General features: G+C 33.9%; 51 protein-coding genes and 1 pseudogene (2 of these 52 cut by a window edge). 30 read left to right on the top strand and 22 right to left on the bottom strand.

Annotation, left to right across the window (positions count from 1 at the left end; all coding sequences use genetic code 11):
- The 5 genes and pseudogenes from OPR42_RS01500 to OPR42_RS01520 all read left to right on the top strand — a co-directional run.
- Positions 1–3,031, top strand: the 3' portion of a protein-coding gene (locus OPR42_RS01500; RefSeq protein ID WP_265041594.1) for an ankyrin repeat domain-containing protein. Its footprint begins 242 nt before the window's first position; only the last 3,031 of its 3,273 coding nucleotides appear in the window; the start codon falls outside the window, past its left edge; the stop codon is at positions 3,029–3,031.
- A 257-nt stretch (positions 3,032–3,288) separates the two neighbouring features.
- Complete coding sequence (locus OPR42_RS01505) at positions 3,289–3,795, top strand: transposase (RefSeq protein WP_265041595.1); 507 nt, start codon at positions 3,289–3,291, stop codon at positions 3,793–3,795.
- 34 nt (positions 3,796–3,829) lie between these two features.
- Entirely contained in the window at positions 3,830–4,123 is a 294-nt protein-coding gene (locus OPR42_RS01510) for a transposase (protein ID WP_265041597.1), read from the top strand.
- Positions 4,124–4,200: 77 nt separating this feature from the next.
- The gene (tnpC, locus tag OPR42_RS01515; protein ID WP_264330462.1) at positions 4,201–5,553 is read left to right on the top strand and encodes an IS66 family transposase; all 1,353 of its coding nucleotides are present in this window, start codon (positions 4,201–4,203) and stop codon (positions 5,551–5,553) included.
- 22 nt (positions 5,554–5,575) lie between these two features.
- Positions 5,576–5,728: pseudogene (locus OPR42_RS01520) on the top strand (IS5 family transposase); the annotation flags it as partial.
- Between the two features lie 591 nt (positions 5,729–6,319).
- On the opposite strand, the gene OPR42_RS01525 reads toward OPR42_RS01520, so the two are convergent.
- The 5 genes from OPR42_RS01525 to OPR42_RS01545 all read right to left on the bottom strand — a co-directional run bounded on the left by OPR42_RS01525 (position 6,320) and on the right by OPR42_RS01545 (position 10,178).
- Positions 6,320–7,240 (bottom strand): tyrosine-type recombinase/integrase, encoded by a 921-nt coding sequence (locus OPR42_RS01525; RefSeq protein ID WP_010401376.1) that lies wholly within the window; start codon positions 7,238–7,240, stop codon positions 6,320–6,322.
- A gap of 2 nt (positions 7,241–7,242) precedes the next feature.
- Complete coding sequence (gene lpdA / locus OPR42_RS01530) at positions 7,243–8,622, bottom strand: dihydrolipoyl dehydrogenase (protein ID WP_010401379.1); 1,380 nt, start codon at positions 8,620–8,622, stop codon at positions 7,243–7,245.
- Positions 8,615–9,724: an outer membrane protein assembly factor BamB family protein gene (locus tag OPR42_RS01535; protein WP_265041599.1), complete on the bottom strand. Its 1,110-nt coding sequence runs from the start codon at positions 9,722–9,724 to the stop codon at positions 8,615–8,617. The genes lpdA and OPR42_RS01535 overlap by 8 nt, the downstream gene beginning before the upstream one ends.
- Positions 9,725–9,808: 84 nt before the next feature.
- On the bottom strand, positions 9,809–9,949 hold the full coding sequence (locus OPR42_RS01540) for a hypothetical protein (protein WP_264707757.1): 141 nt from the start codon (positions 9,947–9,949) through the stop codon (positions 9,809–9,811).
- 88 nt (positions 9,950–10,037) lie between these two features.
- Positions 10,038–10,178 carry a hypothetical protein gene (locus OPR42_RS01545; protein WP_237398596.1) on the bottom strand — a complete coding sequence of 47 codons (141 nt, stop codon included), beginning with the start codon at positions 10,176–10,178 and terminating at the stop codon, positions 10,038–10,040.
- On the opposite strand from OPR42_RS01545, the gene OPR42_RS01550 reads away from it, so the two are divergent.
- The gene (locus tag OPR42_RS01550) at positions 10,138–11,340 is read left to right on the top strand and encodes a cbb3-type cytochrome c oxidase subunit I (RefSeq protein ID WP_265042351.1); all 1,203 of its coding nucleotides are present in this window, start codon (positions 10,138–10,140) and stop codon (positions 11,338–11,340) included. The genes OPR42_RS01545 and OPR42_RS01550 overlap by 41 nt on opposite strands.
- A 117-nt stretch (positions 11,341–11,457) precedes the next feature.
- On the opposite strand, the gene OPR42_RS01555 is transcribed toward OPR42_RS01550, so the two are convergent.
- A complete protein-coding gene (locus OPR42_RS01555; protein ID WP_265041600.1) occupies positions 11,458–12,105 on the bottom strand; it encodes a coiled-coil domain-containing protein in 648 nt (215 codons plus the stop codon).
- A gap of 149 nt (positions 12,106–12,254) precedes the next feature.
- Here OPR42_RS01555 and OPR42_RS01560 point away from each other — a divergent pair, with 149 nt between their 5' ends.
- From OPR42_RS01560 to OPR42_RS01615, 12 genes are all read left to right on the top strand, one after another.
- Positions 12,255–14,819, top strand: coding sequence for a valine--tRNA ligase (locus tag OPR42_RS01560; protein ID WP_265041601.1), 2,565 nt, complete (start codon positions 12,255–12,257; stop codon positions 14,817–14,819).
- Between the two features lie 41 nt (positions 14,820–14,860).
- A complete protein-coding gene (locus OPR42_RS01565) occupies positions 14,861–16,945 on the top strand; it encodes a coiled-coil domain-containing protein (RefSeq protein WP_265041602.1) in 2,085 nt (694 codons plus the stop codon).
- Between the two features lie 137 nt (positions 16,946–17,082).
- A complete protein-coding gene (locus OPR42_RS01570; RefSeq protein WP_406848673.1) occupies positions 17,083–18,249 on the top strand; it encodes a hypothetical protein in 1,167 nt (388 codons plus the stop codon).
- A 43-nt stretch (positions 18,250–18,292) separates the two neighbouring features.
- Positions 18,293–18,973 carry an orotidine-5'-phosphate decarboxylase gene (gene pyrF / locus OPR42_RS01575; RefSeq protein WP_017532286.1) on the top strand — a complete coding sequence of 227 codons (681 nt, stop codon included), beginning with the start codon at positions 18,293–18,295 and terminating at the stop codon, positions 18,971–18,973.
- Positions 18,974–19,757: 784 nt separating this feature from the next.
- Positions 19,758–21,035: an IS4 family transposase gene (locus OPR42_RS01580; protein ID WP_265041416.1), complete on the top strand. Its 1,278-nt coding sequence runs from the start codon at positions 19,758–19,760 to the stop codon at positions 21,033–21,035.
- 737 nt (positions 21,036–21,772) lie between these two features.
- Positions 21,773–22,936 (top strand): phage major capsid protein, encoded by a 1,164-nt coding sequence (locus OPR42_RS01585; RefSeq protein ID WP_265041604.1) that lies wholly within the window; start codon positions 21,773–21,775, stop codon positions 22,934–22,936.
- 160 nt (positions 22,937–23,096) lie between these two features.
- Complete coding sequence (locus OPR42_RS01590; protein ID WP_265041605.1) at positions 23,097–23,573, top strand: hypothetical protein; 477 nt, start codon at positions 23,097–23,099, stop codon at positions 23,571–23,573.
- A 124-nt stretch (positions 23,574–23,697) separates the two neighbouring features.
- Positions 23,698–24,507: a hypothetical protein gene (locus OPR42_RS01595; RefSeq protein ID WP_265041607.1), complete on the top strand. Its 810-nt coding sequence runs from the start codon at positions 23,698–23,700 to the stop codon at positions 24,505–24,507.
- 141 nt (positions 24,508–24,648) lie between these two features.
- Complete coding sequence (locus tag OPR42_RS01600) at positions 24,649–24,846, top strand: hypothetical protein (RefSeq protein WP_127463564.1); 198 nt, start codon at positions 24,649–24,651, stop codon at positions 24,844–24,846.
- A 405-nt stretch (positions 24,847–25,251) separates the two neighbouring features.
- Positions 25,252–26,040, top strand: coding sequence for a 4-hydroxy-tetrahydrodipicolinate reductase (gene dapB, locus OPR42_RS01605; protein ID WP_265041609.1), 789 nt, complete (start codon positions 25,252–25,254; stop codon positions 26,038–26,040).
- Positions 26,037–26,795: a phosphate ABC transporter ATP-binding protein PstB gene (gene pstB / locus OPR42_RS01610; RefSeq protein WP_010401422.1), complete on the top strand. Its 759-nt coding sequence runs from the start codon at positions 26,037–26,039 to the stop codon at positions 26,793–26,795. Before dapB ends, pstB begins: the two co-directional genes overlap by 4 nt.
- A gap of 68 nt (positions 26,796–26,863) precedes the next feature.
- Positions 26,864–27,718 carry an ankyrin repeat domain-containing protein gene (locus tag OPR42_RS01615; RefSeq protein WP_265041610.1) on the top strand — a complete coding sequence of 285 codons (855 nt, stop codon included), beginning with the start codon at positions 26,864–26,866 and terminating at the stop codon, positions 27,716–27,718.
- A gap of 298 nt (positions 27,719–28,016) precedes the next feature.
- Here the strand turns inward: OPR42_RS01615 and dxr are convergent, their stop codons facing one another.
- Positions 28,017–29,192, bottom strand: a complete 1,176-nt coding sequence (gene dxr / locus OPR42_RS01620) for a 1-deoxy-D-xylulose-5-phosphate reductoisomerase (RefSeq protein WP_265041612.1) — start codon at positions 29,190–29,192, stop codon at positions 28,017–28,019.
- A gap of 27 nt (positions 29,193–29,219) precedes the next feature.
- Positions 29,220–29,714: a hypothetical protein gene (locus tag OPR42_RS01625; RefSeq protein ID WP_010406678.1), complete on the bottom strand. Its 495-nt coding sequence runs from the start codon at positions 29,712–29,714 to the stop codon at positions 29,220–29,222.
- Positions 29,715–30,033: 319 nt separating this feature from the next.
- Here OPR42_RS01625 and OPR42_RS01630 point away from each other — a divergent pair, with 319 nt between their 5' ends.
- The 3 genes from OPR42_RS01630 to OPR42_RS01640 all read left to right on the top strand — a co-directional run bounded on the left by OPR42_RS01630 (position 30,034) and on the right by OPR42_RS01640 (position 33,758).
- Positions 30,034–31,998 (top strand): WH2 domain-containing protein, encoded by a 1,965-nt coding sequence (locus tag OPR42_RS01630; protein ID WP_265041613.1) that lies wholly within the window; start codon positions 30,034–30,036, stop codon positions 31,996–31,998.
- A gap of 129 nt (positions 31,999–32,127) precedes the next feature.
- Positions 32,128–33,387: a proline--tRNA ligase gene (proS, locus tag OPR42_RS01635; protein WP_265041615.1), complete on the top strand. Its 1,260-nt coding sequence runs from the start codon at positions 32,128–32,130 to the stop codon at positions 33,385–33,387.
- Entirely contained in the window at positions 33,384–33,758 is a 375-nt protein-coding gene (locus OPR42_RS01640; protein ID WP_007302804.1) for a holo-[acyl-carrier-protein] synthase, read from the top strand. The genes proS and OPR42_RS01640 overlap by 4 nt, the downstream gene beginning before the upstream one ends.
- A gap of 52 nt (positions 33,759–33,810) precedes the next feature.
- Here OPR42_RS01640 and OPR42_RS01645 read toward each other — a convergent pair whose 3' ends face one another.
- From OPR42_RS01645 to OPR42_RS01665, 5 genes are all read right to left on the bottom strand, one after another.
- Positions 33,811–34,545: a hypothetical protein gene (locus OPR42_RS01645; RefSeq protein ID WP_214303365.1), complete on the bottom strand. Its 735-nt coding sequence runs from the start codon at positions 34,543–34,545 to the stop codon at positions 33,811–33,813.
- A 58-nt stretch (positions 34,546–34,603) separates the two neighbouring features.
- Positions 34,604–34,993, bottom strand: coding sequence for a phage tail tube protein (locus OPR42_RS01650; RefSeq protein WP_007302803.1), 390 nt, complete (start codon positions 34,991–34,993; stop codon positions 34,604–34,606).
- Positions 34,968–35,369, bottom strand: a complete 402-nt coding sequence (locus tag OPR42_RS01655; protein ID WP_264730806.1) for a DUF3168 domain-containing protein — start codon at positions 35,367–35,369, stop codon at positions 34,968–34,970. Before OPR42_RS01655 ends, OPR42_RS01650 begins: the two co-directional genes overlap by 26 nt.
- A 307-nt stretch (positions 35,370–35,676) precedes the next feature.
- Complete coding sequence (locus tag OPR42_RS01660; RefSeq protein ID WP_007302801.1) at positions 35,677–36,207, bottom strand: head-tail connector protein; 531 nt, start codon at positions 36,205–36,207, stop codon at positions 35,677–35,679.
- A 102-nt stretch (positions 36,208–36,309) separates the two neighbouring features.
- Positions 36,310–36,603: a hypothetical protein gene (locus OPR42_RS01665; RefSeq protein ID WP_063631247.1), complete on the bottom strand. Its 294-nt coding sequence runs from the start codon at positions 36,601–36,603 to the stop codon at positions 36,310–36,312.
- Positions 36,604–37,229: 626 nt separating this feature from the next.
- Between OPR42_RS01665 and dut the strand changes: the two genes are divergently transcribed.
- Positions 37,230–37,691: a dUTP diphosphatase gene (gene dut, locus OPR42_RS01670; protein WP_265041617.1), complete on the top strand. Its 462-nt coding sequence runs from the start codon at positions 37,230–37,232 to the stop codon at positions 37,689–37,691.
- A gap of 185 nt (positions 37,692–37,876) precedes the next feature.
- Positions 37,877–38,416 carry a hypothetical protein gene (locus tag OPR42_RS01675; protein WP_265041619.1) on the top strand — a complete coding sequence of 180 codons (540 nt, stop codon included), beginning with the start codon at positions 37,877–37,879 and terminating at the stop codon, positions 38,414–38,416.
- Between the two features lie 105 nt (positions 38,417–38,521).
- Here OPR42_RS01675 and nusB read toward each other — a convergent pair whose 3' ends face one another.
- The 3 genes from nusB to yidC are packed head-to-tail and all read right to left on the bottom strand — an operon-like array spanning position 38,522 to position 41,119.
- Positions 38,522–39,004 carry a transcription antitermination factor NusB gene (gene nusB / locus OPR42_RS01680; protein WP_265041621.1) on the bottom strand — a complete coding sequence of 161 codons (483 nt, stop codon included), beginning with the start codon at positions 39,002–39,004 and terminating at the stop codon, positions 38,522–38,524.
- Positions 39,004–39,432 carry a 6,7-dimethyl-8-ribityllumazine synthase gene (locus OPR42_RS01685; RefSeq protein WP_265041623.1) on the bottom strand — a complete coding sequence of 143 codons (429 nt, stop codon included), beginning with the start codon at positions 39,430–39,432 and terminating at the stop codon, positions 39,004–39,006. The genes nusB and OPR42_RS01685 overlap by 1 nt, the downstream gene beginning before the upstream one ends.
- Positions 39,410–41,119 (bottom strand): membrane protein insertase YidC, encoded by a 1,710-nt coding sequence (yidC, locus tag OPR42_RS01690; protein WP_264682719.1) that lies wholly within the window; start codon positions 41,117–41,119, stop codon positions 39,410–39,412. Before yidC ends, OPR42_RS01685 begins: the two co-directional genes overlap by 23 nt.
- A gap of 113 nt (positions 41,120–41,232) precedes the next feature.
- Between yidC and OPR42_RS01695 the strand changes: the two genes are divergently transcribed.
- Positions 41,233–41,757 (top strand): TIGR02281 family clan AA aspartic protease, encoded by a 525-nt coding sequence (locus OPR42_RS01695; protein ID WP_010401102.1) that lies wholly within the window; start codon positions 41,233–41,235, stop codon positions 41,755–41,757.
- A gap of 5 nt (positions 41,758–41,762) precedes the next feature.
- On the opposite strand, the gene secF is transcribed toward OPR42_RS01695, so the two are convergent.
- On the bottom strand, positions 41,763–42,638 hold the full coding sequence (secF, locus tag OPR42_RS01700) for a protein translocase subunit SecF (protein WP_010401100.1): 876 nt from the start codon (positions 42,636–42,638) through the stop codon (positions 41,763–41,765).
- A gap of 157 nt (positions 42,639–42,795) precedes the next feature.
- Entirely contained in the window at positions 42,796–44,178 is a 1,383-nt protein-coding gene (dnaA, locus tag OPR42_RS01705) for a chromosomal replication initiator protein DnaA (protein ID WP_265041624.1), read from the bottom strand.
- Between the two features lie 326 nt (positions 44,179–44,504).
- Here dnaA and OPR42_RS01710 point away from each other — a divergent pair, with 326 nt between their 5' ends.
- Positions 44,505–45,242, top strand: a complete 738-nt coding sequence (locus OPR42_RS01710; protein WP_007302792.1) for a type I glutamate--ammonia ligase — start codon at positions 44,505–44,507, stop codon at positions 45,240–45,242.
- Positions 45,243–45,245: 3 nt separating this feature from the next.
- Here the strand turns inward: OPR42_RS01710 and OPR42_RS01715 are convergent, their stop codons facing one another.
- A complete protein-coding gene (locus OPR42_RS01715; protein ID WP_265041625.1) occupies positions 45,246–45,896 on the bottom strand; it encodes a hypothetical protein in 651 nt (216 codons plus the stop codon).
- A gap of 161 nt (positions 45,897–46,057) precedes the next feature.
- On the opposite strand from OPR42_RS01715, the gene OPR42_RS01720 reads away from it, so the two are divergent.
- The 5 genes from OPR42_RS01720 to ubiA all read left to right on the top strand — a co-directional run bounded on the left by OPR42_RS01720 (position 46,058) and on the right by ubiA (position 54,353).
- Positions 46,058–49,132: an efflux RND transporter permease subunit gene (locus OPR42_RS01720; protein ID WP_265041627.1), complete on the top strand. Its 3,075-nt coding sequence runs from the start codon at positions 46,058–46,060 to the stop codon at positions 49,130–49,132.
- An 87-nt stretch (positions 49,133–49,219) separates the two neighbouring features.
- Positions 49,220–50,773 (top strand): transcription termination factor NusA, encoded by a 1,554-nt coding sequence (gene nusA / locus OPR42_RS01725; RefSeq protein ID WP_265041629.1) that lies wholly within the window; start codon positions 49,220–49,222, stop codon positions 50,771–50,773.
- A 7-nt stretch (positions 50,774–50,780) separates the two neighbouring features.
- Positions 50,781–53,102: a translation initiation factor IF-2 gene (infB, locus tag OPR42_RS01730; protein ID WP_264704615.1), complete on the top strand. Its 2,322-nt coding sequence runs from the start codon at positions 50,781–50,783 to the stop codon at positions 53,100–53,102.
- A gap of 9 nt (positions 53,103–53,111) precedes the next feature.
- Positions 53,112–53,462 (top strand): ribosome-binding factor A, encoded by a 351-nt coding sequence (locus OPR42_RS01735; protein WP_006015187.1) that lies wholly within the window; start codon positions 53,112–53,114, stop codon positions 53,460–53,462.
- A gap of 3 nt (positions 53,463–53,465) precedes the next feature.
- Entirely contained in the window at positions 53,466–54,353 is an 888-nt protein-coding gene (gene ubiA, locus OPR42_RS01740) for a 4-hydroxybenzoate octaprenyltransferase (protein WP_108784240.1), read from the top strand.
- 500 nt (positions 54,354–54,853) lie between these two features.
- Here the strand turns inward: ubiA and OPR42_RS01745 are convergent, their stop codons facing one another.
- The 3 genes from OPR42_RS01745 to OPR42_RS01755 form a co-directional block, all read right to left on the bottom strand.
- Positions 54,854–55,423, bottom strand: a complete 570-nt coding sequence (locus OPR42_RS01745; protein WP_265041632.1) for a latrotoxin-related protein — start codon at positions 55,421–55,423, stop codon at positions 54,854–54,856.
- A 51-nt stretch (positions 55,424–55,474) separates the two neighbouring features.
- On the bottom strand, positions 55,475–56,827 hold the full coding sequence (gene tnpC, locus OPR42_RS01750) for an IS66 family transposase (RefSeq protein WP_265042338.1): 1,353 nt from the start codon (positions 56,825–56,827) through the stop codon (positions 55,475–55,477).
- Positions 56,828–56,893: 66 nt separating this feature from the next.
- A protein-coding gene (locus OPR42_RS01755; RefSeq protein WP_265041633.1) for an ankyrin repeat domain-containing protein crosses the window boundary here: on the bottom strand, positions 56,894–57,671 show its 3' portion. Its footprint extends 164 nt past the window's final position; the window shows 778 of its 942 coding nt (coding positions 165–942); its start codon lies beyond the right edge, outside the window — the gene reads right to left on this strand; its stop codon occupies positions 56,894–56,896.

Raw genomic sequence — 57,671 nt, forward strand, 5'->3', positions numbered from 1 at the left:
GCACAACCAAGATGGAACTAAAAAAATCAGTGTAAGTAGCTTGTTAACAAAAAGTGGTAAGTTTAGTATTTTAAAACTTTTTCTTGCCTATCTAAAAATCAAAAATAATGCAAAGTTTAGTGGTGGAACAAAGCATTTTCTTTTTGCTACGAATATGGATCTTGATTCACCATATTCAATACAACACGAAGTAAGAAATCTAAGAGCAATGTTAAGTGGAGAAAATAAAGGAAAAGAACTTTCATTTGTAAGAATAGACACAAAAGATGAGTTTCTGGATATAGGTGATAGTGCAAAATATAGAATTAGTGATTCAGATGGTAGTATTGCTCAATACTTGAAGCAAAATATGGATTTTATAAAGCGTGAGATAGGTAAGGAAGTCAGCAATAAAGAGATAGAGGACTTTTTAAATGAACTGGTGTTCGTCGTTAACTTACCCCATGAAGCTCAGCTAAGAGAATTATTGCTAGGTAAGTTGAGTAGTAGGTTGAACAAAAAGTTTGGCTATATTGGTGACAATCAAATCTTTTGTAATAATCTTCTAAAAAAAATATCAGACTGGGTAAAAGATATAAAAGCGCGTCCTTTTTCGCACAAAGAGGGAGAAGAGCTTTTTCGAGAAGTGGAGCTATGGGCTAGTACTTTAGGTAAGATAGAACAAGGAGTAGAGAGAATAGAAAGAAAGGTTGATGAGATAGGAGAAGTATTAAATAATCAGCAAGCACGTAAAGAACCTATTTGGTTTAATATGAGGTATCCAGTTAAAACGTTTACTGGTAGAAGGAGTGAATTACAAAAGATATACAAAGAGTTGCACAAAACTACAAATGAGCAAGCGGAAGTATCACAAATAGTTGTCATTAGCGGTCCTGACGGAGTAGGGAAGAATGGATTGGCTATAGAATATGCTTATAAACGTAAAGAAGATTATGATGGTAACCTTGTACGGATAAATGCAGAAACACCAAAGAATCTTGAAGAGTCGTTTAAAGGATTAGCTAAAAAGCTAAATAAAAGATTACCTGAAGGTTCGAAAATTTCTATTACAGAAGAAGACACTGAACAAGAAAAGGGAATCAGGTCTGTTATTAAAGACGTATATAGGTATTTCGAAGATATAAAAAGTCTTTTTATTTTCGATAATGCAAGAGAATATAAATACATTAGAAAGTTTTTACCTTCATCTTTACACCCTAGACATAAAAAACCTTATGTTTTAATTACTTCTCATGATCAAAAATGGGATTCGGTAGAAGAAGGAGATATAAAAGTAATACGGTTAAATGAATTTTGTAAAACAGAAGCTTGCGAGTTTGTTAAAAAAGCTTTGAACATAGAGGACAATTTACAGGATCAGGAAATAGAAGAATTAACAGAAAAGCTGCAGTATGTTCCCTTGGCTTTAAAACAAGCAACCGTATATATTTGCAACAAAAATAAAAAATCAAAGTTGAGAGGTTATGGAAGATTTGAGGTAAGTGATTACTTAAAGGAGTTCCAACAACATACAAGAAAGTCACTTAAAGAAGGAGATTGTGAAGGCGAAGATCGTTATACTGAAGCAGTTTCAATAACTTGTAATACTACGATGACACATATACAAAAAGAATATGGCTGTGAAGCGTTGAATATTCTGGAAACAATGGCTTATCTTGCTCCTGACAAGATTCATATAGAAGAAGTCTTTTCAAAGTTAATAGCAGAGGATAAGGAAAAGTTATGGAAGGCTGTTGAGCTACTCGATAGATATTCAATGATTGACTTGAAAGAGGAAGTGGCAAGTATTCACAGAGTAGTGCAGGGAATAACTAGATTAAAATTACAAAAGGAGGGCCAAGAAGAGGAAGTTCTAAGGAAAGCTTTGGAATTGATAAACAGTGGTGGTTTAGCACAAGGTAGTATGAGCCATATTGCATTTGTATGGGGATACGCAAGTACATACGGTAAGTTGATTGATAACTTTTACTTTAACTCATTTTATGTATATGGAGGAACACTGTTTATAAGGAAAAGCACCCCTTTGCACTTGCTTGCTGAAAGTGGTGATTGTAAAGCAATTAGTGCAATAATAACACATATAGAAAAATATTACCCAGGTGAATTGGTAAAAATTGTTAATGTTAAGGACAATCACGGTCAAACTTTGTTGCATATTGCTGCTAAGAGTGGAAATTTGAATGTAATGAAATGTCTAGTCAATAAAGGTGCTAGCACTAATACTAAAGATAAATATGATAATACTCCATTGCATTCAGCTGCTTACGCTGGGGAATTGGATATAGTAAAATACCTGATTATTAAAAATAATAACATTAATGCTAAAGGCGAATATGGCAGGACTCCATTACACATTGCTGCTATAAATGGAGATCTAGATATGGTGGAATATCTAATCAAAAGGTATGCTAATATTGACGCTAAAGACAATTGTGGTATGACTCCATTACATTTAGCTGCTGACGTTGGGGAATTGGGTATAGTGGAACACCTAATTAATGAGGATGCTTATGTTGATGCTAGGGACGAACACTACAGAACCCCATTATTTTTTGCTGCTGAGAATGGAAAATTAAATGTAGTGAAGTGCCTAATTGAAAAAGGTGCTAATGTTAATGCCAAGAATGAATATGGCGAAACAGCGTTACACCGCGTTGTCTATAAAGCCACTTTCAGTGGAGACTTAAGAATAGTGGAGTTTCTAATCAATAAAGGTGCTAATGTTAATGCTAGAGATAGAAATAGTAGAACTCTATTACACTACTCTGCTTTATCTGGAAGCTGCAATATTGCAGAATGCCTTATTCGAGAAGGTGCTAATATTAATGCTAAGGATAAAGATGGCAACACTGCACTACACTTGGCTGTTATTAGGCAAAAGGTTGATATAACGAGGACGCTACTAAAACACAATGCAAACGTTAACGCTAGAAATAATTTAGGGAATACAGTACTGGACTGTGCAGTTGATAACTGCCAAGAACTTGTGGAGTTGCTTTTAACCCATGATGAAAGTGTTGAAGTAGCTTAAGAGAAAATTATTTATCTGTTTATTTTAACGTCCCAAAAATGTTTAACAAAAGTGTGTCAAACTGAATTTTTAGTTTAACTCAATTTTCAATAGATTTCTTGCATAAACAGGTGTCATCCCAGCTGGAACCCAATATCTGGATGGCTTTGTTGCATAGCTAGTGTTGGTTGAGGTTATTGTAAGAAGAAAAGCTTTTTAATATATGGCTACTAACGCATTTTGTTGTAAAATAGGCATTTTTCAAACAAGTACAACTTATGCCACAAAAAATGAGAGTAAGTAACCAAAGAGAATATAACGAGTTTCTCAAAAAAAGAGGAAATGTTTTTCATTTTGTTAATCAAGCCATAGAAAATTGGTATGAAAATAGTCCAAAAGTTGCAGGTGGCAATAACACTTATAGTGATAAAGTTGTAATTTTAATACACATAATAGTTCATCTTTTTAGAATTGGCTTGAGACAAGCTGTAGGTTTTGTAAAAGGTTATATGGTACAAATAGGCAAAAAACTTAAGATTATCAGCTATACACAAGCTTCCAGAAGATTTAAAAAGCTTAATTTGAAGATTGATGACCATAGAAGCAATAAAGATGATCTGGAAAATGTTGAAATTGCCGTAGATAGCACTAGAGTTAGTATCTACAATAATAACGGTGGGCATAGTAAGCTTAATATTCGAAAAAGAAAATACAGTGGTTATGGTCAAGTAAGAAAATTACATGTTGTTTTAAACATAAATGATAAGAAAGCAATAAGCATCTAGTGGTGTTGCTGTAGACTATTTGCCGGTCTGCGATATGTTAGAAGAAGTCAGTGATAAATATAACATTTGTTCTATTCGAGCAGATGCGGCTTATGATATAAAAAGTGTGTATAAAGAATGCAGAAAATACAATATTGTGCCTATTATTCGCCCTAGGAAGGATACTAAAATTTGTTTAGCTGACTACTTATCAGAAAGAAACAAGTATATTAGTAGAATTAGGTCATATGAGAATTATGAAGATGGTATTAATGAATGGAAGAAAAAAGTTAAGTATGGAGCACGGTCTTATATTGAAGGTATCCGTTCAGAGGTGTGGCAAGGATAAAAAACAATTGACATAATATATTAAAGTAGTAATAACACAAAATGTTGATAGTAAAGTAAGGCTAGATGCTTCAATTGTTGATCAGTATTGTAGAGTTATGTAAAAACTTAGAGCAGAAAGTAGCAAAGCTTGAAGAAAAAAATAAAATCTTAGAAATAGAGAATGCTGAACTAAGAGAGAGACTCGGCTTAAACTCAAGGAATTCATCTTTACCAAGTTCAAAAGAGCTGTACAAAATAAAAAAAGACACACCAGAAGATAAGTCAGAGGGCGGCAGGAAGATAGGTGGTCAAGTTGGACATAAGGGGAATTGCCGAGCTAAAATGGAAGCAGATGAGGTGGTGAAGGTAGAGTTACCAAATAGATGCGAGTGTGGTGAAGAAATCGCAATATCGGAAAAACCATATGTCTATCAAAAAGTTGATTTACCAGAAATTAAGCCTTACGTAGTTGAGTATCAATTAGAACATGGTCGCTGTCGTAAATGCGGAAAAAGAAGGAGTAGCAAATTACCAGAAGGAGTTACACCGGATACCTTTGGTCCTAGAGTTAAGTCAGTAGTTGCATCACTAAGTGGGTTTTATAAGAATTCAAAGCGAGAAATAGCGAATATTATGAAAGACATCTTTAACATGAGTATAAGTGTTGGTAGTGTGTCCAATAGTGAAGCAAGGGTTTCGTCAAAATGTAAAGAAGCCTATGAACAAATAGAGGAAGAAATAAAAGCAAGCGAAATTTTGCATATTGATGAAACCAGTCACTACAACAAAGGCAAATTGGGATGGTGCTGGATGTTTGCCAACAATAAAGCAAGTCTTATGAAGTTAGCAGATACAAGAGGAATGAAATTTTTAAAGAATAGTGCATTTTGTGATTACAAAAACCTGGTAATTACTGACAGATATGCAGTTTACAACCACTTCAGTGATGAAAAACGACAAATTTGTTGGGCTCACTTATTGAGAAATTTCGAGAGGTTATCTCATAGTTGGAATAGTGAAGTAATGAGACTTGGCCATTGTTTAAAAGACGCAGCTAATGGATTGTTTGTATTAAAAAACGCTTTGTCAGAAAATGAAATTAGTATTTCAAAGTTCACTAAGCAAGCTAAAGAATTACGAAGATACATACAGTACTGCATGATAAAAATATCTTATATACTTGAAGCAAAAGGAGCTTCACGAACGGTAAAGGGTATTATAAAATCCGAGTCAATGATGTGGACATTTTTGGATGACCCAGAGAATATTCCATTAACGAATAACCATGTTGAGCGACAGATACGGCATTATGTTGTCTATCGTAAGAATTCATATTTTGCACAGTCAGAGCGAGGGAATAGATTTCTTGAGCGGATAATTTCGTTGTATCTGACTTGGAAACAAAAGGAATTAAACCCTTTTCAAAACCTGCTAGCTGTTGTTTCTTAAACCACACCTCTGAACGGATACTATTGAAGTCTTTTTCTATAGGTTGAAGCAAATATTTGGGTTTGGCTTGAAAAATAAATCAGAGGTAAATCGTGAAAAAGAGCTGTTAATTAAGTGCTACTTATTGAACAAATTTACTGATATAGGTATGGCTGAATTTAAATTAGCTGCGTAAATTCACTGTGATTTACATGCCTATCAGTGCTATGCAACAAAGCCTATCTGGATTCCAGTGTCACGCGCTGGAATGACATCAACTTTTGAATTCGAGTTATGCAAGAAATCCAACATATTAGGAACGACAATATCAGGTTGAGATGTAGTTCATATGTAAAGGTAACCTCTACTTTTCCTCAGCTTTCTTTCTAGGCTCTGTAAACAAAATTTTAAAGAAGCCATATAGTGTAGCTAGAGACATTTTTAGTCAACTGAGTAATTTTGTTCCTCTAGCCTGAGGTCAAAATAAATTTGAATGGGTTTCCCAGTACGTCAACAAGTGCATGAACTTTAGTCGCAAATCCCCGTCCTCAATTAATTTGACCTGCTAACATTTTGTACACAGAGCCTAGCTCTTTTGCTATTTGCTTGACTTGTTTCTTTACATAGCTTCTAATTTAAATTCTGCTGTCTATTCTCTTTCATTCACAACCTTTTGCAAAACGTTTTGCTTTCTCTCTGCTGGTCACTATTGCTTATATAAAGCAAGTACAGTACTGAATGATGTTGCAAGCACTCAGTTCGGCAATACTATCGATTTAAGACGAAGTTAAGATTTCGATTTTTTATTCAAACTCTTCTGAAAGTTTTTATACATATTGAAGACATCTTGATAATTTAGGTGAGTGTAAACTTGAGTAGTTTCAAGGCTTGAGTGGCCAAGCAGCTGTTGTATTGATCTTATGTCAATATCTTCCTGAAGCAAATGAGTAGCAAAACTATGGCGAAATGCATGTGGAGATAAAATTTCTGGTAAGTTTAAAAATCTTCTTATTTTTTGCAAACGATTAGCAACATAAGTTCTTCCCAATTTTTTTCCTCTTACCCCGACAAAAAGATGTCCCGCTTCGTCAAAGTGGGGACAAGCTTTTATATATTTTTGTATACACTTTTTTACTACTGGAAGAATAAATACCTGCCTTTGTTTATCTCCCTTACCTGTTACTATTAAACTTTCATTGCTAATATCACTAACCTTAAGATTCAGTGCTTCAGTGATTCTTAAGCCCGTACCATATAGCAGAACGACAATTGCAATTTCTCTTTTTACCACCCAAGGCTCGCCTAGATCAGGCAATTTCATTTCTTTCAATAGAGTTTCTATGTTAGATATTGAAAGTGCTTTAGGTAGAGTTCTTCTCTGAATTGGCCTTGATAAAGAAAATACCGCTTCATTATTTATTTCATAATTGTTTTTTATATATTTGAAAAAATTTCTGATTACTGACAATGCGCGAGTGTTAGATCTCGCATTTACACCTCTTGCATAACGAGAGGTAAACCAACTTCTCAGTTCAGGTATGCTTAATTTTTCTAAAGAGCCAACATTTACTTCTTCACCAATGTGAGTATTTAGGAAACTTATAAGATCTTTGAGGTCCCTCATGTATGACTCCAAAGTGTTTGGTGAGTAAGACCTGTTGTACTTTAGCCAATCATACCATTTTTCAATGATTGAACCGAGGTCCACAGTTACTTTTTAAAGAAAGCATCGATGCACGCATCCCTAAAGGCTTCATTTATATCAGGATGAGAGTGACAAATTCTGTATATATCCTCTGCTGCTGCACCATATGCCATTGCAACCGCTGCTTCATTGATTAGCGTATCAGCGTATGCTCCTATGATATGTACACCGAGTATTGTATCTGCTTTGCTACAAGTCAGAACTTTCACGAATCCCTCAGCATCGTCAGTGACTTTTGCTCTACCGTTTGCAGCAAATTGACATTTACCAACTTTATACTTTCGACCAGCACTTTTTAGTTCTTCTTCAGTTTTACCGATTGAAGAAACTGCAGGGTGGGTGTAAATGACTGACGGTATGATTTCATAATCAACGTGAGGCAATTGCCTTGCTAGTATCTCTGCAACTGCCACCCCTTCTTCCTCAGCTTTGTGAGCAAGCATTGCTCCACCAATCACATCACCAATAGCAAATATTCCTTTTACGTTGGTTTCATAACTATTGTTGACTTTAATAAAGCCACGACTGTCTTTTTCTATTTTTTCAAGACCCTCAGAGCATGGTTTGCGTCCTGCTGCCACCAATACCTTATCCGCCTCTATAGTATTTGTTTGATTATCTTTTACAGAGCAAACTTTCACACTCAAAGAGTTACTACTTTGTTTTATTCCCTCAACTTTAGTGCTAAGTAAAAATTTTATTCCTTGTTTTTGTAGACTAGAAAGTAGAGACTTACTTAATTCTCCATCCATTGCTGCAGCGATTCTGTCAAAAAATTCTACTACAGTGACTTCAGACCCTAGCCTCCTCCATACAGAAGACATTTCAAGCCCTATTGCCCCGGCTCCGATTACGACAAGTTTTTTTGGTACTTCAGTTAAAGACAATGCACCAGTTGATGAAATAATACTTTTCTCATCGATATTAATTCCTGGCAAAGAAATAACGTCAGAACCGGTTGCAATTACTATATTTTTTGTCTTCAGCACCTTACCTTCAACTGAAACTTCAAGGTTGCCTTGATCAAAAGAAGTAATTTTTCCAAGTCCATTGATCTTAGTAATTTTGTAAAGGTTAAACAGATATTCTATGCCTTTTCCAAGTTCCTGAACTCTAGCGTCTTTATAGCCTATCATTTCTCTCAAATCGAGACTTACATCCTTAACTTTTATGCCAAGTTTTGATAGATTATTTTTCGCGCTAGCATACTGATAAGAGGAATGGAGTAATGCTTTTGATGGTATACACCCAACTCGCAAACACGTGCCACCAAAAATGCTATTTTTGTCTATACAAGCAACTTTGAGTCCAAGTTTTGCAGCAGCAATAGCGCATTTGTAACCACCTGGACCACCACCTATAATAATCAAATCATAATCAGTCATAAAAAACAAACCTATTTTCTAAAGAATAAACACCATTTCCTTCAGTCGTTATATACATCTTACCATGGGTAAATACTGGAGCATGAAACACATTACCGGGTATTTTAATTACCCTTCCTGTACTTTCAGATCCAGGAAAAGCAAATATTGAACCTTTATTACTTGTTACCCAAAGCGTATGGGCATACATAATTGGAACAAACAATTGCACATTCTCTATAAAATCAGATGTCCAAACTGTTTTTCCACTTTGTATGTCGATGCCAATTACCTTATTATCTTTAGTCACCATGAAAATTCTTCCGCCTTCTTTTTGTTTCTCTGCAGGAATAAGAGGGCTATAATATGACTCAATGTTTGATATACTTTTTACTTGTAGTGGCCTTGACCATAAAATATTTCCTGAGTTTACGTCAATGCTATAAATATAAGAGTTGCTCGTAGCTATTAAGATATTATCGTGTACTCTAGGTGTAGTAGTTACATCTGTAAGCTGTGTGTCTAAAAGATTTGTAGCTAATTTTTGGCTCCATAGTTTTTTACCTTCTTCATTAAAAGCTATTAACTCGCCATTTGAAAATGGTGCCATTATTTTATCATTAGAGACTGCTGGTGAGATGGAATATAAACCTCGAACCTCATTTATACCATTTTGATAAGCCCAAATGGGGCTGCCATCTTTTACATCAAATACATGTAGATAGTTATCAATAGTCAATACTACCAACTTATTGTTTATTACTATTGCTTTCCCTCTTGCCGGAGCTCTTAATTCTTTTTCCCATTGAATCTCCCCTGTTTTCGCATCTATTGTGTGTAGAATGTTATCCACTACAAAGAAAACATTTTCTTTGTAGCTCGATAAACTCATATTACCAATTTTTTTCCTACTTGAGAGGTATAATTTCCAATTTATAACTCTTGGGTTATCGATATCAAAGGAATATAAGGTACCGTGCTTGTCTGGTAAAATAACGCTATTTTCTGTAAGTATTGGAGCTACATATCCTTGAGATAATTTTTTATCTACTAAACTTATTCGTTCGCTTGCCATTGTATAGTTACTATACAATAACATTATCATGACAATTATTATTTTCATTATTTAGTGAAAACAAGATTTATTAATATACATACTAGAAACGTAAATCACAACGAAAATGTTCTTAATTGTGGATCAAAAGCATTAACGTAATGTCATGCCATTATGTAAAGATTCTCTTACTGTAATAATTTTTATCAAGTATTGATTAAAACACATTTCGATAGCCCAGACTAACGCTGTCAGTAATATTACCATAATATGAAATGGAAATGGACGCAGCATTTTCACGATGAAAGATATTGTTGTAATGTCATTCATTTAAACTATGCATATCAATTTGAAAAATGTACATTGTCTTATGCTATAGTACCTAAAAGTAAATGCTCAACATACAAAATAACGCTTCACTTTGCAGGCAATGGATATTCTTGGCAGTACTTGCTCTTGCTTGTTCTGGACTGCTGTCAATAATTGTTATTTTTCTACGATTGCCTTTTATTTCTTCCCTCATTCCTTCTGCACAATATATCTTTGATAATGCACTGGTGATACACGTAAATTTGTCAATTTTGGTATGGATGTGCTCTATAATATCTCTGCTCTTCATCATAAACTTAAAAAACACCAATCATTGGTTTAACTTCTCATGGATTCTCTCAATCCTTTCCATGCTGCTAATGTTTATATCTGCATTTGTTCCAAATACTGAAGTTATCAAAAGTAACTATATACCTGTATTACAAAACAAATTATTTTTACTTGGACTCAGTCTTTTCATTACCAGCATATTGATAAATACAGCTCTAGCCTACATATCAAATAAACAAGACTCATATCTTTCAATCGGACAAATTGGCCTGGTCATTATACTTGTGTCATCATTTCTTTGTGTTGTTTTAGCACATAAAAATACGCCTCCAGGTCTATATCACTCAGACAAGAATTTATTTTATGAATATCTCTTTTGGGGAGGCGGACATTTACTGCAGTTTGCCTTTGCTCAAGCAATGTTTTTAGTTTATTTGATCATACTGAATGCTCGCTATATTAGTCTAAATAAAATTACCATTTTACCACTATTTATAAACACAGTTTTGACCGTAGGTGCGACGTTTATATACTTTATTTATTCGGCGGATAGTGCTGAATTGATACAGTTTTTTACCTGGCATATGAGAATTGCTGGAGCAGTTCTGCCGTGCTTTTTAACAATATTAGTATATTGCAACATAAAAACTCTGCTCAATGATAAGGGCAATTATCTTCTCCACTCGTTTGTATTGTTCATTTATGGAGGTGTGCTTGGAGTGCTAACTATTGAAGGAAATGTCACTATCCCTGCGCATTATCACGGTTCTGTGGTTGGTATTACTATAGCTTTTATGAATTTTGTCTACTGGCTGTTACCAAAATTGGGCTGTAAAGAAATAAAAAGCTCCATAGTAAGATTACAGATTTATGCATATAGCTTGGGACATTTTCTCCACATTACTGGACTTGTTTGGCTTGGTGGATATGGTGCATTAAGAAAAGTTGCAGATCTGCCAAGTATTTCATCAATGTTGGCACGTGCTTGTTTTATTACGGGTGGAGCTATATCAGTTATTGGTGGAATGTTATTCGTAATAATTGTGATTTTACATCTTCTTAAAGGCAAGGCTCGTACCAACTAACCCACAGAAACAAAACTAAAAATTTTAGTGTAAAATTACTATATTTACTTTGTACTATGGCTCAAACAACCTGCTTCAAATTTGGAAAGGCAGTGAAATGAAAAAAACTATATCAAGCTAGACTGAATTCTTATTTGCTACTCCTTGTGGTTCTTGTGTTCCATTTACTTGAGAGCTAGGTTTCATTATTAAACCACCAGCTAAGAATGCAGATACTGTTGCTATAACAACGATTAACCACATGTCCAATTTAGTTGTATGTTCAAGTGTAATATACACTACTAACCCAACAGCAAGACCAGTACTAGCAGTAGCGATGTATGTTGCTTTTTCTTTTAGTTGTTTATTTGCTTCATTTTTGACTTCTAATATTTTCTTTTCTTGCTGTGAATGCTGGATTTGAGTATTTAGTTTATTTTTTTCAGCTTTTAATTCTATATTTTCGTTCTGAGCTGTCTTCCTTGCATATTCTAAGGATCTATTTAACCGTTCAGCTCTATCCTTTTTAGTTTGTAAGTCTTTATTTTCCTTCTCTAGCTGCTCAAGTTTATTTATTTTTTGCTTCATTTCACTTTTCATTTCATTTTTTAGTTCATTTCTTATTTTATCTTTTAATGTAGCTACTGCTTCTTCTGGGCTTTTTTTACCTTTTAACTCCAGCACGTCTTCAAGCAATTCTGCTAGATCTATTTTTGCTGGGTGGGGCACATAATATGGGTGAGTTAAAATATCTCTAATCTCTTTTAAGTTGTGAAAGTTAAGCATAATAAACCTCAATACTAAAAATTTATTATGTAATACATTAAAAATTATAAGATCAAGAAGAATTTGTATCATAAATTAAAACGGTAGACATTAAAATTGCTGTATTCGCTCAATTGTGATAACTTAAAGCTTAAAACTGAGAAATATTTATGTTAGAAGAAAAATATAGTTTTAGAGAAATTGAAGACAAATACACCGTATTATGGGAAGGTAGCAAGGTTTATAAATGGAATGGTGAAAAGGATAATACTTTCACTATAGATACGCCTCCACCAACGATATCGGGAAAGTTGCACATTGGCCATATATTTAGCTATTGCCATACGGACTTTATTGCAAGGTTTCAACGTATGCTGGGGAAAGATGTGTTTTATCCAATTGGTTTTGATGATAATGGCCTTCCGACTGAAAGGTTAGTTGAGCAAACCTATAAAGTTAGTGCAAAAGAAGTTGGCAGAGAAAAATTTATAGAGATGTGCCATGAAGTTATTGAGAAGTCAAAGCAAGAATTCAAGGAGTTATTTAAATCGGTCGGCATTAGTTATGATTGGAGTTTGGAATATCACACGATCAGCAAGGAAGCTGTGGCACTTTCTCAAACGTCGTTTGTTGATCTATATAACAAAGGGTATATATATAGGAAAATGCAACCTATTCTTTGGGACCCAGTTGATAAAACCGCAATTGCGCAAGCGGAAATAGAGGATAAAGTCTTTGAGTCATCTTTGAACACGATAGTTTTTTCCACTGAAAAAAATGAGCAGATTCATATTGCAACTACGCGACCTGAGTTACTTCCTGCATGTGTTGCAGTTTTTTGTCATCCAGAAGATGCACGATATGCCCATCTGATTGGAAAAATAGCCGTAGTGCCAATTACAGAGGCAAAAGTTCCAATAATAGCTGATGATAAGGTCAAAATAGATAAAGGCACTGGGCTTGTTATGTGCTGTACATTCGGTGATGAGCTCGACATATATTGGCAGCAAAAGCATAATCTGCCGGTGACAATTATAATTGATCAGGATGGAAGGATGAATCTGCATGCAGTGTGTGATCAAAAATGGATCCCAGTGTCACGCACTGGGATGACAGGGGAGAAAGATGCCCATTATCAAGCTACTCAGGTGACAGAGGAGACACATGCCGGTGTCATCCGAGTAGCTGACACTGGGATCCATGGACTAAAAGTTAAAGAAGCAAGAAAGAGGATCATTGAAATCCTCAGTGGAAAAGGACTTTTAATAGAAAGCACTAGCATTTCTCATTCTGTTAAATGTGCTGAAAGATCTGGTGCGCCGCTTGAAATATTACCTACTTATCAATGGTTTGTCAAGACTTTAGAGCAAAAAACTCAAGTATTAGATAAAGTGAGTAAATGTAATTGGCATCCAGAATCTATGCGTAAACGTATGGAGGTGTGGATAGAAGGGCTAAGTTGGGATTGGTGCATCTCAAGACAGCGTTATTTTGGTGTACCATTTCCAGTTTGGTATTCAAAACGTAAGGGAGAAGAAGGCAAAATCATTCTAGCTGAAGTAAAGGATTTACCTGTAGATCCACTCAAAGATTTGCCGAAAGGGTATATTAAAGAAGAAGTTACTCCAGATCAAGATGTGATGGATACTTGGGCAACAAGTGCGATCACTCCTCAATTAAGTGCACTGGCAGTAAACAGTGAGCTCGGTTTACCAAGCCATCGGTATGATAAGATATTTCCTGCAGATCTGCGCAGCCAAAGCCATGAGATAATAAGAACTTGGGCTTTTTATACGATTTTGAAGGCACATTATCATGCAGATTCACTGCCGTGGAAAAATATCATGATTAGTGGTTGGTGTTTGGCTGATGATAAAAAAAAGATGAGTAAATCAAAAGGTAATATCATCACTCCTCATGTAATGCTTGAAACCTATGGAGCTGACGTAGTACGCTATTGGGCAGCAAACTCAAGACTTGGAGTTGACACAGTCTACTCTGAAAATATCTTCAAAATTGGCAAACGACTTGTTACGAAACTTTGGAATGCTAGCAAATTTGTTTCCATGTTTATGGAAAAACATCAAGCATTGAGCATAAATTCTATCAGTGAGACGATGGATAAGTGGATATTGTCCAAATTATATAAAGTGATAGAAAAAACGACGAACAACCTATTACAGTTTGAATACTGCGAAGCTTTGAGCGCAATAGAAGAATTTTTTTGGAAAGATTTTTGTGATAATTACTTAGAGTTAGTTAAAAAACGTGCATATGGAGATGCATTGGACAGCGAGGCAAACATGAGTGCGAAACAGAGTTTGGCATATGTACTAAATATTATTTTGCGGTTATTTGCACCATTTTTGCCATATATTACAGAGGAAATATATCATCAGTTGTATAGTTATAACTCTGTTCACAATAAAAGTAATTGGCCTAACAAGGAAGAACTTATCTATGATAAGTATTCTGAGGAAATGGGAGATAATTTCGTGCAGATATTAAACCTTGTGAGAAAAATAAAAGCAGATAATAACGTATCAGTTAAGCATCTTATACAAAAGTTGATGATAAAAGCGAGTGTAAAAGAGGATGAGTTAAATTATTCTGCTCAGCATGATTTGCAGTCAGTTTGCAATGCTGAAGTGATAGAATGGGTTGAGAGTACAGAAGCAGAGCTTATAACTGAGAATGGAAAATTTACTGTAAGTTTATTGATTGATGTAACTTAGCATTCGTATTACTATACTAATTATTTAGTTGTGAGATAATAATGATTGGTAATTCATATGATAATAAAATTGAAGAACAAAAAGATGATTATCATGACTTCATTCAAAGGTTTTTGTTTTTGCTCGGTAAGATAAAAGAAAAGAATAAATCAATTCACACTGCTGTAGCTAGTTTTCACATATTATCTTTTTTAATAAAATACAATGCCAATTTTAATAAAGATGAAGTGTATAAAGCCGTTATCCAAGATTTCAATAATGTAAAGGAGGCGAGACTAGAGCTTCAAGATAAGGCTAAAAAAGTATTGAATGGGTATATTGAAAGTGGTGTTGAAACAGTGTCAATATATGGTAGTTGTGCAGAAGTTAAATTGGGAGCTAATAAAAACAAATTCAAAGTCAGTGAGTTTTTGAATAGTAATTTCTGTCAAGATAATGTAATTTCAGGATTTTCAACTCTGCATAGCAATGGAAAAAATGGAATGCACGGTTTTGTTTCTGAAGAAGGAATAAGGCACTATGTTGTAACTGATGGTGCATACGAAATGACTCTGAATTGGTGTGATGAGGACGGAAAAAAGTGCACTATTATAATTAATATTGATGCTAATGGTATAGAACTTATCGAGCGTAATCGTGTTACTGATGATCAATTGAAAGCAAATAAAGATGTAAAAATAGGTAACTTATTCTTGTATCAAATAAAATTTAGAAATAAGGAGAAAGGCAATCATAAATCATCTGAGATTGTGATAGAAAATAGTAATAGAAATATTAACATTCAAACAACTCAAGAAATTGAGCGTGGCAGCAAAGAATCTCAAATAGGCAGTACTAAAATGCAAGACAAAATTGCACAAGTTGTAGATGACAGCTTAAACGAAAGAATTAATAAATTGGAAAAAGAAAATACAAGATTAACTGGAAATAATCAAACTATATTAGAACAATTACAGCAAAAAATGAGAGAGGTGGAGGAATTAAATGGAAAGGTAAGGGAAAAAGATGAAGTTTTGGCTGAAGTAACACAAAAACTCAAGCAGCTAAGTGATTCGGTAGAGAGTGAATTTGAAAGGAGAAAAGTAGAGAAGGAAAAGTTAGAGGAGAAGTTAAGGAAAGCGCAAAAAGAGATACAAAAGTTAAGTAAAGAAAAAGCTGAATTAGTGCAAGAAAAGCAAGATTTAGAAGAATTTGCTGAAGGTCTAGATGTTGAAGTACAAAGACTAAAGGATCAAATAAGGCAATTAGAGTACAGTGTGGCTGTAGCAGTGAATGAAAATAAAAGATTAAAACAAAAATTGAATGATACTCAAAAAGAGTTGGATGGTAAGTATGGTGAAATCCAGAGATTAGAAAGTCAATCACACGAATTAGAAAGTCAAAAAATAACAGAATTGGAAATATACTTAGAAGAGAAAAAGAAAAAAATAGCAGAGTTAGAGGTGCTGTTGGAAGAAGAAAAGGGGGAAGTTTTTAGTTTAGAATCTAGATTATGTAATTCAGAAGAAGAAAAAAGACGATTACAAGAAAAGTTAAATGAAAAAACTCAAGAAGAGATTAATCTAGAAGAACTATGTAAGAAATTGGAAGAGAAAGAAGCTGGGTATCTCAATAGGATCAAAGAATTAGAAAGAAATCTTGATCAAGGAAGAAAAGAATTTGAAAAATTGCGAAGTGATCTAGAAGAAGAAGATCAAAATTGTTCTGAAGAGTACGAAAAGTTACTATCTGAGAAAATTACTATGAAAAGGGGAATTTCACGTTTAGATGATCAATCTTCATTATCTCATCAAAATTATGTCAGCTTTGTAAAGGATTGTACGGGTTTGATAACAGAGATGGTAAGTTTGTTTCAAGAGAGTATAGGAGAAAAAGACAATGTGACTATGCCAAGGAGTACTATGCTAGAGATTTGCGGAAGATTTGATGAATTGATTAAGCATTGTGTAGAAAGTGATCAAGAAATACAAAAGATGCTTGAAGAAGTATTTGAACAAATTAATGATAGCCCTGCTTCTTCAAATATGAGTAATGGGGATTTATCAGCACTACCAAATAAAGAGCTGAATGAAGCTTCATATTCAGAAGATTTTGGATATTCTAGTAGATGTTCTACTCCTGTCTGATGCCACCTTGCATTTTGAGTTTAGTTAGAATATCAACTAAAGTTTATCACTGGTACAATTGTGATAAGTGTTCTCCTCTACAGGTAAGATAATTTTAATCAATATATACAAGACTGCTGAAGTTTTGTATATGGGTGATGAGCAATTTACTTAATAAATATAATACATTTTATTTTATAGCTAGTTCTCTGGCTACTCTCACGTTAATTACATCTTTAGCGCTTATTAATGTACCTAGTTCTTTAATTCTCGCTTTAGCTGTATTATCTGTTTTGGCTTTTATGATTTTGTATAAAATAATTATTGACACTAGGAAAGTGGGAAAGGAATTTGCTCACAAAGAGCGTGAGTTGACTCAAGAAAAGCATAATTTATACGAGGAAGGAAGAAAATTTGGTCGAAAAGCAGAAGCTGAGAGGAAATCTTTTCTTAAAGAAAAAAAATCTTTGGAGGAGAAATTAGAAGCAAAAATGATCCATATAATTGGAATAACAGACGAATTAGAAAAAGTAACGAAGGAGAAAAATGAGCTTGCTGCACAAGAAAAAGAACTACTCCATAAAATCTCATATTTGTGTAAACAGTTACAGGAAAAAGAAGCTAATCTAACTGAGAAGAAAAAACTTATAATCGAATTGAAAAGAAAAATAGACAATGATAAATATGAGGAATTATATAAGGAAGTAGAGAAATTATCTAAAGAAAAAGAGGAGTTATCTAAGGAAATAGACAAATTACGTAAAGAGAAACATATACTATATATGAAAAAAGAAGAATTACATAAAAGAAAAGAAGAACTTTGTGTGAAATTAGATGAATTACAATGTAAATTTAAAGAAATTGATCAGAAAAATAAAAACTTATCTCAAGAGTTAAAAAGGAAATTTGAAGAGCTAGATAAAGCAGATGGTTTAATTAAAAATCAATCTTTTGAGTTAGACAGAATAAGACAAGATTGTAATAACGAAGTGAAAAATTTAAGAAATTCACTTTTAGAGCGAGACAGTCAAATAAAACAACTTCAATATGTGATAGATAAGATAGAAGAATCGATAAGAGAAAATGAAATAATTAAAGATTATAGCAAAAAAATAATATTAGGGGAGACTCAGAAAATAAAATTTATATTAGGGCAGCTTGTGCAATTCAAGCCAATGAAAGGTTCCAAAACATCGGAGGAAACGTCTGATTCTTTACAGGAAGATCTTGGATATGCCAGTCGTTCACCCACTCCGACCAGATTATCGTGTTCAGTGTCTGTACAAAGCATTGCAAGTGGACCAATCCCTGAATATGGATTGTAAAATGCAACAATTACTCTTATTATAAAAAAAATTATACAAGATAATGAACCCAATAATATGCGCACTGGATACACAAGATTTGAATGAAGCCATATCTTGGGCTAATGGTCTGCGTGATAAGGTTGGCATGGTAAAACTTGGGTTAGAATTTTTTGCTGCACATGGTCCTTCTGGAGTGAGAGAAGTTGCAAAATGCAATGTACCAATTTTTTTAGATCTAAAATTGTATGATATTCCAAACACTGTAGCTAGAACAGTTGAAGCAATAAAAGCTCTAGATGTTGAAATGCTAACATTGCATATCAGTGGTGGAACAAAAATGCTTAAAGAAGCACTAAGTATAGTGCAAGGAAAGAAAATAAAGCTAATTGGAGTAACAGTACTAACTAGTATGGGCAATGAAGATCTGAGTGAACTCGGAGTAGCAAGGGAAGCAAAATCACAGGTAATTTTGCTAGCAAAGCTTGCAAAAAAGATTGGACTACATGGAGTAGTTTGCTCTGCACTAGAAGCTCAAGAAGTGCGCCAAGAATGTGGTAAAGACTTTAAAATTATTACTCCAGGAATCCGTATGAATCGAGGTCATGATGATCAAAAAAGGACAGCAACACCAAAAGAAGCAATAAATTCAGGAGCTGATTATATCGTAATTGGCAGACCAATTACAAAAAGCGGCAATCCCGCAAGTAGTGCAGAATTAATATTGAAATCCCTTACTGATTGAAGCAGGAGAGCGGCAAGGTAGATAAGGTACCATAGAATAAAAGCAACAAACGGTATGTATCCGTTCAGCAGGGTGGCAAAACAAGGTAGACGAGAAAAGATAACTAAATGGGTGTCATCCTAGTGCTTGACACTGGGATCCAGATATAAAAAGTATTTGCAAATTATGCAGTAAACAATAGTCCTTAAGGACATATGTCAAAAACAATGTCCAAAAACTAGATCCCAGTGTCAAGCACTGGGATGAAATCATAGACACGCAAAGCTACTTGTTTCAAAAACAGTATGTTAAACTAATTTTGCCTCGAACACAAAGGCAGTGCTTGACACTGTTTACTATGCAAATTGCCACAATGTTCGTACAGCTGTGACTGAAATGATAAAAAGAGGATAATTAAAGGATACCATTTATTGTTTTGGCAAATTTGTACAGCTACGTACTTTATTTGCACATTCTTCTGAACAGATACGCAGCGAAAAAAAATGCTTGACACAAAAAAATGGATGCTGTATAGTGCTAACAATTAAGTATAATATTTACCGTGGTGTAATACTACACTGCTTTTTTTACTTCAACAAGTAATCAGTATCATTTTTCTCTCGTTACCAAGCGCCTTACGTTTATTTGTATCTACCATGAAGCCAATGCTGGAATCCAGAAAAAAGACCGGTGAATGGCAGTATCACTGCCATTAAGTTAAGGAAAAGTGATGAACTGTATTATAAAATCAGGTAAGATTCACAAATTAAAAGAAGTAATGACATGAGTAAAAAAAAGAATAATCATGTTTATAAAAAATAAATTGATGAGTTTAAACTTTATAAACGCACACAGAGCATCCTCAAAAGACTTCTCACGAAAAAGAAAGCTGCCCTTCGTTAATGTATTTCTCCTGATTTTTAGAAAGAGTGTAAAGTCATTACAAGTGATGCTTAATGAGTTTGTTCTGCATACAAGAAAAGATTATACAATTACGGCAAGTGCATTTACTCAAGCAAGAAAGAAGCTAAAACATACTGCGTTTTCAGAGTTAAATGATGATATAGTTTCCCTATACTACCAAGATCAGGAATTTAAAACCCACCATGGCTTCAGAGTACTTGCATTTGATGCTTCAATACTGATTCTGCCAAAGAGCGACAAAATAATAGGTGAGTTTGGCTCAAGAGCAGTATGGAATGGAATCCAGAGATTTGAAGACTATACAAGTGCAACCTTTGAAGTTTGCTACGATGTGCTAAATAATATTGCAATAAAATCTGTGCTAAGTAGAGGTGACAGCTATGAGGTTGATTTAGCAATCGGTATGCTTGAATCCATAAAATCAGACGATTTGTTAATCTGTGATAGAGGATACGTATCTTATCGATTTCTTGCTGAGCTTACAGGAAGGAAAATCAATTATATAATTCGCTGTTCAAGTTCGTCTTTCAATGAAATAAACACTATGTTTAAGCCGGAAAGCCCATCTAGTACGGTGGTAGTGTCTACCGCACCTATTAAAGTAGCAAGACAGCTACGAAAGCTAGGATTACCTGATGAGATGAAATTCAGGTTAGTCAAAATAATACTTTCTTCTGGCGAAGTTGAAGTGTTAGTAACATCTCTGTTAGATGAGAAACGTTTTACAGTTGAAGAGTTTGAGAGATTATATTACTTGCGCTGGGGAGTAGAAACATTTTTTTCTAGGCTGAAGGGAAGATTAAATTTAGAGAATTTCACAGGAAAAAGTATTGAAACTATCAAGCAGGATTTTTGGTCAACTATCTTCATCAGTAATCTAGAAAGTATCATGATAGAAGATGATGAAGAGACATTGAGCTCACAGAATAGTAAACTAAAAAAAAGCATCAATAAATCTGTCTCATTTAATGCGATTAAAAACTTAGCCTTTGATATTTTTTCTACAGAGTCAGACATAGACTGCATTATGTATCGACTATCACAGTTATTTTTGATGAACACTTTAGTGGTGAGAAAAGGGAGAAGAGTTGATCGTCATAAGATATCTGATATTCGTTCACTCAACTACCAGAAAAGAGCTAGAAAACATGTGTTTTAAATTCAAGATATCTTTTCAGTATCATTGCATTAGTACATTCTTTGCAAAATAACCTGCAATTATTACTTTTTTAAATAACTTGCACTTTTCAGACTCCCTTTTCTTAAAAATTCACCCTAGTATTTACCATAATTATCAATCACTTCAAATTTTTTGTCCAATCTTAACTTCTCTTTCCCTTAACTTAATGGCAGTGATGGCAGTATACATATACAGTTGTATGAACGTTGTTTACCATGAGGGCGCCTCCCAGCACTGGGAGGCTTTGTTGCATCGCTATCTACGGCGGATTAAAGATAAAAAAATGAAGAATATCAGTAGCTTATTATTCTAGCATTTATAGTAAGGACGGTCAGTGAATATCTAAATTTGAGTAAAAGAAATTTTACTACCATTCACTAATCTAGCTAAAATTCAAGAATTTCAATGCTTTAGCTATTTTAAGTAGAATTAAATTTACTAATACAAACAATAAATTACTATTCTTAAATTTGATCAGATTGACTGCAAAAAAATAAGATTTTCAATAAGTTGCTTGTATAGTTAGCCTTTCATAGGTAGCGATGCAACAAAGCCCACTGGGATCCATATTGTAAACAAGCGTTTGAGTTATACTAAGCTGCCATTCACCGGTCTTTTTTCTGAATGCAGTTTGCATAACAACGAAAAGGTACTGAGATTAAAGATTACCTTCAAATTACAATACTATTCTAATTTTATTTTTAAAGGAGGCTATTATGTCACTTACTGATATCGCTCACCGTGTTAATGAACTCGCTTCATCATGGGAGCAATTTAAATTAATAAATGATCGCAAACTAAAAGAAATCGAAAGCAAAGGACCTGAGCAGCTATGCAAGATAAATAGTAATATTGATAATTGCAAAGAGCGCTTAGATTTTATTGAAACTTCAGCTCAACGTCCAGAAATTAGCACAGATTTTAATACAGGTGATAAATATTTTTCTGATTATATTCGCAAAGGAATGGAAAACAGGTTATCACACAAAACCCTAAGTGGAGATGACAATGATATTGGAGGGTATTTAGTTACTCCTCATATTGTAAAACGGATAAACAAGCGTATAACTGATTCATCTCCAATGCGGCAGATATGTTCTAGTCAAAGAATCTCTACTGAAACGCTGGATTATATTATAGAAGATTGTGACCGTGCTGGTGCAGGTTGGAGTGGTGAAGTAGTAGACGACGAAGATGGTGGCTATAAATCCAAGTATGATTTTGCAAAAGAAACAAGTACACCTAAAATTCAAAAGATTTCCATCACAACTTATGAGCTCTATGCTCAGCCGCAAATATCACAAAAATTGCTCGATGATGCATTTGTCAATGTTGAAAATTGGCTTGTAGAAAAGGTTGCCGAAACTTTCAGTAAGAAGGAGAATGAAGCCTTTATTAAAGGTGATGGCACTTTTCAACCTAAAGGAATTTTAACTTACGAAAATGGAAATGGTCATAATAAGATAGAGCAAATTAAAGCTGATAAGCTAGACAGCGATGCCATAATGATATTGTACTACTCTCTAAATGAACATTACTCTAAAAATGCATCATTTTTGATGAACAGGAGTACGTTAAAGGACGTTAGGCTACTAAAATCTGAAACAGGTCAGTATCTTTGGCAGCCGAGTTTATCGCTTGAAACTCCAGATACTTTAATGGGAATACCAGTATATCAATCTGCTGATATGCCACCTACAATGATTGCAGTAGCGGATTTCAAACAAGCTTATAAGATCGTAGATAACAGAGGAATGAGAATATTGAGAGACCCTTATACAAACAAACCTTATGTTAGATTTTTTGTCACTAAGCGCGTTGGTGGAGAAGTTGTAAACACCAGTGCTATTAAATTGTTGAAAATTGCAAGTAAGTACTAAAACTTTATATTATTTTATAAAATAGTTGACATGATATACTTTTTATGCAATAATTAAATTATTATTAATTCAAGGAGTAAAATATGTTAAAAAAAATAAAAAACTTTTTTCAGTCGATTGCAGGAAGAATTGCATCAGTCTGGAACAGCATTAAAAACTTGTGGTCTCTAGTAATAAGGCAAACCTAGTAAGTGACCCTAAGGAAAGGATAGTGGCGTTATCTTTTGTAGAATTGAGCAACGGTAAAATAGGGTTGGTTATGTCGCAAGATATTGACTCAACACTTCCAAACAATAAAGATAAACATGGTAATGTAATTAATGGTGAGTTTCGTTTAGATTCACATGATAATAGAAAAGTATATATCACAGGTCGTTACGACTCGGAAACGAAGATGGAAGATGGTAATGTATGTCTATCTATTAATTCAGTTGGTACCCTAGATGGCAAAAAAGTTTATGGTGATAATGAGCCAGAAAAAATGAAAGGGCTGCTAGATGTGAGCAATAAAAGTTGTATAGAAATAAAATTGAATTCACCTAAAGTTATTGCAAATAATAGTAACACACCAAATTCAGAAACTACTAATATTTCGGTAACACCAGCTGCTGCTATTGGTAAATCTGTTAATATATAATTACTATCCTTCACAAAAGAGCACTACCTCAGGTGCTCTTTTTCTTTATACGTTCTCCATAGGAGAAAATTGACTAATTAAACTTTATATATAATAATTAAATTATTAATTTAAGGAGTAAAGTATGTGGGAAAGTATAAAAAACTTTTTTCAGTCGATTGCTTATCGTACAGGAATTTCATGGATTGCAAGAAAAATTTCATCAGGTTGGAATTGGTTGTTGAGTAGTAAAAAAAATACTACTCAAGAAAATATATCACCAAAGAGACCTTCAGATGAGAATGTAAATAAAAGTCCAACTGTTAGCACCCCTATGCAAAATGAGACTGAAGAACCTGTATCTAAAACAGGTACAAACGTCGAGCCAGCAGAAAATTTTCCAGAAAGATTAAATGATGAACCTAAAGCAGTAGGTGAGATTAAATTTAAGGATAACCAATTCTATCTTTCATTAAATAGACCTTTAGCAGAAGGAGAGTATAAAAATCTCAATAATAGAGTGAATTCATTGACTAAACTACTTGTATATGTAAAGTGCGATAACAATGGATATAAAATCGTTGGTGATGGTAATGACTTTAATAACATCACAAGTGTACATATAGAATCAATAACAAAAAAGAATGAAGATGGTAGGTATTTAAGTTGTAATGCAATTTATAGTAGAAAAAACACCTACCGTATAAAAGAAATGTTAGGATTGAAAGATGATGTAACAGAGATTAAAGTAGATAATATATCTAATCAGCCGTTTGAAGGTACAGCGTTGGAGCAGCATAATCTCAATCCTACTACGGCACAACAAATGGTTAACAATAAGGAAGTGACTACTGAATCAGAGGAGTTTTATGATGCAGAAGTTACACAACCAAGTCCAACAATTGGAGTATCATCAACAGAGAGACATTATGTCACTAATCCAAGTGTAGATTGAAACGGTTATTGTTAAAACAAAACCCTTCAAAAGGAGCACCTCCTTTGGTGCTCTTTTTTTCTTTATACGTTCTCTATAGGAAAAGTTGACATACTATGCTTTTTATATAATAATATAAATTATTAATTTAAGGAGTAAAATATGTTAAAAAAAATAAAAAACTTTTTTAAGTGGATTGCTGATCACATAGGAATTTCATGGATTGCAAGAAAAATTTCATCAGGCTGTAAGCGGCTGTTTGGTGGTAAAAAAAGTGAAACAAGTGTTGCGAAACAAAGCATATCACAGCAAGGACAATCTTCAGGTAAAACTACTATTGAAGAAAAAAACAAGAGTTAATAAATGCTTTTACTGCATCTCTTTCTAAGTTTAGAGAAGATTTATCTGATCTTACTCTGAGGAAGTGACTACTGAATCAGAGGAGTTTTATGATGCAGAAGTTACATAACCAAGTTCAACAACTCGAGCACTAGCAACAGAAAGACATTGTGTCTCTAATCCGAGTATAGTAGGAAACGGTTATTATTAAACCAAATCCTTCACAAAAGAGCACCAAAGTTGGTGCTCTTTTTTTCTTTATAAGTTTTCTCCATAGGAGAAAATTGACTAATTACAATTTTTCGTATCAATTTTCAATAGATTCATCGATGTATAGCTATAGTTTTATCAGTGTAAGGCTAAATATGCTAAGCTTATAAAGATGACAAAGCTTCAAAAAAAGCCTAACATAGTGGAAAAAGCTTTATGAAAATCAAAGTTGGAGTAATAGGCTGCTTAGGCAGAATGGGTAAGAAAATACTCAATGAATTAATTACGAATACCAAAGTGGAAATAGCAGGTGCTGTTGCTCGCTTGGGCAGTGAGTATATAGGCTTAGATATTGGGCCTATTGTAGGCAATAATTGCAATTTAGGAATCAAAATTACAAGTTCTATTAGTGAGGTATTTGAATCGTCCGATGTTGTAATAGATTTTACAACTAAAGAATGTATGCTAGAATGCCTTAAGGCGGCCGTGAAATTTAAAAAACCGCTAGTTAGTGGCACAACTGGAATAGAAGGTCTAAATTTAAAAGAATATGCTGCTAAAGTTCCAATATTATGGTCAGCAAATATGAGTGTTGGAGTTAATGTGTTGCTGAAATTGGTAAAAGAAGCTGCCAAGCTTTTAGGTAATGAGTATGACGTTGAAATTTGGGAAATGCATCACAATTTAAAAAAGGATTCACCATCTGGAACAGCTATAGAGTTTGGTAAAGCAGTTGCTAACGCTGCAAAAGTGGATTTTGAGCTCAATCAATATTCACATAATAATTCAAATATAAGAGGGAAAGGAGGAATAGGCTTTGCAGTATCTCGTGGAGGTGGAGTAATAGGAGATCACAGTGTCATGTTTGTCAATTCCGATGAACGAGTAGAATTAAATCACAAGGCAATTGACCGCACAACGTTTGCTAGAGGGGCGGTTCAAGCAGCAATATGGTTGTGCGAGAATAAAACTCCAGGACTTTATTCAATGCAGGATTTAGTATGAGCGATAAATACGCTTTCGTTAAAAATTTAAATCTTTGGTATGGCTCTAAACAAGTTTTATTCGATATAAATTTGAATATTTGCAAAAAGAAAGTCACAACTTTTATCGGACCTTCTGGGTGCGGTAAATCGACATTTTTGCGTTGTTTTAATCGTATGAATGATTACGTACCTGGATGTAGAGCGACTGGTGAACTGGTAATCGATGGGCTGGGTAATATATATTCACGTGATATGGATGTTGTATTGCTCAGAGCAAAAGTTGGTATGGTATTTCAAAAACCCAACCCTTTTCCAAAATCAATATATGATAATGTTGCTTATGGGCCTAAGTTGCATGGAATGGTGAAAAATAAGCAAAAATTAGATGAAATAGTAGAGAGTAGTTTAACTAAGGTTGGTTTATGGGAAGAGTTGAAAGATAGATTGCAAGATAGTGCACTAAATTTATCTGGTGGCCAGCAACAAAGATTATGCATTGCTCGTGCAATTGCAGTAAAGCCAACTATTTTATTAATGGATGAACCATGCTCTGCTCTTGATCCAATGGCAACCAATGCAATCGAAAATCTTATACAAGAATTGAAATTGAGGTTCACCATAATTATGGTAACTCATTCGATGAAGCAAGCTAAAAAATTATCTGACAGCATAGTTTTCTTTTGCAATGGCAAGATTGTTGAATTCGGAAGTACTCAAGAAATCTTTGAAAATGCTCAGTCTCCTTTAACGAAGGAGTATATTCTGGATCATTAGCTTAATAGTTGATATTTTAATTTTTTCTATGTATAATTTTATCAAGTTTATTGTGATAGGGGGTTAAAATGTTTAGTACAAGTGAAGCAACAAAAAAGTTGTTTAAAGCTATTGAATTTCAAAATGCTAGTGGTGAAAGAATAACACCTGAGGAAGCTTGGAATCATTTTCAACAAGCATTGAAAGAAGGAGCGAATGTTAACGCGTTTGAAGATGGAATGACACCTCTGATGTGCATTATTTCAGCTTTTGTTACTAGTAATAACGAGGAACATCAATGTTTAGAGCTTATGGCTAAGTTGCTTGTAGAACATAAAAAAATCGATTTAAATATTAAAAGCAAGCAAGCTGTTATTAAGAGAAAACCAAAGGAACATGATGGTTATCCAGTTTACGAATTTGAGGAGAGAGAAGTAGTAGATCAGGGTAGAGGGGGTTGTGTATACCTTAACAATTCACAACCTGTTAATGAAGGATTTATACCTCAAAATTATGCTCGTGCAGAGGAGGAAATTAAGACCGGCAAGAAGGAAAAAAATACAGCTCTACACATTGCTTGCAAGTTGGGAAATGTAAACATGATAAAAATATTACTTACACATCCAAATATCAAACCTAATATTCAAAACTATGAAAACAAAAGTCCAAGAGATTGTATTGCAGGACATGTCAAGAAAGCAATAGAACCAGAATTCCTAAAGATAGAAGCAGTCGCTCAAAAAAGGAAACAAACTAATTATGCTTGTGCTTTTTTGTTATCTGGAGTACTTGCTGTTGGTCTATGTTTCACAGTTTATAACCCAGTTCCGTTTGCTGCAGCTGCATTGCTGTTCTTTGCAATAGGGTGTGGTTGTCTGTATAGAGCAAATACAGTTCTTAACGATGTAAATTTCTCTCAGGTTGATTTCGAACATGCTAAGTGATTTATCTGTTCAGGTAAGGTATCATTCCAGCACTTGATGCTGGAATCAAGCTAATTTGGTAAATACCTTACAATGTTTGATGACTAAAAGACTGGATGCCAGACTGGGATGATACCCATTTCTTTCTAGTCTTGTCATTCGAGTAGCTGAAACTAGCTGCTTTTCTGTATTCCAGTGTCAGCTACTGGAATGACATTATGGAATACAGCTTTTTGATCGAAAATGTTGTCTTATCTGCAATGAATTTTGCTGGATAGCTACACCCATTTAGTTGTCTTTTCTCGTCTACCTTATTTTATCACTCTGCTGAACAGATACCTTTACTTTTTATGATTTCATTGGCAAGAATACGGCTTTCAAAATCGATACTTGTTATGTCGGATAGTGAGTTAATATCAGAGTACTTGTCAAAGTTTTCTATTGTTGATTTTACTACCTCTACTACTTCTAAAAAGCCGATTCGTGACTTCAAAAATTCGTTAACAGCTATCTCATTTGCAGCGTTCAAAACAATACTATTTGTATGTGGAGAAGAAGAATTTAACACTTCCATGCTTAGCTTTAGTGAAGAAAAACATTTGTGGTCTGGTTCTTGAAAGGTCAATTTTCCTTGCTTTGTTAAATCTAATTTATGATTTAAAGTTGATCTTTCTGGCCAAGACAAAGCATATGCAATGGGAATTTCCATATCAGTTTCTGCAAGCACAGCAAAGCTGAATCCATCGTGATAAACGACAATTCCATGTACTATCGATTCAGGGTGCACTACTGCTTCAATTCTATTTGGACTAATATTAAACAAATGATGTGCTTCTATTATTTCTAGTGCTTTATTCATCATTGTTGCACTATCAACTGAGATTTTCTTTCCCATTTTCCAAGTAGGGTGACTTAGTGCCTGATTTACTGTGATATTTCTTAATTGTTCAAGGCTATAATTTAAAAATGGTCCACCAGAGGCAGTGAGTATAATCTTTTCTACACATTTATCATCATTTTGCAAAACTTGAAAAATTGCGTTGTGTTCAGAGTCGATGGGAATTATTTGTACGCTCCTTTCTTTAGCTTTTTCAAGCAGTAACTTGCCACCACAAACAATGCTTTCTTTATTTGCTAGGGCAATAACTTTAGTACCACTTTCTATAACCTTTATAACTGGCTCAAGGCCTGCGATGCCAACTATTGCAATAACTGAGAGATCAACAGGTAGAGAAGCAACATTTGCTAGACCTGGAGCACCAACTTCTACTTTGACGTTTGTACCAAGTAGATCTTCTTTTAAATCTTTGTAGAACCTTTCATCAGAAATGGCAGCATATTTTGCATTAAGTAGATTTGCCTGTTGTGCTAGCAGAGCAAAGTTAGAATTGGCACTTAGTGCTTCCACCTGATATTCTTCCTTTCTCTTTAAGAGCAAATCTACAGTCTTTTTTCCAATGCTTCCTGTTGATCCTAAAACTGAAACTTTTTTCACTAATTACAATAAAATCTTCTTAGTTATTTAGTAACCAAGCTCATGATCATCACCAACAGATGGTGAAGGACCAGGTGAAAAAGATTGGCCATGATGATCACCTGCATCATGCATATCATGCAAACCATCGGCACTTTGAGCTATTTCATTGTTAGAGTGGGGATAATCATCCGGATGATGCCCCTCATCACCGTAGTCCATACCCATTCCTTCTGATGGCATATCTTCTCCACCACCACCTGAAAAATATTCAGCAAGACTTTCAAGAAATTTTATGCCAAACATATTACCTGATTTCCCAAATAACGTTACTAGACTGCTACCACTGACCAAACCTTCAAACACATTATTATAAGCAGCAATTGCTCCTTCATGAAAGTTGAACATCCACTTCATTCCATCCACAATTGTTGCAACAGAGTCACTATGACCAAGACCGAAACCACTTTTCTCACTAGCGGCTTCCTGGTGTTGCTGCTGTGCCTGCCATTCTGCAATATTTGGACCTTGTGCTTCACTCATAAACTTTTATTCTAAGCCTTAAGCTATTATTTTACCAAAAACACTGTAAAATATCAATTGTTTAAGAGAGGTTATCATAAAAATAGCTAACACTAAGCTATTTTTATGATTCTGATTACTCTATACCAAAACATCGATGATGTGCTGCGGTAACAAAGTGATGACTTGAGGTTTAAGATAGCTTCTATTTCTTCTTAGAAGACTGCTCCTCTCTCTTTCCTTTTTATTTTATTATCTTAATACTAACTTACTCATAAATTATTGACAAGTACTAATAATTTAATCATCATTAATATAATATTAATAATGAGGAAGAAAAATGCTTACTAATAATAATAACACACCATCATCAGCTCCGCCACCACCCCCACCTCCACCACCTGCAGATTGGAGAAAAAATTGGAAGCCAGCAAAAAATAACGATAAAAATGAAAACACTCTTGGTAGTACTCCATCAAAAACCAGCAATAGCACTCAATTAAAAAAAGTTCAATCTAAGAGTTCTGTTCAACAATCACCTTTCAATTTTGAAGAGAGTTTAGTATTTAAGAAAATACAAGAAAAAAATAATGTGGATAGCGAAACTGCAGATGAAGGAAGCAAGAATAGTATTCATGTTAAGAATCCAGAAACCAGAAATAGCGCTCAGTCAAAAGAAGAAGATAATGCGAGTGACAAAACTAAAAATGACAGAAGCAATACTAAACAGGTTGTGCCGAAAAAACCTATGACTGGACAACATAATGGTGTACAGTCTGATAGTGAAAATCAAAAGTCATCTGTAGCAGAACAAAAAAAGGCAACTGCCTTAAAATATTCAATTGCTATTTTGTTATTGTGTACATCCGGTCCTGTAGCTGGAGTATGCACGTATTTCATCATTTCAGCGGTATTAAGTAGTGCTGCAGTGCCAGTGTCTTCTGCAGTTATTGCTTTTGTTTCTGCATCGGTTATGTTGAGCTTAGCTGCATATCTTATCAATTCACACCTTTCTGCAATAAACAACGAGAAAGGAGTTGATCCTGGTAGAAAACAATCACAAGATTTACAGAAAGCAAAAGGACTTGAACACAGCAATACTCATACATCATCACTTTCAGTAACGCTTGGAACATCCAGTGCACCAACATCACCTACTCTAAAGAATAATGCTAATAATAAATCCATACCCTCAGGAGGTGGCAAGCAACAAGAAAATGGAGATTTGATGGCTGATTTGCACAAAAAGTTCAAAAGCCGAAGGAAAGGAATTGTTGGAAAGGACAACGTACAACAGCAAAACAACGAAGTATGTCAAAATCAATCACAATATTTACAGAAAGCAAAAGAACTTGGACATAGTAATACTCCTACATCATCACTTCCAGTAATGTCTGGAACACCCAGTGCACCACCACCTCCGCCACCACCTTTGATGCCTGTAAAACCAAACACAGAGCCAAGGGTAACAAGAAAAAGTAGCCTTAGTGATACTAATCAAAAAGATGTGCAGCAAAAACAATCTGGTACTCCAGTAGATGCTCGAAGCAATCTACTTGCAGGGATTAAAAAAGGTGTTATTTTGAAACCAGTTCCAAAGGATGGTTTAAAAATACCTCAAAAACAAGAGGAGGAAAGTGTTGCTGAAAAGCGAGAGAACGGCGTACAAACGCTAAATCAAAATCAATCACAAAATAGTGGTTTACAGGAGGCAAAAAAGCTTGAACATAGCAATAGTGATACTACTACAGGTCCAATAAGGAAAGTTGAAAGTCAAAAAACTGACAAAGAGCCAAGCAATAGCGAGAGTATGCAACAAGGAGATTATATGAATGATCGTTTGAAAAGAACAGTTCTAGGACGAAGAAAGAAAATGTATTGTCAATATGAACAGCTAGATTCCTTAGACGCACAAGATGATTCTCTTGATAGTTTTGAAGGATTACCTACAGAACCAAAGAAAACGTTCAATAAAGATCAAGAGAACCACGTACAACGGCTAGATGTAGCAACAGTATTCTCCAAAAATGTAAGTACACTTTCACTACTAAATAGCCCTAGTAATAGTTTATTGAGCAATAGTGGTAATGTATCTGATGATGAAGATTGGGAAACACAACCACATTCTATACCTTACATCAACCTTGATAAGACAAGACAAGAGATGAGACAGGAGAAAAAGGAGAAAGGTGCTTCTCCTTCTGCAACAAAAGGAAGTGGTGCAGACCAAGTGAGTAATGAGGTGCAAGACCCATCTACTCTTCCTTTGAACGAGCGCAGGGAAATATTTGCTGCAAAAGTGTGAAGTGGCTGATTTCAAAGTTGTATGCAGAAAACAAAGGCTATGAGCTCAAAGTAGGCACAACACACTTTAAATAAGTTTACCTACAGGTCTGATTGTATTAAGATTACTTAGTACAATCAGATTTATCAAATGCGTTTATCTCAATATTACCTGCCAACTTTAAAAGAAACCCCTGCTGGTGCTGAAATTATTTCTCATCAATATTTATTACGTGCAGGCTTAATCAAACAGACAGCATCTGGAATTTATTCTTGGCTGCCGCTTGGTCTTTTGGTACTTAAAAATATTGAAAATATTATCAGAGATGAAATTGGTGCTATTGAAGTGTTGATGCCTTGTGTGCAGCCAGCAAGTCTTTGGCGAGAGTCAGGACGTTACGATGATTACGGCAAAGAAATGCTACGTATTAAAGATAGGCATGAAAGCGATATGCTTTTTGGTCCAACACATGAGGAGGTGGTAACTGATTTGATTAGAAATACGGTCAAAAGTTACAAAGATTTACCACTTTGTTTATATCAAATTCAGTGGAAGTTTCGTGACGAAGTAAGACCTCGTTATGGCGTTATGAGAGGCAGGGAATTTCTGATGAAGGATGCATACAGTTTTGATGTAGATTACGAAGGTGCACTGAATTCATATAATTTGATGTATAAAACTTACATAAAAATCTTCAAACGAATGGGACTTACTCCAATTGGAGTGAGGGCAGATACAGGACCAATTGGAGGAAATTTAAGTCATGAATTTCATATATTGGCAAACACCGGTGAGAGCACTCTATATTATGACAATAAACTTTTTGAATTACTAGAAAGCGAAGATATTGAAAGCCTGAAGAGCATATATGCAGTTGCAGACGATATGCATGATCCTGAAAGTTGTCCTATACCGCAAGAACAGTTAAATGTTAGCAAGGGTATTGAAATAGGGCATATTTTTTATTTTGGTGATAAATATTCGAAACCTATGAAGGCAAGTGTTACTTCTCAAGATGGAAAAAATGTTAACATGCATATGGGTTCGTATGGTATTGGAGTTTCAAGGCTTGTTGGCGCAATAATAGAAGCTTTCCATGATGATAAAGGAATTATCTGGCCAGAGGCAGTAGCTCCTTTTAAAGTTGGTTTGATCAATTTACAAACAAAAGTAACGGAGGCTGCAGATAAAATATACAAAGCTTTGAAAAGCGATAAAGTGCTTTATGATGATACGGACGAAAGTGTAGGAGTGAAATTTGCCAGAATGGATCTGATAGGCTTGCCGTGGCAAATAATTATTGGAAAGAAAGCAGTAACTTCAAATATAGTTGAAGTAAAAAATAGGGCAACTGGAGAGGTAGAGGAAATACAAGTTGAAGAAGCAATAAATCGTTTTAGCGCAAAATGATATACGGTATTGGCACTGACATAGTATATATACCCAGAATATTGAGAATATCACAAAAATACGGGGAAAAATTTCTCAATAAAGTCTATACTAAGAAGGAGATAGAGATAAGCAAAAAATATAATAGCCAAGAAGTAAGAGCAAAATATTTTGCTAAACGCTTTGCTGCAAAGGAAGCTTTTGTTAAAGCGCTAGGCACTGGATTCAGCCAAGGAATTATAATGAAAGATATAGAAATATACAGTAATATTAGGGGAAAACCACATCTTGCTATCACAAAGGATTTCATCTCGAAAGACTACAAGATACACCTTTCTCTAAGTGATGATCAAGATTATGCTACTGCGTTTGTTGTAATTTGCGTTGAGTAGATATTGTTTAGTACATACGATTTCAAAAATTTTTTTGAAATTATACTTTGACCTACACAGATCGACCTTTCTGTGAATCCTGGTTTCTGCTTTCTTCAACTTGTTTTGCAAAAGACGTCTCTTGTGTATTCATATGTTGAAGTGGTTTAGCAATTTCGCGCACAACAGCAGCAACTGCAGTTAAAAACGCCTTGAACAATCCACCTAAAACTCCACCAACTGCTTCTCTACCGTACATACGAGCTTGCTTTTCATTGTCATCAGCAGTTTCCCCTGCCCTCCTTCGTGGATCCATTCTATGAGCAATAACTGAAAACAACACCCCCCTAATTGAAGACTTCACTCGTGCTTTTGCCTTCTGAACATCCCCATCACTTGCTACTTCATGTTTTTCCCTACTATTCATTAGCTCCTTTTGTTGTTGAAAACTTAAGATCTCTTCCATCAGTTGTTTCTTTCTCTTTTCCAGAACTCTTTTCTTGGATTCTGATTTATCGCGAGTGTGCTTTGTGGTTTCAAGTTCTACATCAATATCCTCAGATGCTGCTTGGCTATATAAGGTTTCTATGAGCCTATCTATACTTCGCTTTACTTGCATAGTCCTTTCGTAACTATCTAAATTATCAACTCCTTCATCAATTTGACTTAAAATATCCTCGAAAGGTTTTAAATACTCTTTGCACTGCTCTTCAAGCTGATTTTCATTCTTCAAATTCCTTTCTCTTCTGTCATCGCTATTCTCTTCAACATTATCATCACCTTCTTCGAAAAGATCCTCATCGTTCATAATTTTTTTTAATTTATTCCTACTTATTATTATTGTATATGAAAAAATTAAATTAACACTAATGAAAAGTGTTCACAACTTCAGCACTGGCTAAAACTACAGTGAAGCTGTCAAAAGTGGCAGGATCATAATATCTCTCATACAATTCAACCGAACACCTGAGTTTTATCTTCTCCTTAGCATTAAAACTAATCTCATAATCATTATTAGAGTTTAACATTGCAGAATTACGCAATAATTCATCAGCCAATACTGAATTTAAAATGCCATTAATTTTTATTGTAATCTTTCTACTTCCAGCACAATCAAGCACTTTTCTCCAGCCAAAAGAGGAAATATCTTTCATCTCCTCTTTGTTATTACGCAAAGTAAACCTTAAGTTTCGTATATTATTCAGCACAACAAAATTATTGTCATGACCTTTAATTTTCAGCTGTAATTTGCTCATCGCTACCTCCTTGTATTAAAATATCAAAATTAATTGTTGAATGTAAAACTTCATCATGCTGATTCATAGCACAATTACTTTCAAAAATGGTCTCACTACTAATGCTCTTTACCACCAAGCTAACATGCTTTATAGCAGCAAGCATGCTGCTTATATGATAAGTATATATGTCGCATGAAAATCTTACTTTTGTAGCAAAATTAGATAGCATATGCAGGTTAACATAATTTACTATGCACAATCTCAGATAAGGAATAGTAACCTGCTTAGGCAGGTAATCATAGATGTTAGTAACATATTTCTTTAAATCAGAGTTTGCTTTTAATGCTGCATAAATACTATTATACAACTCATTTATAATTTGAATTTTTTCCATCTCACAGATACGGCTAAGAACATTGCAATTTGTAGATAATTTACGTAATAAATGGTCAGTGCTTACTGTACGAACATTGTGATCAATTTCCACTAAGAAGGTGTTATTCCAATAGTTCTTTTGGTGTCATCCCAGTACTGGGATCCAGGAATTTTATTAAGTTGGTAAGCATAAAAGTAGCCGTTTTATTTTAAAATACAACGTTTTGATGATCATGAAAAAACTGGATCCCAGTACTGGGATGACATCGAAGGGGCTACTCGGATGACACCATCTGTTGTATCTGCTATTGAATGACAAACAGGAACTACAAAACAACCTTTGGTTCGCGAAATGGAGAATACACCTTCTTCACTTCAGATAAATGGCTACTTACTTCTGATTCACGATTTTTATAGAGAGCAGAAACATGCTGTATAATACCTAGCTTTATTTGCTCAGGAACACTATCATAACCAGCTTCGTATACAACATCAGCCCTTATTATGTTCAAATAATTGAAAAATTCAATATAGCTTCCTATATCACTAAAATAATAACTAAGTTTTCTATTCTTATCAGTAGCCAATATTATTTTATTCACAGGACCATAGCTTAAATAGATTCTACGAGGTATATAACCTTCATATGAAACTTGCCACGTTTGCTTTACTAGAGACTTTTCCATATGCCACTGAGCATAATCAGTTGCCATAAAAATAAAACTTGAAATCAACTTATCATCTTGATCATTTTCAATTCGTAAAAAAGATTTAACCTCTCCTAAAGTTACTGGAAAAGATTTAGGCTTAGACTTACGTTGTATATTTATAATTGGATACTTTAGTCTTGTTGACATAACAACCCTCCTTTTCTATATATAGCTAAAATAAGTAAGACTTATCCATAAAAAATCTTACTTATTTTAGTTATCACTTAATATTAAATTGCAGCAGCAACTCTATCGTACAAGTATATTGAGAAGAGAACGTATTAACGCTGTTTCTCCTTTTTTATTGATCAAGTTTACTAAGCCAGATTTTAGTAGATTGACATTCTGAGAATGAATGTTATTGAAAGTGGAGTTTATTTCTTTAGCAAGTAGACTGCGAAATTTCTGCACACTTTCATATGCGATATTTTCAAGTTCATGTGCAAACTTATCTTGAGCTACAGCTGATATGTCTTCAACTTTCTCATTGAACTCTTCTAGCTTTCTTTCCTTACCTTTAAAATTTTTCGTAAAAGTTTTCATATTAATTGGCCTCAACTATTCTTATAATTATAATGACAATAAAAAGACTACCGAAGTAAAAAATTCGTACTATGAAACTGCAAACAAAATCAGCACACCAAACCGGTTCACTTTATAGCGTAAATTCAAGTATGTCATTCAAGTAGCCCTTTTTTGTCATCCCAGTACTGGGATCCAAGTTGCTCACAAGCAAACTAGCATAGAAAGGTGGTACAACGTTTTCGATGAGATTGCAGAAAGGCTGGATTCCAGCATCAAGTGCTGGAATGACATCTCTATAAGACTCCTAACTAATCCAAAATATTATTACTAATTGCAAAAAAGGCAAAAGAACCCACACGTAGTGAGTTTTAATAATTTAAGTTGGCGCTGTAATAATGTGCTAACAAGCGCGATTTGGCTGAATGTAGAAAAAATAAAAAAGACATGCAGCCACTATAATTTCGCCAATAAGTACCTTAAGTTTTTTACTGAGTTTTTGTCTGCAGGTCAAAAACAAGTTTTGAGTCATAAACACCCTTAATGTCATGATAAGGAAAGCTCGCAACATTTGTCAAGTAGTTTTCTTATCTTTTACAGGCATAATTTACATGCTACAATCAAATTTTCATAACTGGTGAACAAAAATGCAAAGAGATAAAATTAAAGTAGAAATAAAAAAGTTATCACATGGCGAAAGCCTGCCTCTTCCCTGTTATGCAACTATGCAGAGTGCTGGCATGGATCTTTATGCTGCATTGGACGACTCTGTTATTTTAAATCCACTTGAAAGGTTACTTATTCCAACTGGCATTGTAATTGCAATACCAAACGGTTTTGAAGGGCAAGTTCGCCCACGTTCTGGGCTTGCTGCAAAACATGGAATCACTGTCTTAAATTCTCCGGGCACTATAGACTCCGATTATCGAGGTGAAGTTAAAGTTTGCCTAATCAATCTAAGTAATCAGCCATATGAAATAAAAAGAGGAGATAGAATTGCACAAATCCTTATTTCTCCTGTATCTCAGGTAATTTGGGATGACAGAGAAGAATTCTGCACAGAAGAAACCGGTCGCAATGCAGGGGGCTTTGGCTCAAGTGGCAGGTAGTTTTTTATATGTAAGTTGACTGTATTGATTTTTTGACATATAATATTAATATATTATTAACTTATTTTAAGAGGAAATTATGTCAATTTTTAAAAACCACCGTCACAAAACAAACATTGCACTTGTAGCGCTTACTTCTCTGTATGTTATAGGCCACAGCAGTAGCACTTTAAACACCGTATTGGGTGTCTTCAACTTCGATTTTAGCGCCAATTGCAGTTTTTGCAGCTACACCACTTGGAATAAGTGTTTTAGCATTTGTTGCTGTTGCACTGGTTAGTTTAGCAATATATTCCATCATCAAAAACAATAAAATATCTGAGCCTAAAACTCCGAACATTGTTATTATAAGTAAGGAAAGAGATCTATTTGTGAAAGTAAAAGATGAAGATTTTGAGTATATCAAAAAACACAACCAAAATAAGAAGCAAAATGGCAGTATTATCACCGATGAGTATCGTATAGATTTTAGCTTAGAAAGTAACAGTTACTACATTACTGCTACAAGTAAGGAAATGGATAAAAATGATGAATTATTAAAGATAAATTCATTAGGAAGAAAAAATGATAAAGGTAAGTATGAATTAATACATGAAGAAAAGTCAAAAACGTTAGGTTTTAGCACTGAAGAAAATGATGATAAAGAACTAATCATTACACTTGTGCCAAGCTCAATTGTTAAAGCACCAGAAGCTGAACAAGGGAACAACGGAAGAAATAAATAATTAAGCGAAATAAAAATGGTAGACTAAGTCTACCGTTTTTTTAATGTCAGTTACTCAAATTCACTATGGGAATTGCCTTAACTTTTATATAGTTGTGAGAAGCTGCTAAGGATTTTTATTTAATTTAACTGCATCTTTTGCCTTATCCAATAACCCATTAATAAAACCAATTTCGCTTGGTTTATCAAGTAAATCAGATGCAATATTAGTATACTCATTGATAACAACTCGAACTGGTGTATCGCAATTAATCAACTCACATATTGCAACACGCAAAATAGATAAGCTTATAAGATTTAACCGTGAAAGGGACCAGCTTGGGTGTAAGTAAGACTCTATTATTTTATCATATTCTTCACTGCTTTTTATAACCTTATATAACAAGTTTTCTAAGAACTGATGTTCAAATTCTTCACATTCAAATATATCTTTCAACTTACTTATGTAGTCCTTAAGCTCACAATTTTCCAATTTAAAAGTGCTTTTGTTGTAACTTACAAAAATATTTGAATAAGCAATTTGTACAGCAAGAAATCTTGCCGTACTTCTTTTTATGCGCCACTTTTTATCTACTGGTTTTTCCTCCATTATTTTAATTTATTGTGTAGATCTATCATATGCAAAACAGTTGAGGCTGCATGGCCACCAACGTTCTTTTTATTTTTGTCAGCTCTAATTAGTGCTTTATCTTTACTGTCAGCGGTAATTACGCCCATACCAAGGGGTATTGCATAATGCATAATAACTTCATTTAAGCCTTCGATTACTCCTTTACAAACGTATTTATAATGATCAGTTTCACCGCGAATCACGCACCCAAGAGCTAAATAACCGTCATAATTAGCATTCTTGCTTTTTACTGCAAAGAGAATTGTAGCTGGTATCTCAAATGCACCGGGAACCTCAATTACATCGTAACTTGCGCTGCTGCCTTTTAATTTATCGGTTGCACCTTCAAGCAAAAGGTTTGCTACTTCAGTATAGTAAATTGAATTAACTATTAGTATTTTCGACATTCATTCCTACTTTTCTTGTTAAAAGCAACTTTATTAATGATTGTTGAACCAGAGTTATAATATTACTAAATATCCAATATATTACCAGGCCGGCAGGAAAAGAAGAAAAAATAAAGACAGAAATGTAAGGTAAAAACTTCATAACATTTACTTGAATATCATCTTTACTGGTTTGATCTTTCTCACTTAGCTTCTGCTGAATTATCATGGTAGCGCCGAAAATTATAGGTAAAATGCCTATAGAAATAGGAAAGTTATAATTAAACAACCCAAATAATGTAAAAATGTTTGTTGGATCAGAAGCTGAAAGATCCTTAATCCATAAATAAAAAGGGGCGTGTCTCATCTCTATAGTAACAAATAATACTTTATACAGAGCAAAAAATACTGGTATTTGTATGAGCATAGGGAAAATGCTCGACATTGGATTTACATTGTTTCTCTTGAACAACGCAATTGTCTCTTTGTGCTGCTTTAAGCTGTCATTTTTGTACAACTCTTTTATACGAGTTAATTCAGGCTGCAGGCTTTTCACCTTGAACATCGAAATATATGATCTATTAGATAAGGGAAGCATCAAAAGTTTGATTACTAAAGTTAGCAATAATATTGCTAAGCCAAAATTTTTCAAAACAAAGTTAAAATATTCAAGCAGTAAAAACACTGGCTTGGTTATAAAATAAAGTACACCAAAATCTACAGCCTTATCAAATAAAGGTATATTAAGAGTGTCTTTATAAGAATCAAGTAAATTCAACTTCTTTGCCCCAGCAAAAAAGTAGTTCAGAGTAGAAACACTTGCACCAGGGAGTATGTGTTTGTAAGGTTTAACAAAATCTACTTGAAACTTATCAATGTTATTAACATTCGTATGCTTAATACTTACATTTATTTGATCAGATTTTTCAGGTATGATAGCTGTAAACCAATATTTATCAGCAAAACCAAACCAACTTTTTTCACTTGTGCTGGCCTTTATTAAACGTTTCTTGGAAATATCCTTATATGTCCACTCCTCTAGTTTATTGTTAAATGCACCTAGTACTCCTTCATGTGATATCCAATAGGATTCGTTAATATTATCACGTTTACGATTGATTTTACCATAGGGAACCAAAACTACATTATCTTTTGTATTGTTTTCAATAATTTGCTCAACTTTAAACATGTAGTTATCGTCAAGGCTAATTTTCATTCTAAATAAAATGCCATTTTCATTATCCCAAAATAAATTGACCTCTTTTTGATTGAGTTTATCTGCTTGCCATACTGTTTTAGAATCTGGAACTTTAATCTTTTCATTCGGATCGAGCCACCCAAATTCTGCGAAATATACATCTTTTGATTCTGCAGGTGACAGTAACACCACTTGTGGAGAAGAAGAACTCGGTTCTAAGTGGTAGTTAGTTAAGATTAAGTCATCAAACCTTGCACCTTTCAGAGAAATTGATCCTTCAAGCATGTTATTGGTTAAATTAACTCTCTGTTCTCTAGTAGAATTAATAATTTCAGAACGATTTTGGTATATCATAGGAGCAAGGTCGTTAGAAGATTCGATATGTTCAATATTTTCAATCGATGATTGGCTTTGGCTCGTGTTAAGAAAATTATCATAAATAATATGCCATAATACTATAATCAATATAGAAAGAATTGTTGCTAAAATTAAATTTTTTGCTTCTGACATGAAATTAAATCGAACATACCTCCTTAAAGTATATATTAAATATTGTACTAAAACAATAAAATTTACTTATTTTTAATAATAGCTTTTAACGCTAATCTTAAAAATTTACTCTTATGGCTTCAAATTTTAATAATATGAATGCAGCAAAAAATCTAGTTATTTGGCTACTGATAATAGTCATTACTGCAATGTTTATTGATTCACAAGGGGATAAACTAAGCAATAGGTTTCTGAGCACTTTTCTACCGTACAAAGGAAGGGTTCAAAATGGCGGAAGTATCGAATTTACAAAGTCATACGATGGACACTTTTATATTCAAGCTCAAGTCAATGATCGTAATATAACGTTTTTGCTTGATACCGGAGCAACTGATATTGTTCTATCGCAAAAAGATGCGTTACATGCTGGTATTAACTTACAAAACATTCAAGACTTTAAAATATATGAAACTGCAAAAGGTCAAATAAAAGCTGGAGTGGTTCAAATACCTCAAGTTAAAATAGGAAATTTTTTAATTAATGATGTGCACGCTAGTGTTAATACTCACTCTATGTCCCATTCATTACTTGGTATGAGCTTTTTGAGATATTTTCATTTCACTATTAGGGATAACAAGCTAATATTATATCGTAGTTAAAAGTTCTATACTCTACTTATCAACGCTCTGCAGGTCAATATAGGAGCAGAGATAAATATTGCGGAACAGGTGCCGATTGCAATGCCAAAAGAAATGATTAAGCAGAAGTCTCTGACCACACCTGTACAAATCAGCACTAAAGGAAGAGCGGCAAGAAGAGTAGTACCTGAAGTTAACATAGTGCGAAATAGCGTCGAATTAATGCTGGCATCAACTACTTCACCTATTTTTGCATTTTTTCCACTTTTTTGATACTCTCGAATCCGATCATATATAACCACTGAGTTATTGATTGAGTAGCCAATTACGGTAAGGAGAGCTGCAACTGATGAAATATTAAACTCAATACTCGTTAAACTGATAAAGCCAAGAGTTAAAATCACATCATGGATCAGTGCCATTATTCCACCAAGTCCACACTGCCAGTTAAATCTAAGCCAAACATAAAAAAATATTCCAATAATTGCAATTAACATGGCTGATATCCCTTCAAATATCTGCGTTGAGCCTATTTGTGGACCAACATAATCTATTTTGCGATAAGTTACTAAATTACCTAATTTGCTCTCTAATATACTTTTAACCTTTTTAATTTTATCTTCATCTCCCTCATCTTTAAACCGCACAACTAAGTTATCACCAGCTTTTGAACTCTGTATCGTAAATCCACTCTCTTTTAATATACCTAGAATAGCATCATCCTTGCTTGAAGATTTTATCTCTATCAAAATTCCACCTGTAAAGTCTATACCCAAATTCATTCCTCGCAGCATAAAAGTAAGCATTGAAAAAATGATAAGAATAACGCTAACAAGTGCTGTCAAATTTCTATATTTACTAAATTTTATATCAAGATTATCTGGAATAAGTCTAATTGCCATATTTCCTACTTAAATTGTGATTTTATATACTTTTTAAGCAATCGACTAGCTATTTTCTCTTAGCTTATACTAATAATGATCTTTGATTTACTTAATCTACTTGAAAAAGATATTTGATCAAAAAAATGAAAACAGCCTGGTTGTCATTAATAAAGTGCTACTTAAACATCTTTTTTAATCGATTGATTTCATCAGCAAATTTTGGGTCAGTTCTTATGAAATTTTCCACTTGTTTGACTGCGTGTATAACAGTAGCATGATCTCTACCACCAAAATTTCTTCCAATATCTGGTAAACTTTTTTGCGTAAACTTCTTTGCGAAATACATAGCTATTTGTCTCGGCCTCGCAAGACTGCGGAGCCTTCTATTAGATTGCATATCTGCAATCTTTATATTGAAAAATTCAGCTATTTTTTTCTGTATTTCTTCTATTGTGATTGACCTATGATTTGACCTAAGAAGATCAATTAGGGTCTCACTAGCTGATTCTACTGTCATGCTTCTTCCAATTAAAGAGGTATGAGCAACCTTATTTAATGCTCCTTCTAGTTCTCTTATATTGGATTTTATATTCCTTGCCAAAAATTCTAGGACATCCTTGGGAACATACATATTCATTCGTTCCACTTTCGCCTGCAATATACCAAGTCTTAATTCAAAAGTTGTTTCATTAATATCTGCAACTAATCCCCAACCAAGTCGTGATTTTATTCTTTCTTCTACTCCATCAAGATCACTAGGAGACCTATCAGCTGATATAACCAATTGTTTATTTTGGTCTATCAATGCATTGAAAGTGTGAAAAAATTCTTCTTGTGTACTATCTTTACCACTGATAAATTGCACATCATCTACCATCAATACATCTACTGATCTAAATTGCTCTTTAAATAACATAATATCTTTGCTCCGCAGCGCCGTAATATATTGATACATAAATTTCTCTGCTGATAAATATACCACTTTTCTTTTTGCTGACGGAGAATTGACTATGTCCCAAGCTATAGCATGCATTAAATGTGTTTTACCAAGTCCCACTCCACCATATAGAAATAAAGGGTTGCTTCCTGATATTGGATCTATAGATTCCGCTACACGCTTTGCCGCTGTAAATGCTAACTCATTTGACTTTCCTACCACAAAATTATCAAAAGTGAATCTGGTATCTAGTGGTGAACCAAGATTATGATTATTTTCCTCTCTATTTTTTAGTATCGTATTAGAATTTGAATTTCTTTCTTCAATTAATTGAATATCAATAGAACATACACTTTGATCTTCGCTTTGCCATAATGACAATATTTTTTCCATGTAGTGAACTGTAATCCACTCCTTTATAAATCTTGTTGGTACAGACAACAAAACTTCTCCATTTCTGTTGCTGATAAATCTTAGTGAACTCAGCCAGCTGTTATATGTTGCTTCTCCATAGAGATTATGGAGATAATTTTGGATTTTTTCCCAAGTAACATTGTGGTCCGTTACTGTAATAATCTGATCAAAAAACATAGTAGAAACCTTAGGGTTAGTTAAGTCCATATACCACACCAAGAAAGAACAATAATCAGAAAGATGCAAGATAATCAATAGCTTACTGTAAGATAAAAAGCTAACACTACTTAATACATATCTAAAATTATGAGGATTTTTTGACGAGTTGTAAAGAGTATAAAAGCACTAAAATTGATCATTTTTTTGAAATAAAAACAATCAATTTGTAAATGTCGCTTGTACCGAGGATTAGAAGTATGTTATTAAAAAATAGTAATATATTATGTATAAATAAGATATTAAATTTACTGATAAATAAGTAAAGTACTTGTATAAATATAGCTGATTTAGTATAAATTTATTGAAGTAAATTTGTGATTATATTAAGTAATTTGAGTCATAATACTGTATTCGGTATTGAACTGGAGTTTTACACTGAGGGAATAAAAAAAGAATATTTATTTCTGAATAGCATCAAAAATAAAATAGCTTCTCTTGGATTTTTTTGTGAGAAAGAGAGTTCTTTAAACCAATACGAGATAAAAAGTGATTGTTATACGAGTCCTGATAATTTAATTATGCATTTTGAGTTAGTAAAAAAATTACTGATTGGAACAGCACAAGAGTTCGATGGTAATGTTTCTTTTAAAGCAAAACCTTATTTGGATAGAGCAGGCAGCGCACTAAATGTACATGTTAGCCTCATGGATTCAAATAATAATAACTTATTTTATGGCAATAAGCAAAAATATAGTGACCACCTGATTCACAGCATAGGTGGATTATGTGCAATGATGAAAAAACATATGTTGTTTTTTGCTCCAAATGATGATTCATATTTAAGATTTCAGTACCCAGATATTCATACTCCAACTACGATTAGTTGGGGAGTGAATAACAGAACTGCTGCGATAAGAATTCCCTATTTTGGCAACGATTCCAAAAGATGCCGCCTAGAGCACCGTGTTCCTGGAGCAGATTGTAACCTTGAAAAAGTACTCACAGCAATAATTGAAGGTATAGTTTTTGGTATAGAGAACAAAATTGCTCCGCCAAATAGAGTGTATGGCATTGCATCTGATCCTCAATATAAGATGGAGAGTTTGATATAGCAACTACCTGTTAAACCCTAACCCATTAAACTCCTTTGAGGTAATTGGCCATTCTAGCACTTTCCTCACATCATTATTTACATTCCCATACTGTAATAGCAAGTCTGCAGCAGATAGTTTCTGCGTACTTTTAGATGATCCAAGCCCTATATTGGTAAGGTTGCTCGGTGGCTGCTCAGGAAGTGGATTACCAAGTGCATCCATGTGTTTAGGTAAAGGTTCCATAACAATATTTGTAGCACTAGAAACGAAATGACTATCTTTAGTATCAGCACTTTTAGAAAGTGAATTACCTTTGAAATCCATATGTTTAGGTAGTCCATTTTTCATTTCTTCTTCTGCCCTTTTATTTTTTAATTCTTCTTCTAGCTCAGTTTCAGTTCTTTTTGGTTCTTTTACGGTATCTTTTTCTTCACCTTCATCAACACTGCTATACCCTTCATCTTCTGACATATCATCAGTTTTAACAGACTTAGCTCCTGCTTTATTAAGCAATGAAAGTAATGCGTAAGTAACTGCAGCAGCAGTAACTATAATGGCTATCTTTGCAGCAATGTGAATCACTGTTAAAAATACTAAAGTTGATGAAACACCAACCAACCCAGATATGATCACTTTATTCTTGCCTTCTATCACACTTAAAACTGCTACCATAATAATCCCTCAAATACCATACTAAAGTCATATTATATAGAAATTTTCTTACGCTTGCAAAACTGTAAAAATTTTAATCATTTACATAAAGCTATATGAGGATTAATTAATATATAATTTATCTTAGCTATAATATGATATAAATACGTATAATGTTTGGCATGAAAAGCTTACTTGTAGAGAGGAATAGAACAGTAATATTATTGCTTATCGTGATTTTTACCTTCGGCTCATACACTTATATAAAGATGCCAAGAGAAAGCAATCCTGATATACAGATTCCTATAATTAGTGTATTTGTCGGGTTTCCTGGTATTTCTGTCGAGGATAGTGAAAAGCTATTAGTGCTTCCTATAGAAAATGAACTAAGATCCATCGAAGGTGTAAAAGAATTGAGAGCTTTTGCAACTAATGATGGTGCTCACATGATAATCGAATTTAGAACAGAGTATAATAATAAAGAAGTGCTCGATAATGTCCGTTCAAAGCTTTTAAACATAAAATCAAAATTACCTATTGAAGCAGAATCTCCGATAATCAATGAAATAGACTTGAGCTTATTTCCGATACTAAACGTTGGCTTGATTGGTAATTTGCCGGAAAGAACTTTAACTGAAATAGCACGCAAACTAAAGAAAGAAATAGAATCTCTGCCAAATGTTCTTAAAGTTGCAGTAGCAGGTATGCGTAAAGAAACAGTGGAAGTTATAATTGAGCCCACAGTTCTAACAAAATATAACATTCAATCAAATGAGATATTTCAAGCTATATCAAACAACAACAGATTGGTAGGAGCCGGATCACTAGAAAATGATACCGGTAAATATTCGATTAAAATATCAGGGTTATTAAAAGACATAGAAGATATTATGAATATTCCTATTAGATCTCAAAGTGATGCAGTTTTGAGAATCAAAGATATAGCAAAAGTATACCTTGGGTTTGAGGATCACCAAGGATTTGCTCGTATTAATGGACTACCTAGCATTGTACTAGAAATTTCAAAACGTAATGGAAAAAACATAATAGACACGGTAAATCAAGTAAAATACTTAATGGACAAAGCAAAAGATCAATTACCTGAAAATTTAAAAGTAGTTTATTTGAATGACCAGTCAAAAAATGTACGTGATGTGCTTGACGACTTGGAAAATGGTATAATATTTGCCGTATTACTAATATTAACCATAATAATGCTCTTTATGGGAACAAGGGCTGCTATTCTTGTTGCACTATCAATACCTGGCTCCTTTCTAATAGGAATAATGGCTCTTTACCTCATGGGTATTACTCTAAATATAGTTGTGCTCTTCAGTTTAATTATGGCAGTTGGCATGCTGGTTGATGATGCAATTGTAATCAGCGAATATGCTGATAGAAAGATGATTTGTGGCATGGATAAAGTAGAAGCCTTTTGCACCTCAGTTCATGATATGTTTTATCCAGTTTTATCATCAACATTGACTAAATTAGCAGTGTTTTTCCCTCTGTTACTCTGGCCCGATACAGTCGGTAAATTTATGCAGTACATACCAATTACAATAATTCTAACTTTAACTGGATCGCTAATTATGGCTTTGGTTTTTATACCAACACTTGGTGCAATATTTGGTAAACCTTCCATAACTTCAAAAAAAGAAATAATAAGAATGAGTGCTATAGAAAGTGGTGAGATAAAAAATACTGGGCTTATAATAAGAACTTATGTACGTATGTTAGAGAAAGTCTTAGATCACCCCAAAAAATTTGTATGTGTTGTTGTGTTTGTTTTATTTTTGTCTAGTATATTATATTTTACTTTTGGTCCTGGATTAAAGTTCTTTCCGAATGTAGATTCAGATAACATTTTAATCAGCGTTAAAGTAAAAGAAAGCTTATCAGCCAAAGAACGAGATTTGATACTTAAGAAAGTAGAAGAACGTATTTTGGGTGTTGAAAAGGAAATTTATGTTTTTTATGCTCGATCAGGAAAATTTTCAGACAACGTTATTGCCAAAATTCAATTGGAACTTGTAGATTGGCTCTGCAGGCGCAAAGCTACGCAAATACTAAATGATATAAGGAGTAGTGTACAAAACATAAAAGGAGTAATAATTGATGTACAGGAACAAAAGTCAGGACCATCAGCTGACAAGCCAATACAAATTAACTTAAGCGGAAGTGCATCCAACTTGAATTCAGTAGCAGAGAAAATCCTAAAAATTATGGACCAACCTTCATCTGGATTTATAAATATTCAAGATAGTAGATCAGCACCTGAAATAGAGTGGAATATGAGTATTGATAAGAGTAAGGCTACAAGCTCTGGAGTAAGTGTTGCAACCATCGGTGATTTTATAAAGATGGTTACAAATGGAGTATTAATTGGAAAATATAGACCAAATAACGCAGATGAAGAAATTGATATTGTACTACGCTTTCCCAGAAAGAATCGCAACATGAAAACTATAGATAACCTTTTTATTAATACAGCAAATGGACCATATTCTATGAGTAGCATAGTGAAATACGTTCCCGAAAAAAAGGCAAATAAACTAAGTAGGATTGATGGATCACGCACAGTAACAATCTCTGCTGACGTTGATACTGGCTATCTTGTTGATGAAAGAGTTAAGTTCATTCAAAATTCGATTACTCAAGACTGTAGTAAAGGAGTAAAGATTGATTTCAAAGGTGATAAGGAAGATCAACAAAAATCAGGAGCATTTTTATTAAAGGCTTTTATATTAGCAATTACATTGATGATATTGGTGCTAGTGGCACAGTTTAACAACATATACTATACATTTATCGTAATGACAGCAGTGTTTTTATCAACGACATGTGTATTTTTCATTTTCTTTCTTATTCAGAAAGTTTTTGTAGTTGTCATGTGTGGAGTGGGGATAATTGCTTTAGCAGGAATTATAGTGAATAATAATATACTATTGCTTGATGCCTTTCATCAGCAAATTAAGGTGCGCAAAAATAACATTAAGCAATGTATAATAAACGCTTCAATTTCTCGCATCAGGCCAATACTACTTACCGTTGCAACTACAGTTCTTGGTTTAATACCGATGATTACTAGGTTAAATATCAGTTTTTTTACGCTACAAATCACATATGATGCTCCATCAAGCCAGTGGTGGGTTGATATTTCAGCAACCATAGCAAGTGGAATATTGGCTGCAACGGTCTTAACTTTACTCTTTACTCCGGCGTTGCTTGTCATACAAAGACATGAAAAAACTTGACTTAAATTAGCAATCATTTAACATTTAAGATAGCGTTCTTTACCTGTTGAAGCTATAATTATAACTAATTAAATTGGATTTATTTATATGATTGCTAATCGTAAAAGCAGTGTTAAGCAGAAAAGCAACAAGAATAACATAGTTGGAAGCCTTGATGTAATAAAAACAGCGGGAGAGCTCTCACTTCAAAAAGGTTTGGATTTTAATATTATAATAAATGCACTTAAAAGTGCTATCGAAGCAGTAGCTCAACAAAAGTATGGTAGCAAAAGTAAAATTGTAGTTAATATAGATAGAAACACAGGCAAAGTTACCTCATATAGACAACTAAAAGTCATTAATGATGAATCAAATGAAAATGAGTGTGACTTAATTAAGTTGACACAAGCTAAGTTAATAAAAGAAGATGCAAAAGTTGGAGATACTATTAGTGAGTTGATTTCTCTTAACACTGATCTTGTTTCAGCAAGAATTGCCCAGCAAAAGATTTCTGAAATAATCAAAAATGAAGAGTTAAAAAAGCAATATGAGGAATTTAAAGATAAGGTAGGAGAAATGAGGTATGGCATCGTTAAACAAGTAGAATATTCAGATCTTATTATAGACATAAACGGAATTGGAGCATACCTCCCTTTACGAAACTTAATTGGTGGTGAGTCATTTCGTGAAGGCGATAAGGTTAAAGCTTACATACAGGCTGTTAAGCGCTCTGACGATGGACGTCAAATCATTCTTTCTAGGACTCATGAAGGCTTTTTAGAGGCATTGTTGAATCAAGAAGTACCAGAAGTTGCTGACGGATTGATAACAATTAAAGGTATAGCTAGAGACGCTGGTTCAAGATCTAAAGTTGCTGTTTTTTCATCTGATAAGAATATCGATCCAGTAGGTGCTTGCGTTGGAGTTAAAGGAGATAGAATAAAAACTATTATACACGAATTAAACGGTGAAAAAATCGACGTCATACATTACTCATCAGATTTGGGTCAATTTGTTATTAAAGCCATTACTCCTGCAGAAGTATCAAAGGTCATTATTGACGAAAATGAAAATTGTATAGAGTTAATAGTTGCTGAAGATCAATTGAGTTTAGCTATAGGAAAAAAGGGTCAGAATGTAAGATTAGCTTCAGAGCTTGTTGGATGGAAAATTGAGATATTAAGCACTCAGCAAGAATCAGAAAGAAGAAACAAAGAATTTAGTCAATGTTCAGTTTTATTTGCTGAAGCTTTAAACTTAGAAGAGATTATGGGCCAATTATTGGTAACAGAAGGTTTTTCAAGTGTAGAAGATATATCTAACACTTCAATTAAGGAACTTGCTTCAATAGAGGGCTTCAATGAAGATATTGCAAATGAACTTCATAATAGAGCAAATAATTACCTGAAAGCAGAGAATGATAGAAAAATAGAAGAGCTAAAAAATTTAGGTATGGAAGACGATGTAATCAACTTAGCCTTATCAATAGATAATAAAATTGCTCTTAGTAAACATAATATTAAAACTTTAGAGGACATAGCAGATTTATCAAATTATGAGTTTTGTAGCATACTCTCTTCCTCAACTAATAATAAAGAGAATCTAAAAGATACAGCAGATTTAATAATCATAGAAGCACGTAAAAAGCTTGGATTAATATAAAAACAATATGAATAATGAAGATATCAGTAATAAAAAATTAACCCTACAAGGCTTAAGCAAGCTTAAATTAGACATTAATTTAAACTCTTTAGATAGTCAAAGTACTGGTACTACAATAGTAAAAAAAAGAAGAAAAATTCATTCTGCAGAAGAATATAGTTTATTTGACGAGAGTAAATTAGGCTCTTTAACTGAAAAAGAACAAATTTCCCGCATTAATGCTGTACAGAATGCTACTTTGCTGAAAGAAAGGAATCAGAGAGAACAAGAAGAGAAAATAAAAAAAGAAGAAAGCAATCAAGAAGCTGAAGATAAAAATGAATCACACTCTGTACCTAAAGAAATAAATAAGGAAGTTTTAAGTAATACTAACTCAGTTGAACAAAAAGAAGATAGTATTGAATATGAGAACAATGATAAAAAGTCTTTTAAAGCTAGCAAAGATATATACTCTAAGCATTCTAAGCTAGTAATTACACAGGCAATAGATGAAAGAAATGAACACCTCCCTGTATTTAAGAAAAAATTTGGTATAAGAAGTAAACAATCAAAGTTTACTAAGGGTAAAAATATAGCAAGAGAAGTTATTATACCAGACAAAATAACTATCAGGGAGTTATCTATTCGTATGGCAGAAGATAGCAAGAGTGTGCTAAAAATGCTCAAAGAAGAAGTTGGGGAGAGCTATAGAGTAGATGATCTAGTAGATCCAGATATAGCATGCGAAATAGCAAAAAAATTTAATCATACGGCTAAACGAGTAAGTGATGCTGATAAAGAAAAGAATTTACTCTTCATAAGCAACAGAGAAAACTTACCTAAAAGACCAAAACCACCTATCGTTACTTTTATGGGACATGTGGATCATGGTAAAACATCATTGCTTGATGCATTTCGTGAATCCAATGTTGCAGAAAGAGAGTCAGGTGGCATCACTCAACATATAGGTGCTTATCAATTAACGACAAAAAATAAGCAAAAAATTACTTTCATTGATACACCAGGGCATGAGGCGTTTACTGCAATGCGTGCACGTGGTGCCAATATTACTAATATAGTTGTGATAGTAGTTGCAGCTGATGATGGAATCATGAAACAAACAGTTGAAGCAATAAACCATGCAAAAGCAGCAAATGTCTCTATTATAGTTGCCATTAATAAAATTGATAAATCACAACCTGGCGATGTAGAAAGAATAATTAATAGTTTGCCTCAGTATGACCTCATCCCCGAAGAACTTGGTGGTGATGTTATAATTGTGCCAGTATCAGCAAAAAAGAAAATCAACTTAGATAAACTAGAAGAGGCAATTTTATTAATTGCTGAATTAATGACGCTAGAAGGAATAGAGGATTGTCGAGCACTTGGATGGGTAATAGAGTCCAAAATAGATAAAGCTAAAGGAATATCAGCTACATTAATAGTTGAAGAAGGGACATTAAAGATTGGTGACATATTGGTAGTTGGTACAACATACAGCAAAGTACGCAGTATGGTTAATCACCTTGGTCAAAGAGAAAAAGCGGCACTACCTTCTACTCCAGTTGAAGTTACTGGTTTAAATGGTGTACCAAATGCTGGAGATAAATTTGTTGTTGTAAACTCTGAAAGGCAGGCTCGTGAAATTGTTGAATACAGGTTAGAATTAATCAAGAAAAAGCAAGAAGATTTAGACGACAGTAATTTAGATATATTCAGTCGTAATGATAGTGAAACAGAAGAACTATCTGTAGTTTTAAAGTGCGATGTCACTGGTTCTATTGAAGCAATATCAAGCTCAATTGATAAGCTTGGTAAAGAGCAAGTGAAATTAAATATTCTACACAAAGCAGTAGGAGGAGTAACAGATTCAGATGTGCTGCTTGCAGAAGCATCAAGCGCAGTAATTTTAGCTTTTAATGTAAAAGTGGATTCAAAAATAAGAGAATTAGCAAAACAAAAAGGTATAGAAATACATACTTACAATATAATATATGAGCTTATTGAAGACATGAGGATGTATCTAACTAAAATGTTAAAGCCTGTTACACGAGAGGTTCGTGTTGGTTCTGCATCTGTAAGGCAAATATTTAATGCATCCAAAGCCGGTAATATAATCGGATGTTATGTCACTGATGGAGTTATAAAAAAAGATTCTTTAATTAAGGTAGTACGTGGCAGCAAATTGGTGCATGAAGGAAAGTTAAAAGCACTACGTAGATTTAAAGATGACGTTAAAGAAGTAGGTGTAAACTTTGAATGCGGAATATCGCTAGAGGGTAATATCGATATTAAAGTTGGAGATATTTTGGAAGCTTATCAATTAGTGCAAGAAGAAAGGACGTTATAGTAGTTGAATATGAAAAAGGAAATTAGAAACCTAAAAGTAGCATCGGTATTACACAGGGCAATATCAAAAGTCTTAATGGAAGGTAATGTTCTTAATGAAAAAGTAGTAGTATCTGATGTAAAGCTAAGCAAAGATTTGAAGAAAGCAGATGTATATATTGTGTTATCTTCATTAAACATCCAAAATGATAATGATGATATCAGCACTGTTGTTAATGAAATGAACCAATCTGCATGGTCAATACGTAAATCTATATTGTGTTATGTTGATTTGCGATTTATACCTGAGTTAGTTTTTAAGCCTGATTTAGCATTCGATAATTTTGTCAATGTAAGCAAAATATTACATAATCACACTTAATTAATGTATTTCAACCATTATTTCTCATTAATGAGAATACACAGTTTAACAGGTTTATGGCTTGTGCTATTTTCTAGCTTAAGCGGCATTCTTTTAGCCTCAACTTCTCTATCGTATCAGGCTCTTTTTCTCCTTGTTTTGTTTACTATAGGTGCATTTTTAATGAGACCCGCAGGGTGCATAATCAATGATATCTTCGATAGAGAAATAGATGCGCACGTTGAACGAACAAAATATAGGCCACTTGCAAGTGGTGCATTAAACATAAAGCAGGCTTTGGCTTTACTTTCACTGTTACTGTCTATTGCCCTGGTAATCTTATTATTAACCAATAAAACTACTCTTATACTTGGAATAATTTCAATGTGCATGATAGTTATCTATCCCTTGCTAAAGCGTTACGTTTGGTGGCCACAATTATTTTTAGGGTTTACTTTCAACATGGGATCACTCATGGGTTCAGCAGCAATAACAAACCAGATTAGCATAGAATCCTTGCTATTTTATATAGGATGCGTCTTTTGGACGCTTAGTTATGATACTATATACGCTCATCAAGATAAAAAAGATGATGAGAAATTAGGAATGAAATCTACTGCATTATATTTTGGCAATACAACAAAATCTTGGTTGAAAAGATTTTATTTAATATCCTTAATGGCATGGTTGTACGCTGGTATACTATCATCATTAAATAACATCTTTTATATTGCTTTACTTGCCATAGGATTCATATTTCACCACCAACACAAAAATTTCAATCCAGACGATTCTAATCAATGCATGTCCATATTTAAAAATAATTCCCAGATAGGACTCTTGCTCTTTTTCGGTATCCTTTTAGATAGAATTGTAAATTCTACTTTTGTATCCGTTCAGATGCATGGCTAATGTGTAAATATCGAAGCAAAAATGTTGTCATTCCAGTGTCAAGTACTGGGATGACAGAGAAAGCATCATATTGGAATGACAACATTTATTTCTATGGCTGTCTTTTCTACCTTATTTTGTCACCCTGCTGAACGGATTCTACTTTTTAGAACATATCTTGAAAGGAAATCAGGAAGATAATATGATAGGATCAGTAAAAAATATATCCAGGTGATGTAAGTGATAAAGAATGGAAATTTCTTGAGCCAAGAGTTGCACAAGGTGTGGCCAAGAAAGCACAAAATAAGAACAATTATTAATGTTATACAATACATAATGAAAGGTATTTGCCAGTAGAGCAAAAGATTTTCCTCTATGGAAGACAGTGTATGATTATTTTTTTAGGTGGCGTAATAGTCACACATTGCTTGAATGCATACAAAACAAAGGCTGGTGTGCCCATTGATGTTATAAGATCAAATTACCAACCTTTTACTAGATGAAATCAAAAAGCTAAGGAATTAAGCCTTACCTTGATTTATTAAACCTCTATCCTGAATTAAATGACCTTGAACAGAAGTATTACTTAAATAACTTTGAGGCTCTAAGTTTATTTGCTGTTCTTCAACTTCTAATGTACTATCTCTATTGTGTAATATCTGTTGCATTGATTGATTTACTATTAAATCTAGTTCCTTATTAAATATAACCATAAATTTGTTAAACTTCTTTGGACTTAACTTACCTGCTTCTCTATCGTGGCATGCTTGCTCTACATATGAGTTTAAAACTCCTGAAATGTCATTAAACTTACCACCCGTGATTTTTGCAGTAACCTCTTTCTGCATTTCTACACAATCAATATTTAACCGATGCATTGATATCCCAATTTTTAATGCAGCTTGCTCTACTACTTTCTCAAATTCCTCTATAATATTTAATGCATAGCCCTGTGCTTCTAATGGTGATATAGACTGAACTACTGTGGAAATATACTTCTGACCTGTGATTTTCCTTATAAATACATCTAATAAAAGAAGTATACCGTTGTTATCAATACCTTGAACTGTAATAGCTTTAGAAGGTTCCATACTTATAGCTGCCTTAAAAGGAGAAGAAACGTATCCGTTCAGAGGTGTGGTTTAAGAAACAACAGCTAGCAGGTTTTGAAAAGGGTTTAATTCCTTTTGTTTCCAAGTCAGATACAACGAAATTATCCGCTCAAGAAATCTATTCCCTCGCTCTGACTGTGCAAAATATGAATTCTTACGATAGACAACATAATGCCGTATCTGTCGCTCAACATGGTTATTCGTTAATGGAATATTCTCTGGGTCATCCAAAAATGTCCACATCATTGACTCGGATTTTATAATACCCTTTACCGTTCGTGAAGCTCCTTTTGCTTCAAGTATATAAGATATTTTTATCATGCAGTACTGTATGTATCTTCGTAATTCTTTAGCTTGCTTAGTGAACTTTGAAATACTAATTTCATTTTCTGACAAAGCGTTTTTTAATACAAACAATCCATTAGCTGCGTCTTTTAAACAATGGCTAAGTCTCATTACTTCACTATTCCAACTATGAGATAACCTCTCGAAATTTCTCAATAAGTGAGCCCAACAAATTTGTCGTTTTTCATCACTGAAGTGGTTGTAAACTGCATATCTGTCAGTAATTACCAGGTTTTTGTAATCACAAAATGCACTATTCTTTAAAAATTTCATTCCTCTTGTATCTGCTAACTTCATAAGACTTGCTTTATTGTTGGCAAACATCCAGCACCATCCCAATTTGCCTTTGTTGTAGTGACTGGTTTCATCAATATGCAAAATTTCGCTTGCTTTTATTTCTTCCTCTATTTGTTCATAGGCTTCTTTACATTTTGACGAAACCCTTGCTTCACTATTGGACACACTACCAACACTTATACTCATGTTAAAGATGTCTTTCATAATATTCGCTATTTCTCGCTTTGAATTCTTATAAAACCCACTTAGTGATGCAACTACTGACTTAACTCTAGGACCAAAGGTATCCGGTGTAACTCCTTCTGGTAATTTGCTACTCCTTCTTTTTCCGCATTTACGACAGCGACCATGTTCTAATTGATACTCAACTACGTAAGGCTTAATTTCTGGTAAATCAACTTTTTGATAGACATATGGTTTTTCCGATATTGCGATTTCTTCACCACACTCGCATCTATTTGGTAACTCTACCTTCACCACCTCATCTGCTTCCATTTTAGCTCGGCAATTCCCCTTATGTCCAACTTGACCACCTATCTTCCTGCCGCCCTCTGACTTATCTTCTGGTGTGTCTTTTTTTATTTTGTACAGCTCTTTTGAACTTGGTAAAGATGAATTCCTTGAGTTTAAGCCGAGTCTCTCTCTTAGTTCAGCATTCTCTATTTCTAAGATTTTATTTTTTTCTTCAAGCTTTGCTACTTTCTGCTCTAAGTTTTTACATAACTCTACAATACTGATCAACAATTGAAGCATCTAGCCTTACTTTACTATCAACATTTTGTGTTATTACTACTTTAATATATTATGTCAATTGTTTTTTATCCTTGCCACACCTCTGAACGGATACGAAGAAACAAACTGAAAAATACCTTTAATAGTATCTACCGTAGTGTAAGCAAAAATATTGATAAATGAAGATGGCTTACTTGTTCCGCTTGTAACTCCTATTTTATCAGGACCTATCTTATCATTTTGCAACGAATTTTCATCTTCTTGTGCAATACTGAGGCGATTATGGACACGTGTTGATAGGGAGCTGCTTTCTTCTTGCAAGTTAAGATGTTGGGTGATTTCTTCATTTCTTCTTATTCTTTCTTCTAGAAGGTTTCGTATTTCTAAGCTGTTTTCTTCATTAAGCGTATTTGCTACGGCTAAAGCTCCTCTAGCATCAACATAATCACTTTTATCAAGAATGAGCTTAACTACACCCAAATTGCCACGAGCAGCTGCAGTATGCAAAGGTGTCCAACCATTCTCATCTTTAGCGTTAACATTAGCACGCTTATTTATAAAAAGACCAGCTACTTGTAAATTATCATGAAGAGCAGCCCAGTGCAGAGGAGTAGCGCCATCATTGTTCTTAGCATTAACATTGGCTCCTTTCTCTATAAGCTTTTCTGCTGTACATAAGCAACCATTAAAAAAAGCAGCATAGTGCAGAGGGACATTGTCATATTTATTCTTCTCATTAACATTAGCCCCTTTCTCTATAAGCTTTTCTACTATACTGACATTCTGATTAAGAGCAGCCCAGTGCAGAGGAGTACCGCCATGATTATTCTTAGCATTAATATCAGCTCCTCTC

This window comes from Wolbachia endosymbiont (group B) of Melanostoma mellinum (genome assembly GCF_947251465.1).
Classification (GTDB): domain Bacteria; phylum Pseudomonadota; class Alphaproteobacteria; order Rickettsiales; family Anaplasmataceae; genus Wolbachia.

Coding starts and splice junctions, on each gene's coding strand:
- OPR42_RS01505 (WP_265041595.1), top strand. CDS start 3,289: ATGCCACAAAAAATGAGAGTAAGTAACCAAAGAGAATATAACGAGTTT.
- OPR42_RS01510 (WP_265041597.1), top strand. CDS start 3,830: ATGTTAGAAGAAGTCAGTGATAAATATAACATTTGTTCTATTCGAGCA.
- lpdA (WP_010401379.1), bottom strand. CDS start 8,622: ATGACTGATTATGATTTGATTATTATAGGTGGTGGTCCAGGTGGTTAC.
- OPR42_RS01535 (WP_265041599.1), bottom strand. CDS start 9,724: ATGAAAATAATAATTGTCATGATAATGTTATTGTATAGTAACTATACA.
- OPR42_RS01540 (WP_264707757.1), bottom strand. CDS start 9,949: ATGCTGCGTCCATTTCCATTTCATATTATGGTAATATTACTGACAGCG.
- OPR42_RS01545 (WP_237398596.1), bottom strand. CDS start 10,178: ATGAGGGAAGAAATAAAAGGCAATCGTAGAAAAATAACAATTATTGAC.
- OPR42_RS01555 (WP_265041600.1), bottom strand. CDS start 12,105: ATGCTTAACTTTCACAACTTAAAAGAGATTAGAGATATTTTAACTCAC.
- OPR42_RS01560 (WP_265041601.1), top strand. CDS start 12,255: ATGTTAGAAGAAAAATATAGTTTTAGAGAAATTGAAGACAAATACACC.
- OPR42_RS01565 (WP_265041602.1), top strand. CDS start 14,861: ATGATTGGTAATTCATATGATAATAAAATTGAAGAACAAAAAGATGAT.
- OPR42_RS01570 (WP_406848673.1), top strand. CDS start 17,083: ATGAGCAATTTACTTAATAAATATAATACATTTTATTTTATAGCTAGT.
- pyrF (WP_017532286.1), top strand. CDS start 18,293: ATGAACCCAATAATATGCGCACTGGATACACAAGATTTGAATGAAGCC.
- OPR42_RS01580 (WP_265041416.1), top strand. CDS start 19,758: ATGTTTATAAAAAATAAATTGATGAGTTTAAACTTTATAAACGCACAC.
- OPR42_RS01585 (WP_265041604.1), top strand. CDS start 21,773: ATGTCACTTACTGATATCGCTCACCGTGTTAATGAACTCGCTTCATCA.
- OPR42_RS01595 (WP_265041607.1), top strand. CDS start 23,698: ATGTGGGAAAGTATAAAAAACTTTTTTCAGTCGATTGCTTATCGTACA.
- OPR42_RS01600 (WP_127463564.1), top strand. CDS start 24,649: ATGTTAAAAAAAATAAAAAACTTTTTTAAGTGGATTGCTGATCACATA.
- dapB (WP_265041609.1), top strand. CDS start 25,252: ATGAAAATCAAAGTTGGAGTAATAGGCTGCTTAGGCAGAATGGGTAAG.
- pstB (WP_010401422.1), top strand. CDS start 26,037: ATGAGCGATAAATACGCTTTCGTTAAAAATTTAAATCTTTGGTATGGC.
- OPR42_RS01615 (WP_265041610.1), top strand. CDS start 26,864: ATGTTTAGTACAAGTGAAGCAACAAAAAAGTTGTTTAAAGCTATTGAA.
- OPR42_RS01625 (WP_010406678.1), bottom strand. CDS start 29,714: ATGAGTGAAGCACAAGGTCCAAATATTGCAGAATGGCAGGCACAGCAG.
- OPR42_RS01630 (WP_265041613.1), top strand. CDS start 30,034: ATGCTTACTAATAATAATAACACACCATCATCAGCTCCGCCACCACCC.
- proS (WP_265041615.1), top strand. CDS start 32,128: ATGCGTTTATCTCAATATTACCTGCCAACTTTAAAAGAAACCCCTGCT.
- OPR42_RS01640 (WP_007302804.1), top strand. CDS start 33,384: ATGATATACGGTATTGGCACTGACATAGTATATATACCCAGAATATTG.
- OPR42_RS01645 (WP_214303365.1), bottom strand. CDS start 34,545: ATGAACGATGAGGATCTTTTCGAAGAAGGTGATGATAATGTTGAAGAG.
- OPR42_RS01650 (WP_007302803.1), bottom strand. CDS start 34,993: ATGAGCAAATTACAGCTGAAAATTAAAGGTCATGACAATAATTTTGTT.
- OPR42_RS01655 (WP_264730806.1), bottom strand. CDS start 35,369: ATGGAAAAAATTCAAATTATAAATGAGTTGTATAATAGTATTTATGCA.
- OPR42_RS01660 (WP_007302801.1), bottom strand. CDS start 36,207: ATGTCAACAAGACTAAAGTATCCAATTATAAATATACAACGTAAGTCT.
- OPR42_RS01665 (WP_063631247.1), bottom strand. CDS start 36,603: ATGAAAACTTTTACGAAAAATTTTAAAGGTAAGGAAAGAAAGCTAGAA.
- dut (WP_265041617.1), top strand. CDS start 37,230: ATGCAAAGAGATAAAATTAAAGTAGAAATAAAAAAGTTATCACATGGC.
- nusB (WP_265041621.1), bottom strand. CDS start 39,004: ATGGAGGAAAAACCAGTAGATAAAAAGTGGCGCATAAAAAGAAGTACG.
- OPR42_RS01685 (WP_265041623.1), bottom strand. CDS start 39,432: ATGTCGAAAATACTAATAGTTAATTCAATTTACTATACTGAAGTAGCA.
- yidC (WP_264682719.1), bottom strand. CDS start 41,119: ATGTCAGAAGCAAAAAATTTAATTTTAGCAACAATTCTTTCTATATTG.
- OPR42_RS01695 (WP_010401102.1), top strand. CDS start 41,233: ATGGCTTCAAATTTTAATAATATGAATGCAGCAAAAAATCTAGTTATT.
- secF (WP_010401100.1), bottom strand. CDS start 42,638: ATGGCAATTAGACTTATTCCAGATAATCTTGATATAAAATTTAGTAAA.
- dnaA (WP_265041624.1), bottom strand. CDS start 44,178: ATGGACTTAACTAACCCTAAGGTTTCTACTATGTTTTTTGATCAGATT.
- OPR42_RS01715 (WP_265041625.1), bottom strand. CDS start 45,896: ATGGTAGCAGTTTTAAGTGTGATAGAAGGCAAGAATAAAGTGATCATA.
- OPR42_RS01720 (WP_265041627.1), top strand. CDS start 46,058: ATGAAAAGCTTACTTGTAGAGAGGAATAGAACAGTAATATTATTGCTT.
- nusA (WP_265041629.1), top strand. CDS start 49,220: ATGATTGCTAATCGTAAAAGCAGTGTTAAGCAGAAAAGCAACAAGAAT.
- infB (WP_264704615.1), top strand. CDS start 50,781: ATGAATAATGAAGATATCAGTAATAAAAAATTAACCCTACAAGGCTTA.
- OPR42_RS01735 (WP_006015187.1), top strand. CDS start 53,112: ATGAAAAAGGAAATTAGAAACCTAAAAGTAGCATCGGTATTACACAGG.
- ubiA (WP_108784240.1), top strand. CDS start 53,466: ATGTATTTCAACCATTATTTCTCATTAATGAGAATACACAGTTTAACA.
- OPR42_RS01745 (WP_265041632.1), bottom strand. CDS start 55,423: ATGGAACCTTCTAAAGCTATTACAGTTCAAGGTATTGATAACAACGGT.